At 28.9% G+C, this 57,671-nt stretch carries 48 protein-coding genes and 1 tRNA gene (1 of these 49 running past the window's edge); 35 read left to right on the top strand and 14 right to left on the bottom strand.

All coding sequences use genetic code 11. The features are described from left to right. The 5 genes in view from QZ306_RS08740 to QZ306_RS08720 are tightly spaced (at most 53 nt apart) and all read right to left on the bottom strand, a layout consistent with a single transcriptional unit that may run on beyond the window. Nucleotides 1-577 carry the 5' end (the start) of a peptide ABC transporter substrate-binding protein gene (locus QZ306_RS08740; RefSeq protein ID WP_295163160.1) on the bottom strand. It extends 1,016 nt beyond the left edge of the window, so 577 of the gene's 1,593 nt are visible here — the first part of the coding sequence; the start codon lies at nucleotides 575-577; the stop codon falls past the left edge of the window. A 53-nt stretch (nucleotides 578-630) separates the two neighbouring features. Further along, nucleotides 631-1,971 carry an adenosylmethionine--8-amino-7-oxononanoate transaminase gene (bioA, locus tag QZ306_RS08735; protein WP_295163157.1) on the bottom strand — a complete coding sequence of 447 codons (1,341 nt, stop codon included), beginning with the start codon at nucleotides 1,969-1,971 and terminating at the stop codon, nucleotides 631-633. Nucleotides 1,972-1,992: 21 nt separating this feature from the next. Then, complete coding sequence (bioD, locus tag QZ306_RS08730) at nucleotides 1,993-2,670, bottom strand: dethiobiotin synthase (RefSeq protein ID WP_295163154.1); 678 nt, start codon at nucleotides 2,668-2,670, stop codon at nucleotides 1,993-1,995. Nucleotides 2,671-2,701: 31 nt separating this feature from the next. Further along, nucleotides 2,702-3,703 carry a biotin synthase BioB gene (bioB, locus tag QZ306_RS08725; protein WP_295163151.1) on the bottom strand — a complete coding sequence of 334 codons (1,002 nt, stop codon included), beginning with the start codon at nucleotides 3,701-3,703 and terminating at the stop codon, nucleotides 2,702-2,704. Nucleotides 3,704-3,717: 14 nt separating this feature from the next. Further along, nucleotides 3,718-4,701 (bottom strand): biotin--[acetyl-CoA-carboxylase] ligase, encoded by a 984-nt coding sequence (locus tag QZ306_RS08720; protein ID WP_295163148.1) that lies wholly within the window; start codon nucleotides 4,699-4,701, stop codon nucleotides 3,718-3,720. Nucleotides 4,702-5,072: 371 nt separating this feature from the next. Here QZ306_RS08720 and QZ306_RS08715 point away from each other — a divergent pair, with 371 nt between their 5' ends. Then, entirely contained in the window at nucleotides 5,073-5,483 is a 411-nt protein-coding gene (locus tag QZ306_RS08715; RefSeq protein WP_295163145.1) for an Hsp20/alpha crystallin family protein, read from the top strand. A 77-nt stretch (nucleotides 5,484-5,560) separates the two neighbouring features. Beyond that, entirely contained in the window at nucleotides 5,561-5,977 is a 417-nt protein-coding gene (locus tag QZ306_RS08710; RefSeq protein ID WP_295163143.1) for an Hsp20/alpha crystallin family protein, read from the top strand. A 183-nt stretch (nucleotides 5,978-6,160) separates the two neighbouring features. On the opposite strand, the gene QZ306_RS08705 is transcribed toward QZ306_RS08710, so the two are convergent. Then, on the bottom strand, nucleotides 6,161-7,126 hold the full coding sequence (locus QZ306_RS08705) for a beta-ketoacyl-ACP synthase 3 (RefSeq protein ID WP_295163141.1): 966 nt from the start codon (nucleotides 7,124-7,126) through the stop codon (nucleotides 6,161-6,163). A gap of 179 nt (nucleotides 7,127-7,305) precedes the next feature. After that, nucleotides 7,306-8,715, bottom strand: a complete 1,410-nt coding sequence (locus QZ306_RS08700; protein WP_295163139.1) for a DUF4026 domain-containing protein — start codon at nucleotides 8,713-8,715, stop codon at nucleotides 7,306-7,308. A 335-nt stretch (nucleotides 8,716-9,050) separates the two neighbouring features. Here QZ306_RS08700 and QZ306_RS08695 point away from each other — a divergent pair, with 335 nt between their 5' ends. Beyond that, on the top strand, nucleotides 9,051-9,641 hold the full coding sequence (locus QZ306_RS08695) for a GDSL-type esterase/lipase family protein (RefSeq protein WP_295163138.1): 591 nt from the start codon (nucleotides 9,051-9,053) through the stop codon (nucleotides 9,639-9,641). 576 nt (nucleotides 9,642-10,217) lie between these two features. Beyond that, nucleotides 10,218-11,018: a hemolysin C gene (gene tlyC, locus QZ306_RS08690; protein WP_295163135.1), complete on the top strand. Its 801-nt coding sequence runs from the start codon at nucleotides 10,218-10,220 to the stop codon at nucleotides 11,016-11,018. Between the two features lie 68 nt (nucleotides 11,019-11,086). Here tlyC and QZ306_RS08685 read toward each other — a convergent pair whose 3' ends face one another. After that, nucleotides 11,087-12,697, bottom strand: a complete 1,611-nt coding sequence (locus tag QZ306_RS08685; RefSeq protein WP_295163133.1) for a peptide ABC transporter substrate-binding protein — start codon at nucleotides 12,695-12,697, stop codon at nucleotides 11,087-11,089. Between the two features lie 266 nt (nucleotides 12,698-12,963). On the opposite strand from QZ306_RS08685, the gene QZ306_RS08680 reads away from it, so the two are divergent. The 4 genes from QZ306_RS08680 (at nucleotide 12,964) to pncB (ending at nucleotide 16,324) form a co-directional block, all read left to right on the top strand. Further along, the gene (locus tag QZ306_RS08680) at nucleotides 12,964-13,914 is read left to right on the top strand and encodes an N-acetylmuramoyl-L-alanine amidase (RefSeq protein WP_295163130.1); all 951 of its coding nucleotides are present in this window, start codon (nucleotides 12,964-12,966) and stop codon (nucleotides 13,912-13,914) included. 78 nt (nucleotides 13,915-13,992) lie between these two features. Then, nucleotides 13,993-14,889 (top strand): M23 family metallopeptidase, encoded by an 897-nt coding sequence (locus tag QZ306_RS08675; RefSeq protein ID WP_295163128.1) that lies wholly within the window; start codon nucleotides 13,993-13,995, stop codon nucleotides 14,887-14,889. After that, nucleotides 14,886-15,122, top strand: coding sequence for an AtpZ/AtpI family protein (locus QZ306_RS08670; protein ID WP_295163127.1), 237 nt, complete (start codon nucleotides 14,886-14,888; stop codon nucleotides 15,120-15,122). The genes QZ306_RS08675 and QZ306_RS08670 overlap by 4 nt, the downstream gene beginning before the upstream one ends. Before the next feature lie 2 nt (nucleotides 15,123-15,124). Continuing rightward, a complete protein-coding gene (pncB, locus tag QZ306_RS08665; protein ID WP_295163124.1) occupies nucleotides 15,125-16,324 on the top strand; it encodes a nicotinate phosphoribosyltransferase in 1,200 nt (399 codons plus the stop codon). A 44-nt stretch (nucleotides 16,325-16,368) separates the two neighbouring features. On the opposite strand, the gene QZ306_RS08660 is transcribed toward pncB, so the two are convergent. Next, nucleotides 16,369-17,892, bottom strand: coding sequence for a tetratricopeptide repeat protein (locus QZ306_RS08660; RefSeq protein ID WP_295163121.1), 1,524 nt, complete (start codon nucleotides 17,890-17,892; stop codon nucleotides 16,369-16,371). A gap of 289 nt (nucleotides 17,893-18,181) precedes the next feature. Between QZ306_RS08660 and flgE the strand changes: the two genes are divergently transcribed. From flgE to QZ306_RS08630, 6 genes are all read left to right on the top strand, one after another. Further along, nucleotides 18,182-19,507 (top strand): flagellar hook protein FlgE, encoded by a 1,326-nt coding sequence (flgE, locus tag QZ306_RS08655; RefSeq protein WP_295163118.1) that lies wholly within the window; start codon nucleotides 18,182-18,184, stop codon nucleotides 19,505-19,507. Nucleotides 19,508-19,591: 84 nt separating this feature from the next. Next, nucleotides 19,592-19,816 (top strand): flagellar FlbD family protein, encoded by a 225-nt coding sequence (locus tag QZ306_RS08650; protein ID WP_295163115.1) that lies wholly within the window; start codon nucleotides 19,592-19,594, stop codon nucleotides 19,814-19,816. A gap of 49 nt (nucleotides 19,817-19,865) precedes the next feature. Next, entirely contained in the window at nucleotides 19,866-20,657 is a 792-nt protein-coding gene (locus QZ306_RS08645) for a motility protein A (RefSeq protein WP_295163112.1), read from the top strand. A 19-nt stretch (nucleotides 20,658-20,676) separates the two neighbouring features. Further along, complete coding sequence (locus QZ306_RS08640; protein ID WP_295163109.1) at nucleotides 20,677-21,477, top strand: flagellar motor protein MotB; 801 nt, start codon at nucleotides 20,677-20,679, stop codon at nucleotides 21,475-21,477. 11 nt (nucleotides 21,478-21,488) lie between these two features. Then, a complete protein-coding gene (locus QZ306_RS08635) occupies nucleotides 21,489-22,361 on the top strand; it encodes a class I SAM-dependent methyltransferase (protein WP_295163106.1) in 873 nt (290 codons plus the stop codon). 208 nt (nucleotides 22,362-22,569) lie between these two features. Continuing rightward, entirely contained in the window at nucleotides 22,570-24,477 is a 1,908-nt protein-coding gene (locus QZ306_RS08630; RefSeq protein ID WP_295163104.1) for a hypothetical protein, read from the top strand. 268 nt (nucleotides 24,478-24,745) lie between these two features. Here QZ306_RS08630 and rpsT read toward each other — a convergent pair whose 3' ends face one another. From rpsT to fabV, 3 genes are all read right to left on the bottom strand, one after another. Then, a complete protein-coding gene (gene rpsT / locus QZ306_RS08625) occupies nucleotides 24,746-25,009 on the bottom strand; it encodes a 30S ribosomal protein S20 (RefSeq protein ID WP_295163102.1) in 264 nt (87 codons plus the stop codon). A 27-nt stretch (nucleotides 25,010-25,036) separates the two neighbouring features. Continuing rightward, nucleotides 25,037-25,111 (bottom strand) — tRNA-Asp (locus tag QZ306_RS08620). A gap of 123 nt (nucleotides 25,112-25,234) precedes the next feature. Continuing rightward, the gene (gene fabV, locus QZ306_RS08615; RefSeq protein ID WP_295163099.1) at nucleotides 25,235-26,446 is read right to left on the bottom strand and encodes an enoyl-ACP reductase FabV; all 1,212 of its coding nucleotides are present in this window, start codon (nucleotides 26,444-26,446) and stop codon (nucleotides 25,235-25,237) included. Nucleotides 26,447-26,808: 362 nt separating this feature from the next. Between fabV and QZ306_RS08610 the strand changes: the two genes are divergently transcribed. The 3 genes from QZ306_RS08610 (at nucleotide 26,809) to QZ306_RS08600 (ending at nucleotide 29,688) form a co-directional block, all read left to right on the top strand. Beyond that, nucleotides 26,809-27,660 carry a hypothetical protein gene (locus QZ306_RS08610; protein WP_295163097.1) on the top strand — a complete coding sequence of 284 codons (852 nt, stop codon included), beginning with the start codon at nucleotides 26,809-26,811 and terminating at the stop codon, nucleotides 27,658-27,660. 135 nt (nucleotides 27,661-27,795) lie between these two features. Continuing rightward, nucleotides 27,796-28,707: a nicotinamidase gene (locus QZ306_RS08605; protein ID WP_295163095.1), complete on the top strand. Its 912-nt coding sequence runs from the start codon at nucleotides 27,796-27,798 to the stop codon at nucleotides 28,705-28,707. An 84-nt stretch (nucleotides 28,708-28,791) separates the two neighbouring features. Continuing rightward, nucleotides 28,792-29,688 carry a LysR family transcriptional regulator gene (locus QZ306_RS08600; RefSeq protein WP_295163092.1) on the top strand — a complete coding sequence of 299 codons (897 nt, stop codon included), beginning with the start codon at nucleotides 28,792-28,794 and terminating at the stop codon, nucleotides 29,686-29,688. A gap of 102 nt (nucleotides 29,689-29,790) precedes the next feature. Here QZ306_RS08600 and QZ306_RS08595 read toward each other — a convergent pair whose 3' ends face one another. Then, nucleotides 29,791-31,146, bottom strand: coding sequence for a PhoH family protein (locus tag QZ306_RS08595; RefSeq protein ID WP_295163088.1), 1,356 nt, complete (start codon nucleotides 31,144-31,146; stop codon nucleotides 29,791-29,793). Between the two features lie 253 nt (nucleotides 31,147-31,399). Between QZ306_RS08595 and QZ306_RS08590 the strand changes: the two genes are divergently transcribed. The 15 genes from QZ306_RS08590 to QZ306_RS08520 all read left to right on the top strand — a co-directional run bounded on the left by QZ306_RS08590 (nucleotide 31,400) and on the right by QZ306_RS08520 (nucleotide 52,315). Next, nucleotides 31,400-31,972: a DapH/DapD/GlmU-related protein gene (locus QZ306_RS08590; RefSeq protein WP_295163086.1), complete on the top strand. Its 573-nt coding sequence runs from the start codon at nucleotides 31,400-31,402 to the stop codon at nucleotides 31,970-31,972. Between the two features lie 32 nt (nucleotides 31,973-32,004). Continuing rightward, entirely contained in the window at nucleotides 32,005-33,090 is a 1,086-nt protein-coding gene (locus tag QZ306_RS08585) for an alpha/beta hydrolase (protein WP_295163082.1), read from the top strand. A 235-nt stretch (nucleotides 33,091-33,325) separates the two neighbouring features. Then, a complete protein-coding gene (locus QZ306_RS08580) occupies nucleotides 33,326-34,705 on the top strand; it encodes a hypothetical protein (RefSeq protein ID WP_295163079.1) in 1,380 nt (459 codons plus the stop codon). 1 nt (nucleotide 34,706) lies between these two features. After that, a complete protein-coding gene (locus QZ306_RS08575; protein WP_295163077.1) occupies nucleotides 34,707-35,642 on the top strand; it encodes a Dam family site-specific DNA-(adenine-N6)-methyltransferase in 936 nt (311 codons plus the stop codon). A 3-nt stretch (nucleotides 35,643-35,645) separates the two neighbouring features. Continuing rightward, nucleotides 35,646-36,698, top strand: coding sequence for a DNA adenine methylase (locus tag QZ306_RS08570; RefSeq protein WP_295163075.1), 1,053 nt, complete (start codon nucleotides 35,646-35,648; stop codon nucleotides 36,696-36,698). A 20-nt stretch (nucleotides 36,699-36,718) separates the two neighbouring features. Then, nucleotides 36,719-39,160 (top strand): DUF5682 family protein, encoded by a 2,442-nt coding sequence (locus QZ306_RS08565; protein WP_295163073.1) that lies wholly within the window; start codon nucleotides 36,719-36,721, stop codon nucleotides 39,158-39,160. A gap of 118 nt (nucleotides 39,161-39,278) precedes the next feature. After that, nucleotides 39,279-40,643, top strand: coding sequence for a TolC family protein (locus tag QZ306_RS08560; RefSeq protein WP_295163070.1), 1,365 nt, complete (start codon nucleotides 39,279-39,281; stop codon nucleotides 40,641-40,643). Between the two features lie 19 nt (nucleotides 40,644-40,662). Beyond that, the gene (locus QZ306_RS08555) at nucleotides 40,663-41,820 is read left to right on the top strand and encodes an efflux RND transporter periplasmic adaptor subunit (RefSeq protein WP_295163069.1); all 1,158 of its coding nucleotides are present in this window, start codon (nucleotides 40,663-40,665) and stop codon (nucleotides 41,818-41,820) included. A gap of 31 nt (nucleotides 41,821-41,851) precedes the next feature. Then, on the top strand, nucleotides 41,852-44,992 hold the full coding sequence (locus QZ306_RS08550; RefSeq protein ID WP_295163067.1) for an efflux RND transporter permease subunit: 3,141 nt from the start codon (nucleotides 41,852-41,854) through the stop codon (nucleotides 44,990-44,992). 281 nt (nucleotides 44,993-45,273) lie between these two features. After that, on the top strand, nucleotides 45,274-46,827 hold the full coding sequence (locus QZ306_RS08545) for an NAD(P)-dependent oxidoreductase (protein WP_295163064.1): 1,554 nt from the start codon (nucleotides 45,274-45,276) through the stop codon (nucleotides 46,825-46,827). Between the two features lie 6 nt (nucleotides 46,828-46,833). After that, on the top strand, nucleotides 46,834-48,174 hold the full coding sequence (locus QZ306_RS08540; protein ID WP_295163061.1) for a DNA methyltransferase: 1,341 nt from the start codon (nucleotides 46,834-46,836) through the stop codon (nucleotides 48,172-48,174). Beyond that, nucleotides 48,171-48,854 (top strand): BsaWI family type II restriction enzyme, encoded by a 684-nt coding sequence (locus QZ306_RS08535; protein ID WP_295163059.1) that lies wholly within the window; start codon nucleotides 48,171-48,173, stop codon nucleotides 48,852-48,854. Before QZ306_RS08540 ends, QZ306_RS08535 begins: the two co-directional genes overlap by 4 nt. An 8-nt stretch (nucleotides 48,855-48,862) precedes the next feature. After that, complete coding sequence (locus QZ306_RS08530; protein ID WP_295163057.1) at nucleotides 48,863-49,759, top strand: EFR1 family ferrodoxin; 897 nt, start codon at nucleotides 48,863-48,865, stop codon at nucleotides 49,757-49,759. An 81-nt stretch (nucleotides 49,760-49,840) separates the two neighbouring features. Continuing rightward, nucleotides 49,841-50,722, top strand: a complete 882-nt coding sequence (locus QZ306_RS08525; protein WP_295163056.1) for a hypothetical protein — start codon at nucleotides 49,841-49,843, stop codon at nucleotides 50,720-50,722. Nucleotides 50,723-50,761: 39 nt separating this feature from the next. Further along, nucleotides 50,762-52,315: an ATP-binding protein gene (locus QZ306_RS08520; RefSeq protein ID WP_295163054.1), complete on the top strand. Its 1,554-nt coding sequence runs from the start codon at nucleotides 50,762-50,764 to the stop codon at nucleotides 52,313-52,315. Nucleotides 52,316-52,335: 20 nt separating this feature from the next. Here QZ306_RS08520 and QZ306_RS08515 read toward each other — a convergent pair whose 3' ends face one another. Next, nucleotides 52,336-52,737, bottom strand: coding sequence for an ATP-binding protein (locus QZ306_RS08515; RefSeq protein WP_295163052.1), 402 nt, complete (start codon nucleotides 52,735-52,737; stop codon nucleotides 52,336-52,338). A 176-nt stretch (nucleotides 52,738-52,913) separates the two neighbouring features. On the opposite strand from QZ306_RS08515, the gene QZ306_RS08510 reads away from it, so the two are divergent. The 3 genes from QZ306_RS08510 to QZ306_RS08500 all read left to right on the top strand — a co-directional run. Continuing rightward, nucleotides 52,914-54,032, top strand: coding sequence for a DegT/DnrJ/EryC1/StrS aminotransferase family protein (locus tag QZ306_RS08510; protein ID WP_295163048.1), 1,119 nt, complete (start codon nucleotides 52,914-52,916; stop codon nucleotides 54,030-54,032). A 51-nt stretch (nucleotides 54,033-54,083) separates the two neighbouring features. Further along, nucleotides 54,084-57,065 (top strand): type I restriction endonuclease subunit R, encoded by a 2,982-nt coding sequence (locus tag QZ306_RS08505; RefSeq protein WP_295163045.1) that lies wholly within the window; start codon nucleotides 54,084-54,086, stop codon nucleotides 57,063-57,065. Beyond that, nucleotides 57,055-57,671: restriction endonuclease subunit S (locus QZ306_RS08500; RefSeq protein WP_295163042.1), on the top strand; the 617-nt coding region annotated here is incomplete at its 3' end. The genes QZ306_RS08505 and QZ306_RS08500, both read left to right, overlap by 11 nt.

Genomic DNA, 57,671 nt, shown 5'->3' with positions numbered 1-57,671 from the left:
TCTTTAATGTCCAATCATCGCCGTATTTATTTATTATATCTTTGCGTACAGGATAAAAAGGAGGATATGCTGCAAGCTCTAAAAAGTATGCTGTCGGACTGTTTAACTGCACTTCAAAAGTATAATTGTCTAATGCCTTAATACCGAGCTCCTCTATAGGTTTTTTTCCTTCTATAACTTCTTTTGCATTCTTTATCACTTCAAAGTAATAGCTGTATTTATTTGCGGTTTTAGGGTCAACGGCTCTTCTCCAAGTATAAACAAAATCTTCAGCCGTAACATTTTTCAAATCGCTCCATTTTGCATTTGTTCTCAGATAAAAAGTATATATGTCTCCTTCTTCGTTAATATCCCAGCTTTCAGCAGCGGCTCCTATTATTTTATTGTTTTTATCTTTTTTTGTAAGTCCTTCAAAGGCATGAAGAATATATATCATTGTAAGATTATCAGTATTTAAAGTAGGGTCTATAGTTAAAGGCTCTGGAGCTGTATTAATTATTATATTATTATTTATTTCTTTTTTTGAACATGAAAAAATTGATATTATTATAAAAATTAAGAATAATTTCTTAGGCATAGTTTTTCCTTTTTTAAATATTTATTTAGAATTAAGACTGTAATATTATATTTTTATGAAAGAATATCGTTTATTGATGAAGCGCATAAATCTACGGCTTTATCTATTTCCTCTTCATTAATTATCAAAGGAGGATTAAAATAAATAACATTTCCTAAAGGTCTTAATAATAATCCTCTTTTAAGTGCATTCTTATATATTTGATATCCCATTCTAAGTTTTGAATCAAATCCTTCCTTTGTATTTTTATCAATTACTAATTCTATTGCATTTATAAGTCCTATATTTCTAATCTCCCCTGTATTTTTATGATTAAGTAATTTTTCTTTTAACTTATCATTTAGATATTCTGCTCTTGCTTTCGCTTTATTTATAATATCATCTTCTCTTAAAATTTTCTGAACTGCTATAGCAGCACAGCAGCCCAAAGGATTCCCGCTGTAGGTATGGCTATGCATAAAAGCCTTAGCCTCGTTATAGTCGCCGTAAAAGGCATTATATATTTTATCCGTTGTTATAGTTATAGACATAGGCATGTATCCTCCTGTAAGTCCCTTTGAAACGCACATTATATCGGGGCTTATACCTGCATGATCGCATGCAAACATTTTGCCTGTACGCCCGAAGTTTACTGCTATTTCATCGGCTATAAATAAAACATTATGATTGTCACACATATCTCTTAATTTTTTTAAATAAAGCGGAGGATATATTTTCATACCTGCTGAAGCCTGCAGTAAAGGCTCGGCTATTACTGCACATGTCTCTTCTCCATACTTTTCAAATTTTTTCTCGGCATCTGAAAAGCATTCGCATCTGCAATTTTCTCTGTTTTGATTGTATCGGCATCTGTAGCAGTCTGGAGCTTCTATATGTATAGTTTCCATAAGCATAGGCTTATATATTTTAGCGTATAAATCCAAGCTTCCTACCGATAATGCCCCTATAGTTTCCCCATGATATCCTCCTGTAAGACACATAAACTTTTTCTTTTTAGTATTTCCTATCTGATGCTGATATTGAAAAGCCATCTTTAATGCAGCTTCTACAGATGATGAGCCATTATCCGAAAAATTAAATTTTGTTAATCCTTTAGGAAGTATTTTTATAAGTTCTTCGCATAATTCTATGGCTCCTTCATGCGAGAAGTTTGCAAATATTACATGCTCAAGTTTATCAAGCTGTTTTTTTATATAAGCATTTATTTTTTCATTGCAGTGACCAAGCAGATTGCACCACCAAGAACTTATAATATCCATATATTCTTTTCCGTTTTTATCATAAAGATATATTCCTTTTCCTCTTTCTATTATTATAGGAGGAAACTCTTCATAATCTTTCATCTGAGAACATGGATGCCAAATATATTTTAAATCTTTTTGCTCTAATGTCATAACTTAGCCTTAAAATTATTTTTATTTAAAAAGAGACGGTAATTTTTCTATTTTTAATTTATTTTCTTTTTTTGAAGTATTTGATATAACAAGACCTACAATATTGACTCCCGTTATTTCCTCTATCATTTTTTTATTATCTTCATGCATTACATCTCCTATTTTAAATCTGTTTAATATAACTCCTCTAATTTTTAATTTCTTTTTCCTCATATATTCTATAGTAAGTATTGTAGAATTAATTGCTCCGAGTCCCGCATCCGCTACTATTAATGAAGAAATATTAAGTTCTTTTATAATATCCTCTAAAAATATTTTTTTATTATTATCATATCTTATGGGGCATATTATTCCGCCGCTTCCTTCAACTATCATATATTTATGATTTTTTGATATATCTTTATAAGCATTTTTTATTATTTTCATGTTAGGAGGATTTCCTTCTATCTGAGCCGACAAATGCGGAGAATATGCATGCTTATAAGTATAAGATACCATTTCATTATAATCATCTTTCAGATTGGCTTTTCTTTTAACATACCAAGCGTCGCTGTCTTTTATATCAATACTTCCGCTTAAAGTCGCCTTATAGTATCCTATATCGAATCCTTCATCTTTCATATTTTTTGCAATCAATGCCGATACATATGTTTTTCCTGCATTCGTACCAGTTGCAGTTATAAAAATCGCTTTAGCCATATAATTTTTTTCCTAATTTGTTATAATGCTGTCAATCTTCCGTTAATTGTATTTTATACCCTATATCTTCAATCATTTTTTTATCGGTTTCTATTGAAATGCCCGCAGTGGTAAGCATATCTCCAGTTATAGCGGCATTTGCCCCCGATAAAAAGCATGATTTTCCTTTATCTTTTAAAAGTCCTCTTCCTCCTGCAAGTCTTATAAATGCTTTAGGATTAATAAATCTGTATATTGCAGTTATTCTGCGCATATCATCTTCAGTAATAGGCTTAATATTTTCAAAAGGGGTGTTTGATATAGGATTAAGCATATTTACAGGTATGGACATTATTCCAAGCTCTCTTAATTCCATAGCCATATCTATTCTGTCTTCCCAGCTTTCTCCCATTCCCATTATTCCGCCGCTGCATACTGTCATTCCAGCTTTTTGAGCTGCTTTTATAGCATTTATTTTATCATCATAAGTATGAGTACTGCATACCTGAGGAAAGAAATTTCTTGAGGCTTCTAAATTATTATGAACCCTTTTAAGCCCCGCTTTTTTCATTTTTTTAAATCCATCTTCATCAAGAAGTCCTAAAGATGCGCATATATATCCATCAGTCTCTCTATTAAGAGTTTCCAATGCATTATAAACTTTATCTATTTCTTCTTTGTAAAGCGCTTTTCCAGATGTTACTATGGAATATCTTAAAACTCCCTTTTTGAAATCATTTTTTCCCTGCTCCAATATTTTTTCTTGGTCTAAAATGCCGTACTCTTCACAGTTAGTTTCATAATGAGAAGACTGAGCACAGAATTTGCAGTTTTCAGAACATTTTCCGCTTTTTGCATTTATTATGGAGCACATATCAAATATATTTGAACAGAAATGCTTTCTTATAGAATCTGCTGCCTCGCATAACTCCTCTAAAGGGGATTGAGTTAATTTTAAAGCCTCTTCTTTTGTTATATTATATCCTTTTATAATTTTTTGTTTTAATTCTTCCAAAGATATTTCTTTTTTTAAAATAGTTTTAATACCATTCATTTTTTATAAACTCCTTATTTATTATAATTTACAGTTCCTGATATAAGTCTGTCTGTTTTACCGTTTTGAAATTCTATTATAAGAGCAAAAGTTTTATCTATATCCAATACTTTTACTGTATGTTCTTTGCCGTATATATTAACCGATACTTTTTTTCCTATTAATAAAGAATGTTTTTTATATTCTTCATAAAAATTTACATCATTAAAATAATATTCATATAAATTTTCAAGTATTCTTGCTATTAATATATTTCTTGCAGCGTTTTTGCCTTTGTTATTATTTATAGAATCCGCTGTATTGCTGAGCTCTTCAGGAAATCCTTTTTTAGGAAAATTAACATTTATTCCTATGCCTATTACAGCATAATCTAATTTGCCGTCTTCAAAGCTGAATGCTCCTTCAGTTAATATGCCGCATACTTTTTTTTTACCGATAAATATATCATTAATCCATTTTATCTGAGCATTTTTATTGGTTGTCTCTTCTATAGATTTTGATACTGCCATAGCCGCCGCTGTGGTAATAAATGAGCTTTCAAATATTTCTCTCTCTTTTTTCAAGCTTAGTATTATACTCATATATATGCCTGTACCGTAAGGAGAGAAAAAAGATTTACCGCCTCTTCCGTATCCTTTTGTCTGCTCTTCTGCAATAATTACCGTATTGCTTTCTGCTCCGTTAATTGCCATTTCTCTTGCTGTAATATTTGTTGATTCCAGCGTTTTATATATAAAAAAATTAAATTTACTTTTGTATTTTGGCATATTATCTTTTATGATTTTTGATGATAAAATATCTGTATCTTCTGATAATGAATAACCTTTATTTTGTATTGAATTAATTTTATAGCCTTCATTTTTTAATGATTTTACAGCTTTCCATACGGCAGACCTGCTTACATTTAGATTATATGCTAATTTTTCTCCTGATATGAACGATCCTTTATTTAATTCCAGTATTGATATTATATTTTCTTTTACGCCGTTTTTATTCATATATTTATGATAGCATAACTTTGCAGTATTGTCAACTTTAAAATAACAAAAGGTTTACAATTAATTTTTAATATTATAGTATCAGGGGTACAAATAATATACATATATTTTATTATTGTATAAAGAATTAGTATAATTGATGTACATAAATATAATTTTTTCTGTATATAAATTATACATTTTTATATTTATAAAGCAGATTAAAATAAATAATATAATAAAAAGTGTATAATTAATAAACATTCTTTTAAATTTAATTGGTATAATTCTTGCATATATAGCAGTAAAGCGGCTGTAAAGCTCAGATAAAAAGCAATTAACCGCTCATAAAAATAATAAATATAAAAGTTAATATAAAAGGAGTTTTAATTATGACTAAAAGATTATTTTTACCTGATTTAAATTATATATTTGATTATTTTCAAAGTTTTGACAATTTATATAGTAATGATGCTGCTGAAAAATTATCTCATTACAATATAGAAGAAGATAATAAAAGCTATTATATAAATATAGATATGCCAGGCGTCAGAAAAGAAGACTTGGATATAGGCATAAAAGAAAATATACTTTCAATTTCTGCTGAACGCAAAAAAGCTGTAAAAACAGAAAGCGGAGATTTAAAAGAGGAAGCAGTATCAAGTTATAAACAAAGCTTTAATATTGATTCAAAAGGAATCTATATTGAAAATATAGAGGCCGATTTGAATAACGGCGTTCTTAAAGTAACTCTTCCTAAAAAAGAAGAAGTTAAATATGAGAGAAAAATTAATATAGCTTAATAATTGAGCAAAGGTTTTATGAAGAATTGTTATAAACATTATACAAAATAATAATAAAAAATTAAGGAGATTTTAATATGTCAAGAAGAATATTTGCACCAGCTTTACATTCAATTTTATCTAATGCAGGCAGATGCGGCTGTTTAGGAGATTTCAGTTATCATGCAAACTATGCAGACTATAAAATAGATGAAGATGATAAAAACTATCATATAGAAATGGATATGCCGGGCGTCAGAAAAGAAGACTTGGATATAGGCATAAAAGAAAATATACTTTCAATTTCTGCTGAACGCAAAAAGGCTGTAAAAACAGAAAGCGGAGATTTAAAAGAGGAAACAGTATCAAGTTATGAACAGAGCTTTAATATTAATTCAAAAGGAATCGATATCGAAAATATAGAAGCCGATTTGAATAACGGCGTTCTTAAAGTAACTCTTCCTAAAAAAGAAGAACTTAAGTATGAGAGAAAAATAGAAATTAAAGGAGCATAATTAAAACATAATTAATACTTTATAAACTCATAAGATACAAAAATAAAAGGGCATTATATAAAAAATATGATGTCCTTTTAGTATATTATATAAAAATTTCAGGATTTCCATTAATTAAAAGTGATAAACTTTATTTATCAGTTTATCACTATAACAATAATTTTATTCAAAAATATATAGATATTACCAAATTATAAGAGTGGATCCCCAAGTAAATCCTCCTCCAAATCCCGTAAAAAGCACTAAATATCCATCATTTATTTTGTTATTATCCAAAGCATCAGCTAAAGCTAAACCCATACTTGCAGAAGAACAATTTCCGAATTTATTTAACACAACGCTTACTTTATCCATAGAAAGACCTATTCTTTTAGCAACAGCCTGCATAATTCTCAAATTAGCCTGATGAGGCACAAAGTATTTAACATCGGATAGTTTCTTGCCTGAACTTTCTAAAACCTTATCAATGCTGTTAGAGAACTCTATTACAGCTCTTTTAAAGGTTTCGGATCCTTCCATATATATTTTAAACTCTGGAGCATTTATATTCTCGTTTATAGGGCAGGCGCTTCCTCCGTTAAGTACAATACTCATATCGGGCTCGCTTTGCATATGCATTCCTATTATTCCCTTTCCGTCTTCTCTAGCAGTTATAAGCGAAGCGGTAGAGGCATCTCCGAATAAAATAGCCGTTCCTCTGTCATTCCAATTTATGTCTTTGGTTAATTTTTCTGAAGAAACTATAAGCACATTTCTGCATTGTCCGCTTTCTATTAAAGCTGTTGCCGTGTTTAGCGAATATATATATCCCGAACAAGCAGCTGATAAATCTACGGCAAAGCAGTGCTTAAGTCCTAGTGTTTTCTGAAGCTGACCTGCCATAGAAGGAAATATATAATCCTTTGTTACTGTAGGAACTAAAATAGCATCAACTTCTTTCAAGTCAATACCTTTTTTTTCTAAGTTTCTGACGGCATTTAAACCCATTTCAAATATAGTTTCATCCGCTCTTGCCATATGTCTTGTTTCTATTCCCGTACGCGTGATTATCCATTCATCATTTGTATCTAATATGCTTTCAAAATATTTATTGTCTAATATTCTTTCAGGCACATAATATGCTATATTTTTGATATATGCTCTTTTCATACTATTCTCCGTTGTCAAATACTTTAGTAATTTAGAGTTATTATTTAAATAATAATATTAGAAAATATAAAAAAATCTATAGCTAATAATAACTATTTTTTATATTTAAGCATATATAATAAAAGCTTCGGCTGTAAATAACATTAAAGCCTTTAATTATTTGCTTCTATTATTAAAAATTATTCTTCATTATTTTGAAACAGCAGATAAATATTTCTTGAATTGTATTCATTATTTCCGCAGTATATAATCCAATCTGTAAGTCTTTCCACACTATGCATTCCTCTGTCTCCTTCATGCATACTCAAATCCTTATAAGGCTCATTAATTAATGTGGCGTCAAAATATCCGTCATTAGTGAAATCATGAACATCAAACCATAAATGCTCCATATTTTTATTATTCTCTTCAGTTTCTCCGTATCCTAATTTTATTAAAAAAGAAGTGTTTTCATCTCCCTTATTTTTATTTAAAAGTTCAATAAAATATTCTAATTTTTCAAATGCCGCCTCTCTCATAATAGAAGTTTCAAAATCGCTCATCATAAACATAGGGTTATCAGTAAGTTCTTTTTTATAATAATCGAGACTATAATAATTTCCTTTTTTATCTACAGCTGTCAGAACACCTGAAGGAGTATTATGTATTCCGTCATTTCTATCCTTAGCGCTTCCAGAAACATCATCAATAATATTTAACTTTTTCAAAGCTTCCTGCCAAGGCATCCAGCATACATATACATTATAAGCGGGATTAAATTTAAATCCTGCTTCGGGAACTCCTCTTTCTATAAACATTTTAGCGCAGGTATTAAGCAGTACTCCGTAAGCTGCATGAGAATCTTCAACTCCTACTATTTCCAATTCTATAGAGCCTACTCTGTAAAGTCCATGAGTATGAAACCAATATTCTACTTTATCAGGGTTTTTATCATCATCATAAACGGCATGTATGGTATAAAGATAGTCCAAAGAAGGAGGCAATGCAAAAGTAGAGGTATAGGAAAGCCAATCTCCCGAATGCGCCGTATAGCATGACATATCTAAAAATATGGAAGCTTTGGGAACTAAACTGTCTAATAATTTTAACTGTCTTTGATAATCCGTAAGAGGAAAATTATCAAAGGTTGTGGATATATGAACTGCATATCTGCATTGGCAGGCTTCATTATAGTCTTTTTCCCTTACAGTATTAATAGAAAATATTTCAGGTACATTTTCCGTAACGCTTGAAGCATCAACTAATGCTACATAAAAACTAAGTTCGTCGCTGTTTTCTTCTTCATTTTCATTATTATTTTCGCATTCGCATGAATTTCCGCATCCGCATGAATGCTCTTCTTCCATCATCATAGGCAGATACTGCAGTTTTATATATGCTTCCCATTTTGATTTATCTCTTATGAAATTTGATTTATCTATTTCATCAAATTCTAAAAGAACATATTCGTCCGATTCTGATAATATGTATTTAAACTCATCAATACTCATATTATAATCATATTCTTTAGTAAATACAGCCGCCATCCATGATTCTAATCTCTGTTCGCCGCTGGAAAATATATTATATAATTTTTCATTATAATCCATATCTTTACCTCTGATAAATATTGTATAAAATACTTTATTCAGTATAGTATAATTTATATTTTTTTCAACTTTTTTAATTATTTATTATTATGATTTAATTTGCATTATTATATTTTTTGAAATAATAATAAAATCTGACTGTTATATATATTGTACTTTTTTCTGTCATATTGGGAGTTGCTGTCTGTATGTATATATATTCGCTTTGATTTATTTTTAAGCAAAAATATTATAGCAAGGATACTGTTTTTTATATCAAATTAAAAAATAAAAGCATAGCAATAACATATTATTTATTATATTATAATTATTAAGCTTTTAAGGAAATTAACCGTATGAAAAAAATAGTTTGTTTGGGCGACAGCATTACTTACGGCTATATGGTATCAAGGGATAAAATTTGGACTAAAATTTTAAATGATAAATTTGCAGAAAAAAATATTAATTTTGTAAACAAAGGTATTAACGGAGATATGATTTCAGGAATGCTTGCACGTTTTGATACAGACTGCGTAAAAGAAAAAGCTGATAAAGTTATTTTAATGGGCGGAGTTAATGATATATTTACTTCAAAATCTTTAGATAAAATAAAAGATAATTTAATCAGCATAATAAATAAATCTTATGAAAATAATATTGATATAATAGTTTTTACTCCTATTCCTTTTATCAAGGAGGCATTATCATTTTTTGAATCGAATAATTTAGATGAACTTGAAAATATATTAAAAGAATATTCAGATTTTACGGTTTCTTATACTAAAATAAATAATATAAAAAGCATAGATGTTTATAATATTTTTATTAATAAGGTTTTAAAGAAAAATAATTATTATGATGTATATTTTGACGGAGTGCATTTAAGCTTGGCGGGACATAATATATTTGCTTTGGAGATTTATAAAGAATTAAATAATATTTTATAATTAATTTTATTTATTATTATCTGAAAATATTTTTTTGACAAATTAAATTTTTTAGTATAATATTATGAAATATTAGGCAGAGGCAATTTTTATGATAAATAAAATTAATAATTATTTAGTTTATATTTTAATTATATTTATTATAATATTTTCCATTGGCTTAAGAATATATCCGCTTCCAAGAGAAGGTCAAAGTTATTACATAGATTTTTCATCTCATTATTATTTTTTAATATTGCTATACTTCTGCTTGCCTAATAGCATCAAGCAAATAAATTTGCTTGACGGCCTGCAGACGCTTTTATCAGCATCAATAAAAGCAATAAAAAATTATAATTTCTTATTATTGCTAATAAAAATTGTTCGCTTAAAGTTTCTGTCATTCTTGCGAATGCCAGAAGCTCGCAATTTTTATAATTTAATCTTAACAATATTTAAAAATTATAATTTCTTATTATTGCTAATAAAAATTGTTCGCTTAAAGTTTCTGTCATTCTTGCGAATGCCAGAAGCTCGCAATTTTTATAATTTAATCTTAACAATATTTAAAAATTATAAACTTTTAAGGATAGATAAATGTCAATAAAAAAATTAATATCTAAAATAATAAATAAAGAAGATAAGGAATATGAAAAGATTGATTATATAAATTTATCATCATTAACAGAAGCTGAACGAGAGATCATAACCAACACTATAGATTTAAAGGCGAAAAATGTAAGAGAAATAATGGTTCCGAGAGTTGATGTTGTAATGATTCCGATTGATTCGTCTTATGATAAGGTTATAAAAGCTTTTAATAAGGATAGAAATTCAAGAATACCAGTATATAAAGACGGTATAGATGATATAGTAGGCGTATTATATGTGAAAGATTTGATTGATGCGGAAGAAAAAAATTTCTCACTTAAAAAAATTCTTCATAAACCTTTATTTGTACCTATGTCAATATCATTAATGGAATTATTAAAAAATTTCAGAAAAAAGCATATTCATATTGCTATAGTGGTTGATGAATACGGAGGGTTTTCAGGAATTGTTTCTATGGAAGATGTGCTTGAACAGATTATAGGAGATATAAGAGATGAATATGATGAAGAAGATGAAGAGGTAAAGATAAATGATGACGGAACTTATTTAGTTGATGCAAGAACAAGAATAGATGACTTTAATAAATATGAAATACTTTCTCCTATACCTAATGATGAAGCGGACACAGTAGGAGGATTTTTATTTTCATACTTGGGAAGGCTTCCGAAAAGAAATGAGGATATAGAATATAACGGATATTCTTTTACTGTTGTAGGAAAGAGCGGAAATATTGTCACTAAAATTAGAATAGAGAAATTAAAAAATGGTAATAATGATAATTTTTAAATGTATAAACCAATCAGAAGCATAGAAGCAATAAAACCCTGTCTTTCTTTAGGCGGGGTTTTATTTAATTATTCTAAATAGGCGTAATGAAATTGATATTCCTGCAGCGGAGTTAATATATAATCTTTTAGTTTTTTGCTTACCAAAATAGGATTTGAAGGATTATATATAGGTATAAGAAGATTATCTTCAGCTATAAGGATTTTTTCAGCATTATGCATAGCATTCATTCTTATATTTTGATTGACTGTATTTCTGGCTGTTTCAATATATCTGTCAAATAAAGTGTTGCTGTATCCTGCTGTGTTTTGAGTTTTGTAGCTTAAATAATTTTCTAAAAATGTCATAGGATCGCTGTAATCTCCTATCCATAAAGTTCTTATAAGCTGATAATTTTTTTCGCTTCTCATTTGCTGATATGCAGCCCATTCCATAGATAATATCTGCAGATCTATTCCTAAGTTTTCTTTCCACATCTGCTGAACAGCTTCGGCAACCTGCATATAAACTAAATCCGAAGTGGTTTTATATTCCAATACTGGAAAGCCTTCGCCGTTGGGATATCCTGCTTCCGCCATTAAGCGTTTAGCCGTTTCCGTATTATTGGAATAAGCTTCTTTTGAAAGATCTATATATTCTCCTCCATTCTTTCTGAAATCACCCTCTGCATCATAAGCCCCTACAGGCACCCAAGCACTTGTAGGAGTTTTAGCTGTAGGTACAACATTTTCTACTATATAGTTTCTGTCTATTGCCAAAGATAAAGCTTTTCTTATTCTTATGTCTTTCAATATTTCATCAGAGGCATTAATACCGAATGCAACCGTAGAAAAATAAGGCGCAATATTAACTATGCCTTCAGCTTTTAATTTTTCTAAATCCTGCTCTATAATATAAACTGAAAAATCTAATGATCCCTCTTTAATTCCTGCAAGAGCCAGAGTAGTATCTTTCATCATAACAAAAGTAATTTTTTCAGGCACTATATTATCTTTATCCCAATAATTTGTATTTTTTACAACTACTATTTTTTCATCGGGACTCCTCTCAGTCATAACAAAAGCCCCGTTTCCTATATAGCTTTCAGGATTTAAAGACCATTTATCTTTGTATATCTCTATAATATCTTTTCTTACAGGAGCAAATATAGGATAAGTTAAAATATCAGGAAAATAACCTGTAGGCGATTCCAAAGATATTTCTAAAGTATAATCATCAATGGCTTTAACTCCCAGTTCTTCTGCAGGAAGTTCAGATGAAAGTATTTTTACCGCATTTTTGATATATTCTATAAAAGAAGTATATTTAGCTCCGCTTAAAGGATTAGCAGCCCTTTGCAAAGCATATACAAAATCATGAGCGGTTACATTCTTACCGTCAGACCATTTTGCATTAGTTCTTAAATTAAATGTATAGATAAGACCATTTGCAGAGACATTCCAGTTTTCTGAGGCTCCTGGCTTTAAATTTCCTTCTTTATCTTTTATTATCAATGTTTCAAATACATGTCTCGGATATATAAAATCATTTTCGGCTATTGTAGGATCTATAGTATTCGGTTCTTCTCCTGCATTAATAAATAATTCTTTTGAATTTCTGGTTTTAGATGAGGAGCATGATATTATAAGCATCAATATCATAATAAATATTATTGACGGCAGTAATATTTTTCTAATCATAGCTTGTATCCTTAAAATATAATATATTCAGTTATCATAATACTACAATAATAGATATAATGCAATTAATTTTTGACGCTGCCTATAATAAATTTTATTTAAATATTCTTGAACTTAAGTTTTAAAATTAAATTGTATATATTTATTTTTAAGCAGAAAATAATATAACGGCATTTTTAAAATATATATTGTATTTATTATGCTTTAATAGTATTTAGTTCAGAACCTATTAATTTAATAAAATTATTTACGATAATATAATAACTATGAACAGCAGAAGTCGTTTTATTATATTTTCTATAGTTATTATCGTTTTAATAATAGTTTCATTTTCATCTCTTATAGTTGCGGCTAATACTAAAATATCGGGAGCCATAGTAAGAGAGAAATCCGCTGAAACTGATAAAGTACAAACATCAAGCGAGAAATTCAATCAGATAATAGAAAATAAAAAGGTAAGGATATTAATAGATCCAGGGCATAATGCCGCTACAAAAGGTTCTGTGGGGTATCTGGGATATGAATATTATATGAATTTAAGAGTTGCAAGAGAATTGGCTAAGATGCTTTCAGAAGATGAAAGATTTGAATATTTTCTGAGCAGAGACGGGGCTTATTACAGCAGACCTGTAAAAGAATATATGACTAATAATTATGGAGAGCTTTTGGGTATATATAACACTAAAGTAAAAGGAGAAGAGCGTACAGGAAATTTAACAAGATATCAGACTTTAGAGCTCTATGCCATAAGACATTATGCCATAGATAATAATTTTGATTTGCTTTTAAGCATACATTTTGATTATATGCCTTATATAAGCAGAAGAGCCAAAACTTCAGGATTTCATATAATAGTAAGTCCCTATAACAGAGAGTTTCCAGCCTCTATGCAGATAGCCTATAAATTATCTGAAAGAATGCAGGAGAAGTATAAAATTTCTCCTATTATAGGACATGATACCGTTCTTCCGAATTCCATTTGGAGATTTTATGATAAGCAGGAATTGATAGATGATGCAATATCTTTAAGAGGATTAATAGTTATAGGCGATGCTTTTGAAAATGCATACAATAAGCAGGAAATAAAAAAAGATATACCTTCTGTGTTAATAGAGTCCGCTTTTATACATGAATGGCAGTTTGGAAGCAATAAAGCCGTAAAAGAATTGGCAAATCAAATGTACAAAGCTTTGATTGATGTATATGCCTCAAAATAAACTATTTAACCATTATTATATTATTGATTAAAAATTGATATTTTGTTACAATAGTTAAAAACTAGGTATTAGTATATTATGTATGTAAATAAAAAAAAGAAAAATAATAAAAATAAATATTTAAACAAAAAAAATTATCCTATTTATTTATTTTTTAAAAAAATCGGTAAGCTGCTTAGATATAGAATTTATTTTATGTTTATTCCTCATTCCAAAAAGAAAACCAGAACTTTATCTTTGCCTGTATATTCTCTTATTATTATAATACTCATAATTTCAATATCATTGCTTGCCACATTTTCTTTTTTAACCAAGAATACAGTACTTGCAGGTAAAACTGAAGTATTAAGCGGAAGCTATAAAGATAAATTATCCGAAATAAACTCACTTGAAAATATATTCAGTTCAGTTATAACTAATGATTATTATAGAAATGATATGTTTAATATTGCCTCATTGCTTGATATGGAAACAAATAATTTAACTTTTTCTTCAAATTATGCGGATCATATACTTCTTATGAATGCAAGAGCCGATGAACTTGAAAAGATAAAAATATATTTAGATGAACTAAAGGCAAATATAACTTCAAAAAATAATGCATTGGAGCCTATACCTTCCATACTTCCTATAGATTCCAGATATGCCGTAGTATCAAGACCATATCAGGAGGATTCTATTATATCCAAAGGAATAGGTTTTGAAACTATAGCAGGTACTTTGATTAGGGTTACTGCTTCAGGTACTATTAATAATATATCTTATAATAAAGATGATGGATTTACTATTATAGTTTATCATAGATTTGGCATAGTTACAACATACAAGGGACTTGCAACCTCTATGGTATCCGAAGGTATGAATATTAAAAAAGGAGAAATACTCGGAAATGCCAAGACGGGTATTTTTGACTATGAATTAAAAATAGCTACAAAATATGTGAATCCTTTAATATTCACAACATCGGAAATATGAATATAAACGAAAATAAAAAATTAAAAAACAGCATAAAATATACATCTCTTGGAGTTGAATTTGGAAGTATGGTATTGGGTTTAGCTTTTGCAGGTCATTATACCGATAAGCATTTTAATACTAAGCCTTTATTTGCCATAATAGGAATATTTGCAGGTTTTGTCTTTGGAATTTATAGGCTTTATAAGATATCCAAAACTTTTGATAAAATTAATAAAACAGATAAGGATTAAAAATGAAACCTATAATAAAAAGCTTATTAGATACCGATTTATATAAATTTACTATGCAGCAATGCGCATTAAGGCAGTTTTCTAATGTTTGGGTCCGTTATGTTTTCAAAAGCAGAAATATTCTTGAATGGACTGATAATATGCATAATGAACTATTAATGCAGATAAAATATTTCTGTGATTTAACTTTCAAAAAGGATGAGCTTCAGTATTTAGCCTCGCTCAGATTTATAAAAAGAGATTATATAGAGTTTTTGAAATTATACAGACCTTTAGAGGAACATATAAAAGCATTATTTGATGATAATAAATTAACGGTGGAAATAGAAGGTCCTTGGTATCAGACTATACTTTGGGAGATACCTATTCTTGCTATGATAAGCGAGATATATTATGAATATACCGTATGCAGAGAAGATAACGGTGAAAAAGCTTATAAGCAGGCTGAGATTAATTTGATAAAAAAAATAGATGAAAAATTAATACCAATATATAAAGAGGAGAACGGATTTAAGCTTTCAGAGTTTGGTACTAGAAGGCGTTTTTCTTCTATATGGCAGGATAAAGTTGTAGGCATATTAAAAAATAAACTTCCTTCTTCTTGTTTTGTCGGAACAAGCAATGTTTATTTTGCTAAAAAATATAATTTGCTTGCAGTCGGTACTAATGCACATGAATATTATCAAATAGGGCAGGCTTTAGATAAGGTAAGGCTTGCCGAAAGTCAGAAATTTATGCTTCAGTCTTGGGTAAATGAATACAGGGGAGATTTAGGCATAGCATTATCCGATACATTAGGAACCGATAAATTCTTAAAAGATTTTGATTTATATTTTGCAAAACTTTATGACGGAATAAGACATGATTCAGGAGATCCTATTACTTGGGGATATAAAGTCATTAATCATTATAAAAAGCTAAGAGTAAATCCTAAAACGAAAACATTGCTTTTCAGCGACAGCCTTAATTTTGATAAAGCATATAATATATACAAAGAGTTCAAAAATGAAACTAATGTAACTTTCGGTATAGGTACTTATATTACAAATGATTTTGACCCTGTAGCTAGGCCTTTAAATATAGTTATGAAGCTTCAGACTGTTAACGGAAAACCTGTAGCAAAACTGTCAGACGATGACGGAAAAACTATATGCGAAGATGAAGCATTTTTAAATTATCTCAAAATAGTTGCAAAAGAATAATGCAGGCAGCTTCAAATTTGTATGATTTAGGTGTAAAGCATATACTATTTAGTTAATTCTTTTATTTTGTCTTTTGCATTATCATTATACGGATCCAGCTTTAATAATCTTTTATATGCATTTACGGCATTATCTTTATCATTAAGTTTTATATATAGATTTGCTATTTTATCTAAATGATATATATCATTATCTTTACTGCATATTTCTATTGCTTTTTTATAAGCCGAGTCTCTTTCTTCCGATTTTCCCAATTTAGAATATAAATCTCCGATTTTTTCAAAACCGTATGGATCATTATCTTCACTGCATATTTCCATAGCTTTTTTATAGGCTAAATCTCTTTCTTCCGATTTTCCCAGTTTAGAATATAAATCACCTAAAGTAATGTATGCATCGGTATTGCCTCTGTCTATCTCTAAAGCTTTTTTGCACATTTCTATTGCTTTGCCATACTCTTTAATTTCATCATATATATGAACAATTGACAGATAATAATTGAAATCGTTAGGGTTTAACTCTATAGCCTTATTGTACAACTCTGCGGCTTTATTATATTGCTTAATCTCTTTATATAATTCTGATAAATAATAATAATATTCATTATTGTTCGGATAATTTTCTATCATATCATTATATGCTTTAATTAATTCTCTGTATTCTTCCTTATCCGTATTGCTTCCGTAAAATTTAGTAATAAAGCTCCATACTGAAGGATTAATTTTTATATATTTTTTATACATATTGACAGTTTCATTATTATTGCCGGTTTTTATATATACTTTTGCAAGAGAGTCAATTGCTGTTGAAGAAAAATCTTTTAATTCGCTTTTATAATTTATTTCTAATAATTTTTTATAAGTTTCAATTGTTTTTTCATATTGTCCGTTCTTATCGTATGATAATGCCAAATAATGCATAACTTCATCATTATTTTCATTTTGATATGTTTCAAGAGATTTTTTAAAAGCTTCGGCCGCATTTTCAAAATTATTTATCTTTAAGTATTCTTTTCCTAAAGTAAATGAATAGTATTTTTTATTATTATTTGCCTCTTTAGTATTATTCAATTCTAAGGCTTTTTTATATGCATTCAAAGCATTATCATAATTTTCAATATTATCATAAATATTTCCGAGAAGATACCAATACTCGGAATCATTATCATTTAATTCTATTGCATCTTTTATATTTTTTAAGGCATCATTTATTATATTTGATGAATAATATATATAAGCAAGATAATATAAAGCCCTGTCATTTTTACAATCTAATTCTATAACTTTTTTTAAATTTATCATTGCATTTTTTAAATCGAAATTCAGAAAATATGCCTTTGAAAGTAAAAATAATTTTTTGATGTCTTTATTGTCTTTTTTTAAATCTTCTTCCAATATATTTATAATATCTTCATATTCTTTATTATATACAAACTCATCATTAAAATCCGTATTGATTTCATCATTATGGTTTTCATCATTATTGTAGCTGTCTGTATAAAATTTATCATTGTTAAGTATATATTCGATTTTCTCTGTAGTATAATATTCTCTATTATTTGAATTCATTTTTATACCCCTTAAATAGAATTTTTAAAATATAAAAAGATTTTTCATTAAAAATATATTCATTAGTATATATAAATTTTATATTTGAGTTTTCAGCATATTTTTAAGTATATCATATTTTTATGTTTATTTCAATTATTATTTATAATTTTTTATATTAATTTATATATTTAATATAAAACTTATAATACATTTTATACTATATGCTGATAAAAAAGTATTAAGCAAATTTCAATTATACCGAAAATATTTTATAAGAAATATTAAAATTTTTGGAGGAATACGCCTTATGATGCGTTCATTATTTGCCGGCGTGTCTGGTTTACAAAATCATCAAACCCGAATGGATGTTGTAGGAAATAATATAGCAAATGTTAATACTTATGGATTTAAAAGAGGAAGAGTTACTTTTAAAGATATGATAAGCCAATCTTTAGGCGGAGCAGCTAAGCCGCAGGAAGATAGAGGCGGTATCAATCCTCAGCAGGTAGGATTAGGTATGATGGTTGCAACTATAGACACTATACATACGCAGGGTGCTTTACAAGTTACAGGTGTAAACACCGATTTAGCTATTCAGGGAGAAGGATTCTTTATAGAAAAAAGAGGAAACAATTCTTATTATACTAGAAACGGAGCTTTTTCTTTAGACAGAGACGGCTATTTAGTTAATCCTTCCATAGGTTATAAGGTGCAGGGCTGGAATGCGGTACTAAATCCTGAAACAGGGGAAATGGAATTAAATACTGCTGCAGGCATAGAGGATTTAATTATACCTGTAGGGGCAAAGGATCCGTCACGCGCTACAGCTAATACAAAATATTTCTGTAATTTGCAAAAAAGCGGTGAAACTCATCAGTCTGATTTAACAATATACGATTCTACAGGAATACCCCGTCAGTTAAGAGCGACTTTTACAAGAACGGATGTTAATAGATGGGATATGGTGATAGATATACCAGATGCAACCGAAGGCAGCGTAAGCGTATCTGCAGGCGACCCTGCTGAAGGCGGCGGAAACAATACTTTTCAATTGGTATTCAATGATGCAGGTTCTCTTATTTCCGTAAGCGACGGAACCAATACTCAGACTGAAGGAGTATTAATGCCTAATGTGTCTTTTACCTATCAGGGAACTGAGGGAGAAGTAAATCAGACTATTAATCTTACTTTGGGAGAGGCTGGTTTATTTAATGGTATTACGCAGTTTGAATCACCATCCACAACAAAAGCTATAGAACAGGACGGCTACACTATGGGTATGCTTGAAGGTTTTAGTTTTGATGACAGCGGTCAGATAACAGGAGTATTTACTAACGGAAACAGAAAAACTTTGGGACAAGTTGCTTTAGCCAAATTCAATAATGCAGGAGGTTTGGAGAAAGCAGGAGATACTTTATTTGTTGCAAGCAATAACTCCGGAGCCGCCAATATCGGTACTGCGGCAGCTGAAGGAAGAGGCTCTATTAAAGCAGGTACTTTGGAAATGTCAAATGTTGATTTAAGCGAACAGTTTACCGATATGATAGTGACGCAGAGAGGCTTCCAATCTAATGCCAGAACTATTACCACAGCAGATCAAATGCTTCAGGAAGTTATAGGTCTTAAAAGATAATAAATAGTTATTATTTAATATAATAGTATTATTAAAAATAGACTTTTTATAATTTTATAGTATAATATAATTGGAGTTATTATAATGATATATATAACAAGATTTGACGGAAGTATATTATATGTAAATCCGCATCAAATAGAGTTTATGGAGGAAACTCCTGATTTAGTAATAACAATGCTGTCTGGAAGGAAGGTTGTAACTAAAGATAGTTTTGAGACAGTCTTAAATAGAATAATAGAGTATAGAACTAGAATAGTTAATGAAAGCAGCTTAAAAAAACCGTCTTTTTACGGAAGCGAAGAATAGAAAATAGCATAATTATTTTTTATTAAAAAATTTTAGTTAGAGGATTATTATGGATATATTTGTACCGTTAGGTGCGGCATTAGTTTTAGGTATTAATTTATTTGGTATTATTTCAGGGGGCGGTAATGTCGGTCAAATGGTAGACATTGCCTCTGTAGTTATTGTAATATTGGGAGGAGCCACATCTATTGTAGTAGCTAATGATTTGGGTACCGTATTAGGCGTTCCCAAAGCTATTCAAATGCTTTTGAAGAAGCCCGATTATGACGAAGCACAGATAATTATAATGCTTTTAAGTTTTTCGGAGAAAGCAAGAAGAGAAGGTCTTCTTGTATTGGAAGATGATATACAGGAAATTTCAGATCCTCTTCTTAAGAAAGGCATGCAGCTTGTGGTGGATGGAACGGATCCCGAATTAGTGAAAAATATATTGAATACGGATATAGATAATGTTGAAGCCAGACATGATACTGTAAGGAAAGTATTTGAAGATGCCGCATCTTTATTTCCTGCTTGGGGTATGATTGGTACATTAATCGGACTTGTAATCATGCTTAGAAGTTTGGGCGGCGGCGGCGGCGTTGAAGCAATTGGTTCAGGTATGGCTGTAGCGCTTCTTACCACATATTATGGTTCAATCATAGCCAACGGTTTTGCTTTGCCTATAGCTGGAAGATTAGCCGCAAGACATGCATCCGAAGCCACAGTTCAGAATATTATGATTGAAGGGGTACTCTCTATACAGGCGGGAGATAACCCTAGAATAGTTAAAGATAAACTGGTGTCTTTCATTCCTCCAAATCAGCGTCAGAAAGTTAATGAGCAAGTAGGCGACAGATAAATAATTTCAGAGGTAAAAAATGGCTACTATTAAATTTGGTAAAAAAGCTAAGAAAGTTGGAGATAAAGCTCAGGTTCCAGGTCCTTCCGCTCCTTTATGGCTTCAGACTTACGGAGATTTTGTAACTTTGGTATTAACTTTTTTCGTACTGCTTCTTTCCACGATGTCGGAATCTATTAATGATTCGGCTATACAGCTTATTGCCACAGCGTTTCAAGGCTCTTTCGGAGTTATGCCGGGCGGTACAACTTTATCGCAAAGCAAGCTTGTCGCAGGCGGAGCCAATGTTGATACTTTGCCGTCAACAGACAGAGGATATTCTATGGGTCGTGCTCTTGATAAAGCCATTTCGATTTTAGAGTCTGAAATTAAAAGCAGAAAAGTAAGAGTTGAAGAAGATGAAAGGGGATTTATCATAAGTTTAGGAGCGGATCAGTATTTTGAATCCGCTTCAACGAATATAGTTGAAACTCAGAATAATGTGGAAACTTTTATAAAGCTTTCTTCCCTGCTTAGCGGACTTCCGAATGATATAAGAATAGAAGGTCATACGGATTCGGGTTCTATAATACCCGGAAGCATCACGGAGCAGAAGTTTGGAAATAACTGGGGGCTTTCTTCCGCTAGGGCTATGGTAATATTGGAAAAAATATTTGAAAATGATCAGGCTGGAAATCTGGACAGGAATAAATACTCTATTGCGGGCTATGCGGATACAAGACCTATGGCGTCTAATGATCTGCCTGACGGACGCGCTTTAAATAGAAGAGTTGATATTGTTATAGTAAGAAATGATGTTACATATTATAATCAAAGATAATTACAAATAAAATGCTTTTAGCTGATAAATGGAAAGATTATAAAATTATAGATTGCGGAGAAGGTGAAAAACTTGAGAATATAGGCGGATTTATAGTATCGCGTCCCGATTCCCAAGTCATTTGGTCTAAAAGTTTGAATAAATGGAATAATTTGGATGCAGTATATTATCGTTCGGATAAGGGCGGCGGATATTGGCAGTATATAAATAAGCCTAAAGATAATTTTATCATAAAATATCAAAATCTATCTTTCAAAATAGAATTTACAAATTTCAAACATATAGGAATTTTTCCGGAACAGGCTGTTAATTGGCAGTTTATTATGGATAAAATTAAAGAAAAAAAATTTTCTTCTCATAAAAATAAAGAAATAAAGGCTTTAAATTTATTTGCATATACAGGAGGAGCAACTATAGCTTGTGCTTATGCCGATTGCGGTGAAATAGTTCATGTTGATGCATCAAAAAAAATAGTAAGTCATGCCAAAAAAAATATAGAAATTAATAATCTTCAAAATAAAAAAGTCAGATTTATTATAGAAGATGCTTTTAAATTTGTATCAAGAGAAGTAAGACGGAATAGAAAATACGATGTTATAATAATGGATCCTCCTGTATACGGAAGAGGTCCTAACGGAGAGCTTTGGCAGATAGAAACAAGTTTAAGCATGCTTGTAAAAGAATGCATTAAACTTCTATCGGATACTCCTATTTTATTTTTAATAAATTGCTATACGGCAAGCTTTTCTCATGTATCATTAAAAAATATTCTATTAACTTCGGTAAAGCATAATGGTATTTTTGAAAGCGGCGAAATAGGACTTCCAATAGAATCTTCCGATATTATTCTTCCCTGCGGAATATATGCAGGATTTTATTGTTGACATAATTTTATTTTATAATATAATATTTTCATTATTCAAACTATAGTATATTTTTTATTATGATACACAACACAACACAACACAACACAACACAACACAACACAACACAACACAACACAACTAAATATACTATACCTTATTATAATTTTTTATCAAAAAAGGAACTATTTTTTTATAAACTATTCACTTTTGCATGGGGTGGCAGTTTATGAAAAATAAAAAAATATTTATTACCTTTGTATTTTTTATAATAACATTAATTTTAGCAGTACTTTTAATTTTAGGTAAAAAATATAGGAATGGTTATTTATCTGATTTATCATTAGATATTTATAGTACTTTAAAATTAAATGATATAGATATAGAAGATACTAAACAGCAATTTACTGCAGATAATGAATTGGATGAAGATGCTGTAAAAGATTTTATTTTTGCGAATAGTTCTATTACAAATTATAGTTATATTTTTAAAATAAGATACTATAGTAAGATATTTAAAAATAGCGATATATACACAGTACATTTAAATACTAATAAATTAAAAGAAAATAATGATTATATTAATCATATTTATTTTGATAAATACGGCAGCCCTTTTGGTTATTTAATTTCAAGTAATATTATAAATTTTGATAAAATTGATAATATAGAGTATAGCTTAAAATTACAAAAAGTTATATATATTTTTTATATAGTAATTATATCTATAATATTAATCATTAAAAATAAAAATTTTTTATGCCAAAAAATAGTTTCTCCTGATAAAAAAGATTATTACATTTTTTTATTAATTACATTTTTATGTTTTTTTAGTTATATATATTCTGACATATTAGTAATATTTCCATATAGTGTTAACTTCTTTAATGTAAATCCTATTCATTTTTTTTATGAAGTTTATGAAAAAGTAGGCTCTTATTATAAGCCGGATGATTTACCATATTTAGCTTATGTTTTATATTCTATAATTTTTTTACCTCTATGGCTATACTCTAAATTAAAAAATATAACATATTATACTTGGTATCATGAATTATTTTCTATAGGTACATTTGAGTTAATGTATATAAAGTTTGTATTGCTGCTGTTTTTAATTTCTTCTTCAATTGTTATATATAAAATTTCTAAAAAAGCAGGCTTGTCGGATAATAATTCCAAACTTGCAGGTTTTCTTTTATTAACTTCTTCTTTTTCGGTTATTCCAGCACTTATTATCAGTCAAGTAGAAATTATTATGTTATTTTTTACTTTATTAGGTATATTAGACTATTTTAATAATAAAAAAAGATTTTTGCTATGGTTTTCTATTGCAATTCCATTAAAGCTTTTTCCGTTTTTTATATTAATTCCATTAGTATGCTTAAGAGAAAAAAAATTAAAAAATATATTTTTATATATAGTTTTACCTATATTGCCATATTTAGTATCTTCTATTTTATTTAAATCACCTAATCCGTCAGATAGAGCCTTAGTAGCATTTAGATCTTTAATCGGATACAAAATATTTAATGTTTCTGTATTTATACTAACTTATTCTATAATATGTTTGTTTTCATTTCTTAAGACTGCAGAAAATGACTTAGAATTATATAAAACTTCTTTGTATATATGTTTTATAACCTTTTCATCAGTTGCAATAGTAAATACTTCTTTTCATAGATATTGGATTATAATATTAGCTCCATTTATCAGTATAATGCTGCTTATTGAAAATAAATATCTTAATTTACAAATAATTTTAGAGAGTGCAGCAGCTTTATTTTATGCTATTGGTGTGGTGCTTTACGGTAATAGTTCTAATATGATATCTATGTATGAGTCTTTAAGGACAAAGTCAATACCTCTTATTAGGTTATTTTTTACTGGTAATAAATATAATAATATGATGGAAGTTCTTCCTGAAATTTTCAGCAGTTCTGATATTGCAAATACAATATATTCCTTTTTTATAGTTGGTATAATTATGCTGTTAATAATGTACTATAAAATGATTAATTCAAATAAAATAACTGCTAATACTATTAATGAAATAGCTATACAAAGGTTTTTAATATATATAAGATTAATTCCAAGTATTTTTATTATATTAGTGATATGGTTTTTAACACTAAAGTAAAATTATTATATTAACTATTTGACTTGTTATAATATAAATGTGTTTTTGGAGTATTATATGAAAAATAGAAATATATTTTATGTTATTTATATAATATTGATTGCACTTTCCATAACAGTAATTTAAGTATTATCTATATTAGGCAGTGAAACTGTAATATGTTATATAGAGACACTAATCTATACAGGAACATCAAAACAGTATTAAAATAAATACAATTTATTCCAATATAGTATAAAAATTAATTGTTATTTATTAAAAATAATAATTAATTTATAGCATTAATTTTTTTCATCATATAGGATTTTTTAGATGCTGCTCTGTTGGCATGAATAACAGATTTTCTTGCTGCTTTATCTAAGGCACTTGCATATTTTTTAAACTCTTCCGAAGCAAGGTTTTTATCATTGCTGCTTATTGCTTTAATAACTTTCTTTTTCTGAGTATTTAAAAAGCTTTTAATTTTTCTATTATAAAGGTTTCTAACTTCATTTTGTCTTAATCTTTTAGATGCTGAAGCTATATTAGGCATTTATCTACTCCATGTTAAAATAAAAATCGGAGTTGACGGGGCTCGAACCCGCGGCCTCCTGCGTGACAGGCAGGCGCTCTAACCAAACTGAGCTACAACTCCAAATTAGTTAAGGAATGCTTTATATTATAAAGTAATTTTATTTTTTGTCAAGCAAATAAAATAAAAAATTATATTTATTTTTTATAATAATATTTTTTTGTAATACTGCTTAATGCAAAAAAGCTAAGCATTAATTAAATTATTAAGAATTAATCTTTGTATCTGCACATCCTGACCGTAATCAATGCCGTCTTCCTCAAAACCATGCATATTCATATAGTCTTTTCTGAATAATTCTAAATCGGCTAATTCTTTTAAATTATCTTTATTTAATTTATTCCAAGCATCTGAAACTTCTTTCTGAACATCATCTCTTAATTCCCAATCATCTAATCTTATTCTATTTTCGCTGTCAACTGGTATTTCTTTGCCGCTGTAAAGTTTTTCGCTTATAAGTCTGTACATTTGCTCTATACAGTTTTCATGAAGACCTTTATTTTTCATCACTTTAAATAATATTCCTATATAAAGAGGTACTGTAGGTATTACAGCCGAAGATCTTGTTACAACCGCTTTATTTACTGATACATAAGCATGGCCTTTTATTTTTTCCTGCATCTCTTTATTTAGTTCATGAGCTGTTTTTTCAAGATGATCCTTAGCCTTTCCTATTGTTCCTTTCCTGTATATTGCTTTAGTCATTTCAGGACCTATATAGGAATAAGCTATATTTAAAGCATTTTCGGAAAGCATGTCAGCATTAAGCAAAGCTTCCGTCCATAATTTCCAATCTTCTCCGCCCATAACTTTTACTGTAGATTTAATATCATCTTCGTTTGCAGTATCTATTGATACTTCCAGTAATTCTTCTGTTATGAAATCAACGCCTATGCCTTTATATTTTTTACCTATCGGCTTTAATGATGAACGGTAAACTGTTCCAGTTGATTCATCGGTTCTTGAGGGTGCCGCCAAACTGTATATAATTAAATCTATTTTTTCTCCGTTAAAAAATGATTTTGCCTCTTTAATTACTTCTTCCTTTGAAGAGTTTAAAAAAGCATCAAGTATTAAATTTTTATCTTCTATGCCGTCTTTTTTAGCGAAAGAGGAAAAAGCTTCATTATTATACCAGCCTGGTGTAGCCGTTCTTCTTTCCGTTGCCGCTTTTTCAAATGATACGCTCATAGTCTTTGCTCCCAATCCGTATCCTGCAGCTATTCTGCTTGCAAGTCCGTATCCGCCTGAGGCTCCTAAAATAAGAGCATTTTTTACATCTGATTTTATTTTAGGCTTTGATTTTATATAATTAATTTGATTTTCTACCTCTTTTGCGCATCCTAGCGGGTGGGCTGTGATGCATATATTATTTAATATTTTCGGCTCTATTATCATATTTTTATTCTCCTGTTTATTTTAAATTTAAAAAGTTAAATTACGGATTAATTTTAATACTTTATAATAAAATAATTTTTTTTTCAATGAAATTAATTAAAATTATTTTAGTATTAAAAAGTTATATTAAATTATTTTAATAAAACTCTGATATAAAATAACGGATAATTTTTATTAATAATAAAAGATTTAAGCTATTTAAAAGCATGTTTATGGCAGGCAATAATAAATAATTTTTTTATACAAAAATGTAAATTAATTTAAAAAAATGTGTAAAAAAAATTGACAAGATAAAACAAATGTATTATAATGTAAATATATTTAATGTTAGATTTACAATATATTTACAAAAGGATATATTTATGAGAAAAATTATTTTTAATGTTTCCGTCTTTATAATGATATCGGCAAACTTATCATTTGCTCAGTATTATGATTCCTATAATTATCAGAATGCATATAATACTGAAAACAACACTTATCAAAACAATTATAACTTCTATAACTATTATGAAGAGTTTATGAAAGTTTTAGCTAAAGAGGCTCTTAATCCGAATAGTATTTATTATAATCCTTCATTTGCAAATCAGTATAATAATAGTAATAATCAAATGAGTTCAAATCCTTATCAATATGTTATGAATGCTATGAATACGGCTTCTAAGAATTATAACAGCAGTAATAATTATAATGCCGAAAATTATGAATATTATAACGAATACAATCATAATTATAATTATCAAAGCTATAATAACAGCGGTTATGATAATACTCAGATTTACAAAAATCCTTATGAGGAATTGATGAAAATGCTTGAAACTGAATCGAAAAATCCTAACAGTCCTTATTATAGTCCGAATAGAAATCAGGACACTCAAAATAATTATTATAATAATCAAAATAATAATTATGCCTATAATTCGGAGAATATTTATGAAATTACTGCAGAGCGATTAATAGAATCGGCAGCTGATAATTATTATAAAAATAATTTGAATAATCAAAACAATAACGGTAATAATAATTATAATTTTTATACTCCTTTTAAAGTGCCTAATATCGTTTTAGAAACTGCAAACAGAACATATCCTAATGTTCAAATATGCGATATAGAAATGAAAAATATAGGCGTATATGAAGTTAAATTAAGCAATATGATTAAGTTATTTATAGACAGAAACGGAAAGCTGTTATATGAAGAGTATTGCAAATAATATTTAATTTTTTAATCATTAGGAGGCTTAATATTTTAAGCCTCATTTTTTTATCTAATTTTTTTAAAAATAATTTACTTTAAAATAAATGCATATATACTATATATTACAAAATTAAATATTAAGGAATTACTAATGTCTGTGAAAATACCTTATGAGAAAATAGTAAATGAAGATTATGTAGGAAAAGAGATTAATCCTGTTAATCAGCAGGAAATTTACAGTTTGGCTCTTGAATACAGTGATGATATTATTAAAAATTTAAAAGATGAAAGCATTAATCTGCTTATAGTAGATCCCCAGAGAGATTTTGTAGATATTGAAAAGGGAGCATTGCCTATAAAAGGCGCTGCAGATGATTTAAAAAGGATAATAAGATTTATATATGATAATATGAGCAGATTATCCAGTATTTATGTTACATTAGATACTCATAGATATGATTCTATATTTTATCCCATTATGTGGAAAGATTATAACAGAAAACCGCTTACTCCTTTTACCGAAGTAACTTTAGAAAAAATAGAAAATGATGAGATAATACCCATTTATGATGAGGATATACAGATAGATTATGTAAGAAAGTTAAAATGGCAGAATAGTCAGAATTTAATTATATGGCCCTACCATTGCATATATGGTACAGACGGCTGGCTTATAGATAAACAGCTTTCAAATATGCTTTTATTTTTTGAAGCTTCAAGAAAAATATATATCAATAAAATATTAAAAGGACAGGATTCTTTCAGCGAGATGTACGGAGTTATAAGACCTGAAGTTATTACTGAGTATACTAAAGAATATGATAATTCTTGGGCTTATGATATCACTAATGCCGATAAAATATATATATGCGGCGAGGCAAAAGATTACTGCGTTTATGAAAGTGTAAAGCAGTTTTGCGAGATTTATTGTAATGATAGATATGTTACCGAAACTATAAATGTAATGATGAACTGCAGCAGTGCTATAGGCGATGAGGAAAAATGCAATAAAAAATATGAAGATCTTTCTAAAGAGCATGGCATAAAGCTTATTAATATATAAAATATAATATACAAGTTTGAATATTTATTTTTGATTAAAATAAAAAACATAGTATAATATTAATAATTATTTTTTTGGTAATATATGGAAATAAGAACTTTAAAATATTTTTTAACTGCAGTAAGAGAGGGAAATATTTCAAAAGCTGCAGAATATCTTAATCTTACTCAGCCGAATTTATCAAGACAAATAAATATATTAGAAAGAGATATAGGGCATAAATTATTTGAAAGAAAGCATAGAAATATAGAACTTACTCCTGAAGGCATATTATTAAAAAAGAGAGCGGAAGAAATAATAGAGATGATAGAGAAAACTAGGTCTGAGTTTGATTTTAATGATAAAATTATAGCAGGAGATATATTTATAGGAGCAGGAGAAACATGGTCTATGAATCTGCTTGCTTCCGTTATGAAAGATATGCAGAAAGACTACCCTTATATAAAATATAATATTAAAAGCGGAAACTATCAGGATATTACTGAAAAACTTGACAGCGGATTGCTTGATTTTGCAGTATTAATTTCCCCTGCTGATTTATCTAAATATGATTATTTAAAAATGCCTGCAAAAGATATTTGGGGAGTTATTATGAGAAACGATTCTAAACTTGCCGAAAAGAAAAATGTTACAAAAAACGATTTATTAAATTTACCGCTTATAGTTTCAAGGCAGGCTGTAGAAGACGATATTCAAAATAATTATTTTATGAGGTGGTTCGGAAATAGTTTTAATAAGCTTAATATAGCCGCTACATATAATTTAAGTTATAATGCAATGATTATGGTTATTCAGGGTATAGGATATGCTTTAACTTTAGATAAGTTAATAAATAATTTTAATAATAGTAATGTATGTTTTTTACCTTTGAAGCCTAAATTGGAATCTGAGATTTATATTGCTTGGAAAAAAAATCATGAGTTTTCAAAAGCATCTAAAATATTTTTAAATAAAATAAATGAAAATTTTAATATAGAGTAAAGCAAATATAAAAAACTGATGCTTTTAATAATAATGATAAGCTGTGTTAATAGAAAAGCATAAAGCAGATAATACTTTATGCTTTTTATAAATTATATTATTCTATAATACATTAGCTGCAAGCTCTGCAAGTTTTGAGCGTTCTCCTTTTTCAAGGGTTACTGTAGCGCTTAATACTTCCGCTTTTGTTCTGTCTATTAAATATGTAAGTCCGTTATTTCTTTTATCCAAATAAGGAGTATCTATCTGATTGATATCTCCAGTAAAAACTATTTTTGTTCCTTCTCCTGCTCTTGTGATTATAGTTTTTATTTCATGAGGAGTCAGATTCTGCGCTTCATCTACTATAAAGTATATTTTATTTAGGCTTCTTCCTCTTATATACGCAAGAGGCGAGATTACTATCTTTTCATTTTCAAGCATTTTTTTTATGTTTTTACTCTCATCACTGTCTTCAGAGTGAATATGCTCTATCACTGAAAGATTATCAAATAAAGGCTGCATATACGGATCTAATTTGCTGTTAATATCTCCCGGAAGAAATCCCAAATCTTTATTTGACAGCGCCACAACAGGACGCGCAAGAAGTATCTGTCTGTACTCTCTTCTTTTAGCCAAAGCTCCTGCAAGAGCTAAAAGCGTTTTGCCTGTTCCTGCCTTCCCCATTATGGTAACTAAAGGTATATCATTGTCAAGCAGAACATCTAAAGCCATAGCCTGCTCTTCATTTCTCGGTTTTATTCCATAAGCGTTTATATCGGTATTTACATGCAATATTGTTTTTGTTTCATCTTTGTATTTTCCTATTACAGCCTCATCTTTTTCATGAACTCTGTAGCAGAAATATGTGTTGGGATATATTGAGTTATCGCCTTTTACCTCTATTCCTTTATTTTCATTAAGTTCTTTTATATAAACTTCGGCATTATCTCCTAAAATAGTTTCTATGCCTGTAAAGAGCGATGATAATTTATCTATCTTGTCTGTTTTATAATCCTGAGTATCTATACCTAAACTTCTTGCCTTCATTCTCATATTAATATCTTTTGTTATGAGAACTACTCTTTGATTCCCGCATTTTATATTATAAGCGCAGGATAATATTTTATGATCTGGAATGCTGTTTTCAAATATTTTTTTAAAATTATCTTTCTCTTCGTTATTAACATCTATGAACACTTTGCTTTTATTATCAAGCAGAGCTCCTTTTTTAAATATGTCTTTAGTGCCTTGAATTTTTTCATTTTTCTCAGCTATTATATCAAGCTCTCTTATAAACTCCCTTGCATTAAAGTTAATTGTATTGCTTCCCTTTTTAAACTTATCAACCTCTTCCAGCACAGTAATAGGTATAACAATATTTGTTTCTTCAAAAGAAAATATAGACTTAAAATCATGAAGTATAACATTTGTATCAAATACGAACACTTTTTTATTTGGTATAAAATTTTCTATCATCGCAAATCCTTTTGTTGATTTTATAACATCATAATATATTAAAATGTTATGCATATAGTATTACATGTTATGCATATAGTATTACAAAAGAAACAAAAAATCAAATTATATTTTTATGCTGCTTATTTTTTATTAAAATATAAATAATTAATTATATGCTTTTTAAGTATTAAACTATATAACACATAATTATTTGATATAAATTAATTTTTCTGTAAAATACAAATAAATTGAAGCTTAAGGAATTATAAAAATGAATATTGAAGAGTTTATTAAATACTGTAAAGATGGAAATCCTATATCAAACGAAGACGCCGAATTATCTGCGCTTCTGCATAAATGCTCGCAGAATGCAATAAAAATAACTTATGAAATTAACAGCATATATCATAGCTCCGATGGTGTAAGAAAATTATTTGAAAAATTAACAGGTGAAAAAATAGATGAAAGTTTTATATGCTTTCCTCCTTTCTATACAGACTTCGGAAGGAATATCAAAATAGGAAAAAATGTATTTTTTAACTGCGGATGTTCATTTCAAGACAGAGGGGGAATTACTATAGGCGATAATGTTTTTATAGGAATGAATGTTGCTGTTTCCACGCTTAATCATGGCATAGACTTAAAACATAGAAGCACCACATATCCTTATAAAGTAGCAATAGGCAATAATGTATGGATAGGTTCGGGTGCAAATATACTTCCTAATGTATCTATAGGAGATAATACCATAATAGGTGCAGGTTCTTTAATAAATAAAGATGTGCCTTCAAATGTAATAGCGGCGGGAGTGCCTTTTAAAATTATAAAAGAAATATCAGATTAATAAATAAAATAAATAAAAAAGGAGAAACTATAATGAGAAAAACAATATTATCATTATTATTACTGTCATTTTTAATTTCATGTAATAATAATCAAAACAATCAAAATAACAGAGGAGGAAATAATATGGATACCAGAGTATTCAAAGTGTACACAAATATTGATATGAAAGAGGTGAGATTTAAAAATAGGTACGGCATTGAAATAGCGGGGCATTTATATTTACCTAAAAACTACAGTGCGCAGAAAAATCCTGCTTTAGCTGTATCTGGACCATTCGGAGCTGTTAAAGAGCAGGCATCTGGCTTATATGCTCAGGAGATGGCGGCTAACGGTTTTGTTGCCTTGGCATTTGATCCGTCTTTTACAGGCGAAAGCGGAGGAGATGTCAGAAATACGGCTTCTCCCGATATATTTACTGAAGATTACAGCGCTGCTGTGGATTATTTAGGTCTTCTTGATTATGTGGATAGAAACCGCATAGGAGCTATAGGTATTTGCGGGCTTTCTGGTATGGCTATTACTGCGGCAGGAACTGACACTAGAATTAAGGCTGTTGCAACTCTTTCAATGTATGATATGTCAAGGGATATGAGCAAAGGTCATTTAGATTATTATACTGCCGAGCAAAGAAGAAAGATAAAAGAACATTTAAGCGAACAGCGCTGGAAAGATGCTGAAAGCAAAACTTATGCTTTAGGAAGCCATGAACCTGCTTTTGATGAAAACAATAATTTAATGGCTTCTGCTATGACTGTACCTGAAGAGCTTCCTGAAAATGCTGATACTGTATTTGCTGCATTTTATAACTATTATGCTAAAAGAGCCTATCATCCCAGAGCTGTAAACTTTGTCACTTCTTGGATTGCTGCGATGCCTATGTCATTTTGGAATTTTCCTCTAATGGCTAATATTAAAGATATTTCTCCTACTCCTATACTTTTAATTGCAGGAGACAGAGCGCATTCAAGATATTATTCTGAAGATGTTTATAAAGAGGCTTCAAATCCTAAAGAACTTTTAATAATAGAAGATGCTGATCATGTTGATTTATATGACAATATGGAAAAAATACCTTTTGAAAGATTAACTCAGTTTTTTAAAGACAATTTAAGATAATATAAAACTTATTTTCATTTTATAAACTCCGAAGAAGCTGTAATTCTTTGGAGTTTTTTTATATCTGTTATTTTTAAACCTGCTTAGATTAAAGCCGATGCATTTTTTATTTAATATATAAATATTATTGCATTATGCCGTTTTTATAGTAGAATATTTTTTATTATTAAAGATTATTTGTAATTAAGGAAATAATAATTTGACTTTCAAATAAAACATTTTGGAGATACAATAAGTGAATTTATGGATTTTATCGGAAGAATACCCTAGAGTACAAACTTTAAATACAATTATAAAAATGTTTTTAAAAGATAATAATTTTTCATCATTTATAGATAATATTAGGGTTATACCTATGTTAGAATATAATTCATTTAATTTTACATATAAAGTTATAGGTATTAATTGTAATAAAATAGAAAATATATTTATAAAAATAGTTAAAGGTTCTTCAAGTTTTGTAGATTACTTAATATTTTATCAAAATGATGAACCCACATATACTGATAATCCAATATATGCCATAGAAGAAACAAAAACAGATGATAAAGAAAGCCGTAATACCTCAATTTATCAAAGAGCAATAAAGTTTATATTTATTGATTCATACTACGAAAATGTCAAAAAAGTAATGCTTCATCAAAGAAAAAATATTAATAGGCAATTTACAGATACATATATTTTTGGGGTTAGGCTATTAAAGACTTTTGATGTTTATTTTACAGATGAAGAAACAAATAAAATTGAACCTTTTTTTAATATTGATGATCTTATAACGTTTAAAAATAATATGAGAAAACCTCCAAAAGGTAATACTCCAATAATAATTACAAAAGCAAATAATAATTTAATAGAAATATCTGGTATACTTAAAAAAACTGATAGTTTATCGCATGATCCAAATATAGGAGCATTGACAGCTATATCTTATGCTTTGAGAAAATTATGCTGGAGTTATGATATAATTATTACTAAACATCAATTAGAGCAAAGACATATTAAAAAAAATAAATTTGTACAAATTGCTAATTGTCTTAAGATCGGACTTTATAAACTTGATATACCAAATGTAGAGTTAGATAATTTATATTGGTATTATGATAAAGAAGGAGAGAAATTAGCTACAATATTTATACATGTTATAGTTGAAAGTTTTACTTATGGATATTCTATTTTTGAAAATCATGCAGGATGTGAAAAAGGATATTTTATAACTTCTGAAAATGAGTATATACCTTTAGAAAAATATGTGGATAGAGAAGATTATAAATCAGGTAATAAAAGTGCAAAATTGAATATACCTGATTTGATTTTAATAGATGTTAAAAAATTGGAAATAATCAATATAGAAGGTAAAAAAATAATTAATTTAAAAGAAGGATTAAAATCATTAGAAGAATATTATAAAATAGAAGATATATATATAAAAAAATATTATCCTAAATATAAAATTATAAGAACTTTGGTTATATATGGAGGAAATGAAAAAGATCTTAAACAAGAAATAAAAATAGGTTTCTTATTGTCAAAAGATGGAGATATTTTGCTTGGAATAGAAGCTCCGCATTTATTTAAATTAGCAGTTAAAAATTTATTAGATTTTTGGAGAAATTGATATGCTGAAATCTAATATTTTTTTTGTGAAATCTCCATTAAATTATATAGGCGGTAAATATAAAATATTAAATCAAATAGTACCTATATTTCCAAATGATATTAATAATTTTATAGATTTGTTTACAGGTGGTGGAAATATTGCTGTTAATGTAAAAGCTCAAAAAATATTTATGAATGATAATTTAATTTATTTAATAGATTTGTATAAATTATTTTATGAATTAAAATATAATAAAGTATTAGAATATATTTATAATAGGATAGAAGAATATCAGTTATCTGATGATAATGTAGATGGTTATAATAGATTGAGAGATGAATATAATACAAATAGAAAACCTCTTGATTTATTTGTTTTAATATCATATTCATTTAATCATCAAATAAGATTTAACAATAATCATCAATTCAATAATCCTTTTGGAAAATATAGAAGTTCATTTAATAATTCTATAAAAAATAATTTAGAAAATTTTATTAATAGAATGCAAAGTTTAAATATAGATTTTAGCAATGAAAATTTTGAATGTTTTAATTTTGATTTTTTTAATGAAGACGACTTTGTATATTGCGATCCTCCGTATCTTATTAGTAAAGGAACTTATAACGATGGTAAGAGAGGATTTACTGGCTGGAATAAAAATAATGAAATTATATTATTAAAAACTTTAGATAATCTTAATAAAAGAAATATAAAATTTGCTTTGTCTAATTTTTTGATTCATAATGGAAAGAGAAATGACATATTAAAAGAGTGGATTTCATATAATAAATATAATATAAAAAAAATATATTCTAATTATGATAATTCTTATTATAATAAAAAATTATTGTCAAAAACTCAAACTATAGAAATATTAGTAACAAACTATAAAATAAATTATTTAAACATAGATGGAAATATTAATAATTTATTTTTTGATATGGAAATATAGTTTATGAGATTTATTGGAAATAAGGAAAATTTAGTTAAGAATATGTATTCAATACTTAATTCAAAAAATATATATGGACAAACGTTCTGCGATTTTTTTGCTGGAACTACTAATGTAGGAAAATTTTTTAAGAATTTGAATTACAAAATATATTCATCTGATATATTATATTTTTCTTACTGCCTTCAATATGCTTATATAAAAAATAATACTGTCCCTAAATTTAAAAAATTATTAGATTATTTGAATATAAGAAGTATGCATTTATTTTATGATTCAAATTTAGAATTGATTTTAGAATATCTGAATAATATTGATTTATTTGAGGGTTTTATATATAACAATTATACTATAGGAGGAACTGAAAATAAAGAATATAAGAGGATGTATTTTTCAGATGAAAATGCCAAGAAAATTGATGCCATAAGAATTGAGATAGAGAAATGGAAAAACAATGATTTGATTAATGAAAATGAATATTTTATTTTAATAGCTTCTCTTATAGAAAGTGTTTCTTTTTTTTCAAATGTATCTGGAGTTTATTCCGCTTTTCAAAAAAAATGGGATAGAAGAGCATTGAAGCCTTTTATATTAAAACCTATAAATTTAGTATTTAATAATAAAGAAAATGAAATATTTATTGGAAATAGCATTAATATAGTAAAAGATATAAATACGGATATATTATATTTAGATCCGCCGTATAATGAAAGACAATATGCACCAAATTATCATATATTAGAAACTATAGCAAGATATGATAATCCTGAAATAAAAGGGGTTTCTGGTATGAGAGATTATGGCGCTCAAAAATCGTCATTCTGTAACAAAAAAACAGCTTTGATTGATTTAGATTTTATTGTTAATAATGTAAATTACAAATATTGCGTATTAAGCTACAATAACGAGGGCATTATGAAAAGAGAGGATATTATATCTACAATGTCAAATATAGGATATGTTGAATTAATAGAATTTGATTATTTAAAATTTAAAAGCAATTCAAGACAAAATAAAAAATTTATTAAAGAACAGTTATATATATTGAAAAAATAAAATATAAAGAGAATATTACAATGAAAAAAATAAATAAAGAAAATAATAATTTTGAAAAACATTTTAAAGAAAGCATAAAAGAAAATATAATGTTTTTTCCTATAAGGCATCATTCTCCAGCATGCTCTTATCATTTGAAAAAGATTTTTGCAGATTTTAACCCCGACGCCATTCTTATAGAAGGACCAAGCGACTGCGGTAATTTAATAAGGTATATGGTTGAAGATGATACTAAAGCACCGTTTTGTATTTATTCAAGTTATGTTGATGAATGCGGCAATAAATACAGAGCCTATTATCCGTTTTTAGATTATTCTCCCGAGTTAGTTTCTATCAAGGAAGCATATAAAAATAATATTTACTGCGGATTTATAGATATGCCGTATTCTTCTATGATAGAAAATTGTGATGAAGATAATAAAAATAATAATAAAAAGAAGCCTATATCGGTATACGATAATGATGACAATAGATTTAATATAAACGATTATACGCTTGAGCTTACTAATAAAGCGGGGCTTAGAAGTTTTGCCGAACTTTGGGATAGAGATTTTGAAATAAACGGTATAAAAAAAAGCAGTATTGATTTTATAAAAAGCGTTTATGCTTTAGGTTATTATATGCGTTTGATAGAAGATGAAGATTTTGAAACCAGAAGCAGAGAATATGTAATGGCTAAAAATATTAAAGATGCCTTGAAAAAATATAATAAGGTTTTGGTAGTTACTGGAAGTTTTCATACTAAAGGTATTTTAGATAAATTAAAAGAAAATGAAAAACTAGACGAAGAATATAAATCATTAAATAAATATATTGTATCAAATGCGGCAAGCTATTTGATACCGTATTCATTTGAAGATGCCGATGCTAGAAGAGGCTATAAGGCAGGTATAGAATTTCCTGCATTTTATAATTTGGTATATAAAGAGCTTGAAAATTATGACAATATAAAAGACTATTCATCTTCAGATATATCTGAAAGAAGTTTTTTAAAAGTAGTTGAGCATTTTATAATAAAGGCTTCAAATATAGATAGATATAATCATAATGTAACTATTCCAGACTGCATCAATGCTTATTATATGGCTTTTAATCTCGCCAAATTAAGAGGCAAAGAATCTGCTGGAGTTTATGAACTTATAGATGCAACTAAAAGCGCTTTTGTTAAAGGAGAAATATCTCTGGAAAATACAAGCAATCTTGATTTGATGATGAAATTGCTTTCAGGAATAACCAGCGGTCAGGTATCATCAAAAAGTATTGTACCTCCTGTTGTAATAGACTTCAGAAATAAATGCAGAGAATACAAAATAAAAACATATAAAACAGAAGAGGTGGAAACAGTACTTGATATAGTAAAGAATAAGAATCATTTTGAGAGAAGTAAATTTTTTCATAAAATGCATTTCTTGGATATAGGCTTCTGTACATTGATAACAGGTCCCGATTATGTAAATAAAGTTAATAAAAATCTGGCAAGAGAGACTTGGAAATATGAATATAAAACTATAGTAGAATCTTATTTAATAGATAAATCTGTTTACGGAGTTAGTATAGACGAAATTGTTTCAAATTTGATATTGGATAATTTTAGCGGCAATATAAATTCATATGAAGTATCTAAACTTATGATAAAAGCCGATGTTATGGGGCTTTACGGATTTTTCATTGATAATTACAGACAAATAGAAAAAGTTATTTTGAATGATAATAATTTTGTAAGTCTTTGCTCCTGCCTGAATAATTTATCATATTTGGCTAATATGGAAGTTATTAATGATAATATATCAAAAGAGAGAGAATCCTTATTTGATGATTATGATATTATCCCTGTAATAGAATCATTAGCTAAACAGGTATTTGTATTGTCCGTTGCTAATATGGAATCTATGAAGAATCTTCAGGAAGAAGAAGCTTTAAAACAGTCTCATTATATAAAAAATTTATATTCTTTTACTTTAGAAAATCCTAATTACTGCGATATAGATATTTTTAATGATAAAATAGATTTAATGCTTGAAAGCACATTCGGAAGTTCTCATATATATGCCGTTTGTCTCTCTGTAAAATATAAATCAGGAAGATTAAATTCGGACAGTTTTTCATCTATAGTGTCTAATTTTTTAGAGTCTTCGGAAAGCGAAACAGCGGCATATTTTTTAAATGGAATATTATTGATAGCAAGAGATATTTTATTTATTAACAGAAGTATTGTTGAGAGTATAAATAATACTGTAAAAAAATTAGATGAAGAAAAATTTATAGAAGCGCTTCCTAATTTGAGATACGCATTTACAAATTTAAGTCCTATAGAAATAGAAAGCTTATCTGAAATTATTTCAAATATGTATAAAACAGATAAAAATAAAGTTTTGAATAATATAGATTTACCTGTACAGTCTATTCATAAAGCTATGAATATAGATGAAAAAGTATTTGATTTGCTTATTAAGAGTTTATAAAAATAAAAGGATAAATATATTATAGGAACTTTTTTTATAATTAATTCGTCTAATATTAAAATATATTGATATTTTTTCTTAAAAATTATATAATAGCCTGTTTATTTAGGAGCGGATTGTGAGATTTTGTACGATTTTATTTCTTAGTTTGACATCTGTTTTATCATTATATTCTCAGGATTCAATTGAAGATGCATTACTGACTAATAATAAAATTTCAATAACATTAGAAGACGCTTTAATTATGGCTTTTGATAATGATAAGACATTAAAGCAAGCTGAATATGATGTTCGTATAGCGCAGGTTCAAAAAAGCGCCTCATTCTCAGATTTATTTATGCCTTCTTTAAGTATAAGCGGAGGGTTGAATATAGCAGAATCTAAGGAATACATCGTTAACAATATGGCAACAGGTATTTATTCAAGCCCCGATACTTGGTCTGCAAATGCTGTTTTGTCTAAAGCTATTTTTACAGGTTTTAGAAATTGGAATACGGATAAAGCCAGAGATGTAAATTTGAGAATAAAAAGAGATATCTATTATGATGAAAGAAAGAATGTGGATCTCAACACTAAATTAAATTTTTATAATACTTTTGTAGCTCAGGAAAATTACAGAGTATATTTGCAGCAGCAGCTTAATTACAGCAATAGAATGAGAGAAACTTATATAAAATACAGAAACGGTCAGGTTTCAGAATATGAATACTTAAATGTTAAAGTGCAGTATGAAACTACTAAGCCTCAGGTTGTAACATTAAGCAATCAGTATCAAAGCTTAAAATTAACATTTATAAGACAGATAGGACTTACAAATACGGCTGATGAAATTGATTTGATTGGAAGCATATTAGATGCCACAAATATTACATTGCCGGATATGGAATATGACGATTTGCTTATATCTATAATGAACAATAATATAGAATTAAAAAATATGGGCAGTAATTTGGAGATGCTTGAATATAATAGAAAAATTGCAAGAAGTTATTTATGGCCTTCATTTTCAGCCAATGCCAATGTAGGAATCAGCACCATAGATAAAATAAAAATGGAAAACGGAAGCTATCGTAAAAACAGAGAAGGTCAGTTTAATTGGGGAATAGGATTTCAATTAAATTACTCTCTTGATTCGCTTCTGCCTTTTTCATCTACAGCAAAAGCAGCGGAAGAAGTACAATTAAGTATTGATCAGATGGAAATAAGCTATGCTCAATTAAGAGATGCCATAGAAGTAAGCAGCAGAGATTTAATATCAACAGCAAAATCTCAGGCTTTGAATCTTCAATCTCAGGCTGAAAATGCCCAAACGGCTGCTTATGCATTGCAAATGGCTCAAAGGCAGTATAGAGGCGGTACAATATCAACGCTTGAACTTAATGATGCCGAAATTACATATTTAAATGCTCAGCTTGCATATCTGCAGGCTATATATGAGTATTTTTCAAGCACATTGCAGGTATTAAAGCTTTTAGGTGTTTGAATAGTATGAGGAGATTATGATGATAAAAAAAAGAAATGTAAAAAAATTATTTATTATTTTATGCATATTCATATTTTCCTGTAATAAATCTCAGGAAGATTTGAAAAAGAAAGAAAATCCTATAAGCGTTTTAGTAGCGGCTCCTATAAGACAGCATTTAGAGGAATATTTGGATCTTTCCGCTGAAATTAAAGCTGTAAAAGAAGTTGAAATTTCTTCCGATGTACCAGGTAAAATAGCAAATATATTGAAATATGAGGGAAGTTTTGTTAAGAAAGGCGATACAATAGCTTTAATAGACAGATTTATTATAGGTGCTAATTATGCATATGCTCCCGCAAGAACTCCTATATCTGGTTATGTTACAACCACTTATATGGCTGTTGGCTCTTCAATAGCGGCTTCAACTCCTATAGCGAATGTTGCGGATATAAATCAATTAGAGGTGGAAATACAGGTTCCAGAACGTTCTATTTCAGGAATAGAATTAGGGCAGAAAGTTTTAATAAGGGTTTCTTCATCTCCTAATAAAGAAATTCAGGCAGTTATTACAAAAAGAGATTATGCTGTTAATCCTTCAACCCGTACTTTAATGGTTAAAGCTTTAATTGATAATAAAGACAGGCTTCTGCTTCCGGGTATGTTCTCCGATGTATCAATACTTCTAAACTCTGCGGATAATGTTTTTGTCATACCTAACAGTGCTATATTCAGCGATGATTCAGGAAAGAATTATATATATGTTGTAAAAGAAATTAATTCCAATAGCGCCCCTATGGAAGTAAAGACTGTAAGTTCAAATGATACTCAGTACAGGGCATATACAAGAGAAATAAATGTACTTTTCACTTCAAAAGATAAGGTGGCTGTAAGCGGAGGTATTGAAGACGGAGAAGAAGTTGTAATGTTCGGACGCGAGTTTTTAAGAAACGGATCTTTAGTTAATAGAATAGAAAATGACCCTACTATTTTAGAATATATTGCGCCTCCTGCAGCTTCCGCTTCTTCCGAAACTAATATTATAAATACAAATGCAAAACCAGATGCCGCTTTGAAACCTAATACTTCAGCAGCAAAAAATAATTCTGCCGCTTCCGATCAGAAAAAAACATCAGAAAACAGCAAAACAGAAAATAATTCAAATAGTTCCGATACCATATATTCTGTTGGGGGATAATTTTTATATATTGTTTTAAGGAGTAATTTTAATGAGAAGTTTTATTGAATTAGTAGTAAAAAGACCTGTAGCTGTTTTTATGTTCATAGTTTCTTTAGTTATACTTGGCATTATAAGTTTATCAAGGCTTCCTGTAGATTTTTTGCCAGATATGGAGCTTCCTTATATCAGTATCAGAACTACTTATGATAATGCGGGACCTGAAGAGGTTGAAAAATCCGTTTCCAGAATTATAGAGTCCGCTGTTTCATCGGTTAATAATATTAAAGAGGTAAGTTCAACTTCAAAAGAAGAAGATTCCAGAGTTTTTATAGAATTTAATTGGGGCAGTGATTTAGCTTCCGCCACAGCTGATATAAGAGAGGCTATAGACAGAATCAGAAAAGCTTTGCCAGATGATACGGAGAGTCCCGCCGTTTATAAATTTTCTACAGATAATATTCCAGTTATGGAAATATCATTTTACGGCACCGAAAATCTGTCGGCATTATATAATTTAGTTGATAATCAGATATTGACCAGCATAGAGCAGGTTGGCGGCGTTGCTATGGCTGAAATCAGAGGGGGGCTTAAAACTCAGATTAAAGTTGATGTTGATATGAACAGACTTCAGGCTTACGGACTTGATATCAATACTATTGTGAATACGCTTGCGGTAGAAAATCAGAATATTTCAGGCGGCGAAACTTATGAAGGTGTTTATAAATATACTTTAAGAACTACAGGCGAGTTTAAAACAGTAGAAGATATAGGCAATGTTGTTGTGGCTTTAAAAACCAATAGTACGCCTATAAGACTTAGAGAATTGGCTTCAATATATGAAGGTTATAATGATGACGGAGATGTAATTAAAGTTAATGGCACACCCGCAGTTACCGTTTCTATAAATAAGGAGTCGGGAGCCAATACGGTTGCCGTTTCTGAAGGTATAAAAAAAAGACTTAGCACTCTTAATCTTCCTGAAGGTATAAAATATGAAGTATTATTTAACAGTGCGGACAATGTTAATAAGGCTATAAAAGGCGTTCTTGATACTGCTTGGCAGGGAGGTTTATTTGCAGTTATAATATTAATGCTTTACTTATGGAATGTAAGAACTGTATTAATTATAGCTATATCAATTCCTATGTCTATTATTGTGACATTTACTTTAATGTATTTCTTTGGAACAACATTAAATATTATATCTTTATCTGGACTTGTGCTCGGTATAGGTATGATGGTTGATAATTCTATTGTTGTGCTTGAAAATATATTCTTCTATAGAAATAACGGATACGGCAAATACTCTTCAGCTATAGACGGAACTTCAACCGTTGCGCTTGCAATATCAGCTTCCACTCTTACAACAATAGCTGTATTTCTGCCTTTTTTGTTTGTGGAAGGAATGACAGGTCAGATGTTCAGAGATTTGTGTATTACTGTTACAGTTTCTATGATAGCCTCTTTATTTGTAGCTTTGACTGTTGTGCCTATGCTTGGAGCCAGACTTGTAACCACTAAAAAATCTCAGTTCTTAACTAAATGCGAGAACTTTTTTGAGAAGCATTTTCATTCTAAAGTAAATTATATATATAAAAAGGTATTAACTTATTCCGTTTATCATAAAAACAGAGTATTAATACCTGTTATATCGGCAGTATTTGCTGTAATAATAGTAGGGTTAATCTTTATAGGTAAAGAAGGATTTCCTAAATCCGATGAGGGACAGTTAATAGCAAGAATAACTATGCCTATAGGCACCAGAAAAGAACAGACAGGTTCTTTTATTGACAGAATGACAAAAGATGTTGAGGAAGTTATAGGAAAGGATTTAAGCAGAGTTCAAAGCAGAACCAGATCAGGTTCGGATGCAAATAAAGGACAGATAAGGGCAAAACTTATAGATAAATCCGACGGAAGAACTATGGAAACGGCTGAATATGTTGAGCTTGTAAGAAAAAAATTATCAGGCTACCCTGCAACTATTAATGTAGATTCTATAAGCGGTATGGGAGGAGGCGGAAATAGTGATTCAAGCGGTATTGATATAGATATAGTGGGCGAAGATTTAGTCAGAGCAAGAGAGCTTGCCAATAATGTAATAGCTGTTTTACAAGATGTTCCGGGATTAAGAGATGTCCGTTTGAAAAAAAGCGATGCAAGTCCTGAACTTAATGTTTCTGTAAACAGAGACTTAGCTTCTAAAATGGGTCTTAATATTAATATCGTAGCCAACTCTATTAAAACCAGTTTCGGAGGCACTACCGCTACCAGAATGACTCCTGATAATTCCGATGTTACGGATATTGATGTTATAGTCAGATTAAATGAAAGAGACAGAATTAATATAGACGATGTTAAAAGAATGCTTATACCTACTCCCGTAGGAATGGTGCCCGTATCAGCTATAGCAAATGTTGATAAGAGTTTCGCTCCTTCTGAGATAGAAAGAAAAAATGACAGCAGGGTAACTTCTATTACAGCCTCAGGTTACGGAAGACCTATGAATCAGATAATGAACGATGTGCAGTCCGCTATTAATGAAAAAATATTCATTCCTTCTGGTTTTACCATTGTTTATTCGGGAGATTATGAAGATATGAATGAGGCTTTCGGACAGCTTATACAGGCTTTATTTTTAGCTTTAGTTTTGGTTTATGCCATTATGGCAAGTCAGTTTGAGTCTTATATAGCGCCTTTTGTTATAGCATTAGCCATACCTTTTGGTTTTGCTGGCTCAATTGCTCTTTTACTGATTACAGGACAGACTTTAAGCGTATACAGCGGAATAGGAGTTATAGTTCTTATCGGTATTGTAGTTAATAACGGAATTGTGCTTATCGACTATATGAATCAGCTTATGCATGAGAAAAAAATAAACGGAGATGAAGCTGCTCTGATTGCAGGTCCCAGACGATTAAGACCTGTTCTTATGACTTCGCTTACAACAATATTAGGGCTTCTTCCTATGGCATTATCAAGAGGCGAAGGAAATGAGATGTATCAGCCATTATCATTAGCGGTACTTGGAGGCTTGACAGTTTCTACTATGTTTACTCTTATTATAGTGCCTACAGTTTATGCCGCTATTAGAAATAGAATACCTCTTAAAGATTATGATGCTAAAGATATTGCCAGTGTTGAGACAGCAGGAGATATCGGTAATGCTTTGAGCTCTCCCGGAAAATAAATAATTGCATATTGAAAAATAAAAAAGCTTAAGTTCTGATAACTTGAGCTTTTTTAATATTAAAACTTATATAAACAATTCTGTATTTTTTATTTGATGATATTATAATTTTTGATAGCTTTATTATTATTTACAAAAATTTTTTTCGATATATAATTTATATAATTGCAGAGAATAAAAAAAATTGATAGTTTTTTGTCTTCTTTGTTTTGCTGGTACAAAAAAGAATATTATTAAATAAAATAATAAGCATTAATATAATAATTTATAAGGGAATAAAAATGAAATATATAATAGCATTAACAGGCGCTACAGGAAATATGGGTCTTGAAACATTAAGACAATTAATGGAAATAGAAGATGTGAAATTGGTAAAAGTTCTTATTAGAAAAGAAAGCAGAAAAAAAGCAGAAAAGCTTAAAAGACAGTATGGAAACAGAGTTGAAATTATTATAGGTTATTTATATGAAAAAGATGACTGCATGAAATTATTGAAAGATTGTAATTATGTTCTTAATCTTGCAGCGGTAATTCCTCCTAATTCTGATAAATATCCTAAACTTGCGCATTTAACTAATTTTATAGGCATTAAGCATATTACGGATATAATAGAGCAAATGGAAAAGCGTCCTAAACTTGTTCATATATCTACTGTAGCACTTTACGGCAACCGTAATGAAAAGCATATTTGGGGCAGGGTGGGAGATCCTCTATTAATAAGTCCTTATGATGCATATTCTTTTTCAAAATTGAAAGGCGAAAGATATGTTCTTGACTCATCATTAGAACATAGAGCTGTAATAAGGCAGACGGCTATGCTTCATAATAGAATGCTTACAGACAATATGAGCGACGGACTTATGTTTCATACCTGCTATAATGCGCCTCTTGAATGGGCTACCGCAAGAGACAGCGGACTTTTAATGAAAAGAATTATTGAAGAGGATATTAAAGGAAATTTAGATGATTATTTCTGGAAGGGCTGTTTTAATTTGGGAAGCAAGGCGGAAAATAGAATCACAGGTTATGACACTTTTAATGACGGTTTTAAGCTTATAGGAGGATCTGCAAAAAAATATATGAAGCCTAATTGGAATGCTTTAAGGAATTTTCATGGGCTTTGGTATTATGACGGTGAAAAACTTGAGAAATTATTTTCTTATCAGAAGGAATCCGTTGCCGATTATTGGAATGAAATAGCAAAAACGCATTGGTATTATTCTTTGGGGAAACTTGTTCCTCCTTCTGTAATATCGTTTTTTGCCATACAGAGACTTTTACTGCATCCGAATTCGCCTTCATATTGGAGAAAAAATAATGAAAAAGGGAAAATTATAGCTGCATTCGGAAGCGAGGAAGCTTTTGATAATCTGCCTAAAAAATGGAAAGATTTTAATTTGCTTTTTGAAAATAAAGATTCCGACGGAAATTATATAGATTATAAGGCTTTGCTTGATATAAATAATGCCAAGCTTCTTAATCATGGTTATGATGAAACTAAAAAAGACAGTGAAATAGATTTGGAAGATTTGAAGAGTGCTGCAGAGTTCAGAGGGGGAAAACTTTTAAGCACTGATATGACTAAAGGAGATTTGCATACAAAATTAAAATGGGCTTGTTTTGAGGGACATGAATTCGAAGCTTCTCCGTTTACTGTTATAAAAGCAGGGCATTGGTGTGAAAAATGCATGCCTGATTATACTTGGAATTTTGATATTCTTGCTAAGAACAATCCTTTTTTTGCTCAGGTATGGTATGATTCGCATGAAAAAGATGAGAATGTAGTTTATTATTTTGATGAGGATTTTAAAGCTCATTATAAAAGGCTTGATTAATTTTATATGTATAATGATACTGCATCTTCATACAAATATATTAATTCTTATAATATAAAGGATTTTAGTTCTATTTCTTTGGATTATTCTTGGTCTTTTTCTGATAAAACTATAAAAGATACAGCATATATTACGCATAATTATTATACCTATCCTGCTAAATTTATACCTCAATTGGTTTCAAGATTAATAAATAAATATACAAAAGAAAAAGAATTAGTTGCTGACCCTTTTATGGGAAGCGGCACCACTATTGTAGAAAGCCTTATAAATAAAAGACTGGCTTGCGGTACGGATATAAATGAAATAGCATATTTAATATCTAAAGTGAAAACTACGCCTCTTAATATTGAATTATTAAAAAAAGAATATATTTTATTGTATGATAAACTTAAAAGCTATAGAGAATCGGCTGATAATAATGTTTTAATGAAAGCTATGAAAATTGTACCTGATAATGAAAGAATAGATTATTGGTTTAAGCCGAAACAAAAGGAAGAATTATCTTTAATATTCTACTCTGTATATGAAATAGATAATCCTGATGTAAGAGATTTTTATCTTGTAGCATTTGCTCAGATATTAAAAACAGCTTCTATATGGCTTCAAAAAAGTATAAAGCCTACAAGAGATATGAAAAAAAAAGAACAGGACACCTATATTTTATTTTTAAATCAGGCAAAAAGAATGATAAAGAGGCATGAAATATATAATTCTATGCTTGATAAAAATTTTATAAATAATATAAATAAATATAGAAAAATAAAATGTTCAGATTCCAGATTTATGCCTTTAAGAGACGGTGAAACAGATTTTATTGTAACTAGTCCTCCTTATGTTACTAGTTATGAATATGCTGATTTGCATCAGCTTCCTTCATTATGGTTCGGCTATTTAAATACTTTAACAAAGTTCAGAGAAAAATTTATAGGAAGCAGCTATAAAAATAGATGCAATATAGACAGTATAGATTTGAAAAGCGATATAATTATTCAAACTATAAATAATTTTTCAAATAATAAAAAAAAGATAAGAGAAATAAAAAATTATTATGCTGATATGCTTGAAAGTTTTATTGAAATGAAAAGAATATTAAAATTAGGCGGAAAGGCGGCTATTGTGATAGGCAATACTCAATTTAAAAATATTGATATATTTAATGCTGAAATTTTTTGCGAGCAAATGGTTAATATAGGCTTTAGAATTTTTGATATTATACATAGGGAAATACCTTCAAAAATGCTTCCTTCTACTAGAGATGCTGCTACAGGAAGATTTTCTAAAGCTTTATCTGCAGATAAATTAGCTTATCCTACAGAGTATATTTTAATTATGGAGAAAATATGACATATAAAGATTTAATAACTCTTTATGAAGATAAGAAAAAAATATACGGAAATGATGCTTATAAACATATTTCAGAACTTTTAAGAGAATCCAAAGAAAATCATAAAAAATTTGCTCTGCAAAACGGTGTAAATGATATAGAACAATCTTGGAGAGCATTTAAAGGAAAAAATCTTGAGAAAATGATTGAATATATTATTACTGATGAAGTAAAGAAGTTAGGATTATCAATAATAAATGGTAATAAATTGGAAAGAAAGAGAAATTTTGAAGATAAAACTTTAGATTTAGTAAAAAGAAATTTATGTATAGATTATGGCGAATACGGACTTCATTTGCCAGATGTTGATATAATTATTTATGATGATAAAACTAATAAAATAATTGCAGTGCTTTCAATAAAAGTTACTTTAAGAGAAAGAATAGCACAAACTGGTTATTGGAAACTAAAACTTATGCAGTCTTCTGTTACAAAACATATAAAAGTTTTGTTTATAACGCTTGATGAAGATGGTGTTTTATCTATAAAGAAACCATCTAAAAAAGGGAGGGCTATTGCTGAAGCTGATACAGACGGATGTTATATACTTACAGAAAGTAATATAGAAGAAAGCAAAAGAGTTAAATTATTTTCTGATTTTATTGATGATTTAAATAAAATTATAAATAACATAAAATAGGAATATATATGAATAAAAAAGCAGTAATATATTGTTTTTCAGGCACAGGCAATACTAAAAAAACAGCCTCAGAATATAAAAAAATATTTGAAGAAAAGGGTGTTGAAACTCTGATTTATGATGTGGGCGATAATTTTGATAATATGCCGGATATTAAAGATTATGATTATGCAGGCATAGCTTATCCTATACATGGCTTTAATGCTCCTTATCCTATTTTTAATTTAATAAAGCTTTTTCCCAAGTTTGATAATGAAAAGAAAAAATTTTTTATTATAAAAACATCAGGAGAACCTCTTGCTATTAATAATATATCTTCATTGCCTTTAACGGCAAAACTTAAATCCAAAGGATATATGCTTACTAATGAGTATCATTATATAATGCCTTATAATATAATATTCAGACATACAGATGAGTTTGCTTCTAAGATGTGGAAAACGGCTAAGGCTTTATGCAAAATAGATGCTTTGGAAGTTTTAGAAGGCAGAGAAAATTTGCTGAATAAATTTCCTTTCGGAAGATTAATTGCATTTTTGTTTAGAATAGAACATCCTGCTATGAAAATTAACGGACGCTTATTTAAAGTTAAAAAAATCTGCACTCACTGCAATTTATGCATTAATAAATGTCCAGTTCATAATATTTATAATGATGATAAAGGAGATATAAAGTTTAAAAATAAATGCGTAATGTGCACCAGCTGTTCATTCAGATGTCCTGTTGATGCTATAAGAATAGGGATTTTAGATTTTTGGAGGGTTAATGGACTTTATAAATTTGAAAATCCTCCCACAGGAATAAAAACTAAAAATGATAATTACTGCAAAAAGGCTTATGACAGATATTTTGCAAATGCAGAGAAGAAAATCTATAATTACTGGCAGAATAACAGAGAATTATAATGCATGATATCAACTATTTATTCTAACTATTTTTTTTGAGTTTCCGAAAATAAGTACTATAAAAATAGTTTGGAGCATAAAATGATAAATAAGTCTTTAGTAATATTAATAGTTCTATTATTAACTTTTTCAATGTCATGCACAAAACAGTCTAAAAGCAGCATGGAAGATGATTATATAAGCGAAATAGAAGAAGAATATAAAAAGTCATCAGGCAGCGATGTAGTGGCTGAGATTAATAATGATATATCTTCATCATCGGATAATGCAAATAATACTGATAATAATGCAAATAATACTGATAATAATCAGTTTAATTATAATCAGGTAAATAATGCTTCGGAATATACTTCAGTTAAACCCAGAAGACCTTTAAAAGCTACTATATATAATTTCTATAGTCCTTGGACTTCTCAAGATGATCCTTTAATTATAAAAGAAATAAGGGTTATGATAGCAAATAAGGAATATACTCAGGCTTTGAACTATATAAATAAATTAGATATTAATAATCTGCCTCCCGATGTTGATTTGGGACATTTATATCAGTTTAAAGGAATAGTGCATTATTTTCTTTCTAAAGATAATAAATCAAATATAGCTTTGGCAGATGAATGCTTTAAAAAAGTTGAAGGTTTAACTTCTATAGAGAAATTCAAGCCTTTATCATTGCTTTGGAACGGCATGCTTTATCAGACTTACTCTGCAGATGAAGCCCAATTGAATGAGGCTATTAGTTTGTTTGACAGAATAATTACAGAGTATCCTAGAACCAGATTTGCTAATGATGCTGTATTTTATAAAGCCGTTACAATGAAAAAATTGGGAATGCCTGAAAATGAATATAATGATCTGTTCTTATCTGTAAAAAGAGGAGGATTTGTTGATACTTTGGTATTCTCTCAGGTTATAAATGATTATGTGCCCGCTGATGATTTAGTTGATAAAGAGATGTTAAAATAATTAAAAGCAGTAATAAATAATTTTAAAGGGTTTTGATTTATGTCTTATAATGATAAAAGAATAAAGAAGGTAAAAGATACTAAATATTTCCATAAATCTCCGCCCTTAAAATTAGATACAGGATTTGTAAGTTTAGAAAGATTCATTGCTGTAAATGAGTATGATGATGGTTCATTTTCTCATGAATACAGCTGCGATATAATTAACAGAAAAGGAAGAGATGCAGTTATTATAGTACCTTATACTTATATAGACAATCAAATATATGTACTTATGATAAGCAATTTCAGACCCGTTGTTTATTACAGAGAAAAAATAATGACGGGCAAAAATACTAAAGAGATTGATGAACATATTATGAATTTCTTAGAGTTTCCTGCGGGAATGCTTGAAGAAGATGAGATAAACGATAAAAATCCTAATCAGGGTATAAAAAAATGCGCTAAAAGAGAACTTGAGGAAGAGACGGGATATAATGCTGATTTAAAAAATATAAATGTTTTGGGGCATAAATATTACAGTTCTTCAGGTATTATTACGGAGAGAATAAATATTGCCACCTGCGATATAACAGGATTGGAGGCTAAAAGAGAAATAAAGACAGACGGATCCGTTATGGAGGAGACAATAGAATCTTTTTTGATTCCTTTTGATAAAGCTATGAGATGGTGCAAAGAAGGCATTATTAAAAATGCGGGAACTGAAATAGGTCTTTACAGACTTTATTTTTCAATACTTTATGAACATCAGAAGAATTATAATCTTGTGCTTCAGAAAAGGCTTCACTCTCTTTTTAATGAAATTAACTCTCTTAAAAAAAGCGCAGAGCATTATAATAAATTAATCAGAGAGTTTAAAGCAACAGTTTCTCATGAATTAAGACATCCTTTTACTGAGATTATAGGATATATTAATCTGCTTAAAAAAAATAATATGACTGAGGAAAAAAGAGAGGAATCTTTTAATATAATATCAAGAAGTATTAAGAAACTTTATGATACTAATAATAATCTTATACAAATAGCGCTTAAAGATTATGAGGCTTCAAAATATGTATCTGAGTTTAATGTTGAAGAGGAGCTTAATATTATAATAGACGGATATAAATTCATTTACCCTAAAAACATAGATTTGGATATAAACATAGAAAAAAACTGCAATATATTGATAGGATATCATGAAAGATTCAGGCTTATAATGGAGGGCATAATATCAAATGCTTTTAAATTTACAAAATTAGGAACTATATCAATAAATGTAAGAACTCTTGATACAATAGAAAAAAAAGAATTGGATTTCTCTCCTGATTTATTTAATTATCATACTATGAAAAATATAATACCTAATGAGATAGAAATAACCGTAAAAGATACAGGAAAAGGCATTAAATCAAGCAAATTAAAAAAAATATTTATACCTTTTTATCAAGCCGATTCAAGATTCGAAAGAGAATACGGCGGAATAGGTATCGGATTATCGGTTGTAAAAGATTTGCTTGATACTATGCAGGGAACTATTTCAATAGACAGTTCGGAAGGAGCTGGCACTATAGTAAAATTAAGAATGCCTTTCGGAATACCCTGTAAAAATTAAAGTTATATTTTTTATTATAATCAATTTATATTCTTAAGCATTACTATTTTTCTTCCGTTATCTTCAAAGTAGAAATCATCTGTATATAATGATATTAAAAATATTCCTCTTCCGTTATTTTTATATATATTATCCTGAGATTCGGTTAATCCTATAATAGCCAAGCAGTAATCAAAACCTTCACCCTCATCTTCTATTATTACCTTTATTGATTTATCACCAATATATGAATATATATGCACATTTTTATCAGGATTGTTTTTATTTCCATGAACTATTGAATTGGTTAAAGCTTCTTCAAAAGCTATTTGAAATGCGTCTAATTTTTTTATTTCATTTGAATGTAAAAAATCAGAAAAATCGCTTGAAACTTTTGATATTAATAATTTATCACTAGGTATTTTTATGTTAAAATTTTTCATTATCATTTGTACAATATTCTTAAATACGGCTCTGACAATATTACTATAACTTATTATAGTAATAAAGTATATAAAAATAAGCACTGTTGTCAAGTTTTTTAATTATGTAAAAATATTGACATTAATTACTATTTTTAATACAATTGCAACAATACATATAAAATAAAGGATTAATTATGAAATATATGAATCTTTACAGAGGATATGAAAAGAGAAAAGAAGCTATTAATAAAAAAATATCTTCTGTTATAGAAAGAAGTCAGTTTATATTCGGCGAAGAATTAGATGCATTGGAAAAAGAATTGTCAGACTATACCGGAGTAAAATATGCTGTTGGTGTTTCTTCTGGACATGTGGGATTGGTGCTTTCTCTTTTAGCATTAGGATTTGATGCAGGAGAGGATCATTCTGAAAAAGAAATTATAGTTCCTGCTATGACATTTTTTTCAACTGCCGAAGCTCCTGCATTTTTGGGTATGAAAGTAAAAGTATGCGATATAGATAAATATTTTAATATGGACATAAAAAAACTTGAAAGTCTTATAAATAAAAATACAGCAGCAATTATACCTGTTAATTTATTCGGACAATGCGCAGATTATAATGCCATACTTGATATTGCCGAAAAAAATAATATTTTTGTTATAGAAGATGCCTGTCAGTCTTTCGGTGCAAGTTATAATAATATTAAGTCATGCTCTGGGAAATTGGGCGATATTGCAGTTACATCATTTTTTCCTGCTAAGCCTTTGGGCTGTTTCGGAGACGGCGGAATGGTATTTACTAATAATGAGAAGCTTTATAATAATCTTAAGCAGCTTCGTCATCATGGAGATGAAGGCGGTATGATACATGTAAAACTAGGAACAACAGGAAGATTGGATAATATGCAGGCTGGAATACTTTTAGAAAAGTTTAAAGGATTTGATGATGATATGGAGCATAGAAGAAAAGCGGCGGAATATTACAGCGAGCAATTAAAAGATATTGTGAAAACTCCTGAGATAGCAGAATATAATACAAGCGTTTATGCTCAGTATGTTATACAAGTGGAAAATAATAGAGATGAAATCAGAAATAAATTAAATGAATTGGGAGTTCCTACAGCTCTTTATTATCCTCACCCTATACATTTAGCTCCTGCATTGTCTAAGCTTGGCTATAAAGAAGGAGATATGCCTGTATCTGAGTATGCTTCAAAACATAATATAGCCCTGCCTATAGACAATGATATTCTTAGAGAGGAACAGGATATTGTTATAGAAGCTTTAAGAAATGTTTTAAAAAAACAGTAATTATTATTTAATTATAATCGGTATTTATCAAAAATAAAAAGGCATTATAATATGAAAAATGAAAATGAGATAGAGCAATGTTTTATTAATAAGCTTACAGAGTTAAAATATACATACAGAAAAGATATAAGAGACAGAATGTCGCTTGAACAAAATTTCAGAAATCATTTTGAAAATCTTAATAAAGTAAAATTAAGCGATAATGAGTTTTCAAGATTAAAAGAAAATATTATAACTTCCGATGTATTTTCAGCATCTTTGACATTAAGAAATATTAATAATTTTAAAAGAGATGATGATACAGTTTTTGATTATACCCTTGTAAATACTTCCGATTGGTGCAAAAATGAATATGAAGTAATTAATCAGTTTCGTATAAATACCGAAAACAGCTATCGCCGTTATGACTGCTTAATACTTATTAACGGCATACCTGTTGTGCATATAGAATTAAAATCGCTTCAGATTTCTCCTAAAAGAGCTATGGAGCAGATAGTAGGATATAAAAAAGATGCCGGCAACGGATTTACAAATTCTTTATTATGCTTTATACAGATTTTTATTGTAAGCAATGAAAGCAGCACCTATTATTTTGCAAACAATAATAACGGGCATTTTAATTTTGATGCTAAAGAAGAGTTTTCAGATATTCATCAGCTTGCAGACCATGACAATAAAAAAATAACATATTTATATAATTTTGCAGATACATTTTTATCAAAATGCGTACTTGGGGAGTTTATAAGCAAGTATATAGTTTTAGTTGAAACTGAAAAAAAATTAATACTTATGCGCTACTATCAAATACATGCCGTTAAAGCTATAATAGACTGCATAGAACAAAACAGAGGAAACGGATATATTTGGCATACCACAGGAAGCGGAAAAACATTAACATCTTTTAAAGCATCAACATTATTAAAGGATAATAGAAGCATAGCAAAATGTCTTTTTGTTGTTGATAGAAAAGATCTTGATAAGCAGACAAGAGAAGAGTTTAACAGATTTCAGGAAAACTGCGTTGAAGAAAATACAAATACCGAAAGTTTAGTAAAAAGACTTATTTCAGACGATATAAAAAATAAAGTAATAGTAACAACAATACAAAAATTATCATTGGCGCTTGATGAAAATAAGGCAAATAAGAAAAACTATAAAAAGCTTTTATCATCTCTTAAAGATAAAAGAATTGCAATAATATTTGATGAATGCCACCGCTCGCAGTTCGGAGAAAATCATAAAACTATTAAGAGTTTCTTTCCTAAGGCTCAGCTTTTCGGTTTTACGGGAACGCCTATTTTTCAGCAGAATTCTAATTATAAAAAAATTAACGGAACTGTGGGACATTATGCAACTACAGAAGATATTTTTGAAAAAGAACTTCATTCATATACTATTACAAATGCTATTGATGATAATAATGTTCTGCGTTTTAATATTCAGTATCTTGAGCCTAATAATGCAGGCTTGGCAGATGACTATTTAAATAAAACTGCCATTGTAAAAAAGATTTTGAAAAGCCATAATAAAGTAACCGTTAATAGAAAATATAATGCACTCTTTGCCGCAGCTTCTATAAATGATGCTATTGAATATTATAAAATATTTAAGCAGAAGCAATCTGAAGAAGAAGACGAAGATTTTGAGCCTTTAAATATATCATGCGTTTTTTCTCCCCCCTCTGAAGGCAATAGAGATGTTCAGCAGCTTCAGGAGGATCTTATAAATGAAAAAGAAGATAATAAAATAGAACCCGAAAAAAAGAAAGAAGCCCTTAAAAATATTATAAAAGATTATAATAAACAGTATAATACCAATCATGATATAAGCAATTTTGATTTATATTACAGAGATATGCAGGAGAGAATTAAAAATCAGCGCTATGCAAATAAAGATTTTCAGCATAAAAATAAAATAGATATTACTATTGTGGTGGATATGCTTTTAACGGGATTTGATTCAAAATATCTTAATACAATATATGTTGATAAAAACTTAAAGTATCATGGATTAATACAGGCATTTTCAAGAACTAATAGAATTCTTAACTCTTCAAAGCCTTACGGAAATATACTTGATTTCAGAAGTCAGAAAAATGCGGTTGATGAGGCTATAGCTCTTTTTTCAGGTAAGGCAGGCATTGAGGAGGCAAGAAAAATATGGATTGCCAAATCTTCATCGGAAGAAGCTGAAGAGTATTGTCTCGCTGTTGATAATCTCAAAAAAACTATGGAGAAGTACGGACTTAAGTGCGAACCTCAAGAAGTGTATAATTTGAAGGGAGAAAATGCCCAGATAGAGTTTATTAATGCATTTAAAAAGGTAAAAGCCAGCATAAACAGGCTTGAGCAGTATGCCGAAATATCGGAGGAAGACATTAAAAAAATAGAAGAGGCTATGTCTGAAGATAATTTAAGAAGATTTTCAGGCGTATATATTGATATAGCAGAAAATATAAAGAGGTTTAATCTTAAAGATGTAAATAATAAGAAAAATAATAAAGAAGATATTGAGCAAACCGATTTTGAGTATATACTTTTTGCTTCCGATATTATAGATTATGATTATATAATGTCTTTAATATCAAGAATCACTAATAAAAATCCAAAAAAAAGAAAATCTTATGTTACTAAAGAATATATAATAAAAATTCTTTCATCTTCATCTAACATGATTGAAGAAAGGGAAGACATGATTGATTATATAAAACAGCTTCCTACGGATAGAGCCTTAACAGAAGAAGAGGTAAAGCAGAATTATGAAAAGTTTAAAAAAGAAAAAAACGACAGAGAAATAATCAGAATTGCGCAGAAACATGGAGCAGACGAAGAAAAGCTTAAATCATTTGTGTATCAGACTGCTGACTGGCTCGTTTTAGATAATGATTTGCTTGAAAATTTAGTAGATATGCCTGATTTGAGCTGGATTGAAAGATCGGATAAAAAAAGAGCTTTGATGAAAGATACTATCCCTATTTTAAAAAAACTTTCAAAAGATAATAATATCAGGAACTTAAGCTCTTATGAAGATTGATAATATTAAAAATAGCAGTAAAAAATCTTTATGCATTAATATACCCGCTTTAAGATTTCCAGAGTTTAAAAATTCTCCGAGCTGGAATATTACTAATTTAGGTGAAATATCATCAATGATTAAAGAAAAAGCAGGAAAAAATAAATATATTTCTATGAGTGTTATATCTGGTTTGGGCTTAATACCTCAAACAGAAAAATTCGGAAAAGAAATAGCGGGAGATTCGTATAAAAATTATATTGTAATTAGAAAATATGATTTTGCTTACAATAAAAGTGCTACAAAACAATTTCCTGAAGGTTTTATATCTATGCTTAATGATTACGATATTGCAGCTGTTCCAAATAGTATTTTTATTTGTTTTAGAATTACTGATAAAAACTATTATCCTAATATTTTAAATTATCTTTTTTATAATAATTATCATGGTTATTGGTTAAGAAAATATATTGAAATAGGGGGTCGTGCTCATGGTTCTTTAAATTTTGATATAAAACATTTATGGGATATGCCTATTATTTTGCCTCCAACATTAGAAGAACAACAAAAAATCGCCTCCTTCCTCACCACCGCCGATGAACTAATCGACGCAGAGCGCCGCAAACT

The organism is uncultured Brachyspira sp. (assembly GCF_910588665.1).
GTDB lineage: Bacteria > Spirochaetota > Brachyspiria > Brachyspirales > Brachyspiraceae > Brachyspira.
Note: the sequence above shows the minus strand (reverse complement) of the source record. Positions and strands in the feature narration are given on the sequence as shown.

Coding starts and splice junctions, on each gene's coding strand:
- bioD (WP_295163154.1), bottom strand. CDS start 2,670: ATGGCTAAAGCGATTTTTATAACTGCAACTGGTACGAATGCAGGAAAA.
- rpsT (WP_295163102.1), bottom strand. CDS start 25,009: ATGCCTAATATAGCTTCAGCATCTAAAAGATTAAGACAAAATGAAGTT.
- QZ306_RS08610 (WP_295163097.1), top strand. CDS start 26,809: ATGAGAAAAATTATTTTTAATGTTTCCGTCTTTATAATGATATCGGCA.
- bioA (WP_295163157.1), bottom strand. CDS start 1,971: ATGACATTAGAGCAAAAAGATTTAAAATATATTTGGCATCCATGTTCT.
- QZ306_RS08515 (WP_295163052.1), bottom strand. CDS start 52,737: ATGAAAAATTTTAACATAAAAATACCTAGTGATAAATTATTAATATCA.
- fabV (WP_295163099.1), bottom strand. CDS start 26,446: ATGATAATAGAGCCGAAAATATTAAATAATATATGCATCACAGCCCAC.
- QZ306_RS08630 (WP_295163104.1), top strand. CDS start 22,570: ATGAAAAATAAAAAAATATTTATTACCTTTGTATTTTTTATAATAACA.
- QZ306_RS08600 (WP_295163092.1), top strand. CDS start 28,792: ATGGAAATAAGAACTTTAAAATATTTTTTAACTGCAGTAAGAGAGGGA.
- QZ306_RS08720 (WP_295163148.1), bottom strand. CDS start 4,701: ATGAATAAAAACGGCGTAAAAGAAAATATAATATCAATACTGGAATTA.
- QZ306_RS08545 (WP_295163064.1), top strand. CDS start 45,274: ATGAAATATATAATAGCATTAACAGGCGCTACAGGAAATATGGGTCTT.
- QZ306_RS08645 (WP_295163112.1), top strand. CDS start 19,866: ATGGATATATTTGTACCGTTAGGTGCGGCATTAGTTTTAGGTATTAAT.
- QZ306_RS08650 (WP_295163115.1), top strand. CDS start 19,592: ATGATATATATAACAAGATTTGACGGAAGTATATTATATGTAAATCCG.
- QZ306_RS08505 (WP_295163045.1), top strand. CDS start 54,084: ATGAAAAATGAAAATGAGATAGAGCAATGTTTTATTAATAAGCTTACA.
- flgE (WP_295163118.1), top strand. CDS start 18,182: ATGATGCGTTCATTATTTGCCGGCGTGTCTGGTTTACAAAATCATCAA.
- pncB (WP_295163124.1), top strand. CDS start 15,125: ATGAAACCTATAATAAAAAGCTTATTAGATACCGATTTATATAAATTT.
- QZ306_RS08715 (WP_295163145.1), top strand. CDS start 5,073: ATGACTAAAAGATTATTTTTACCTGATTTAAATTATATATTTGATTAT.
- QZ306_RS08710 (WP_295163143.1), top strand. CDS start 5,561: ATGTCAAGAAGAATATTTGCACCAGCTTTACATTCAATTTTATCTAAT.
- QZ306_RS08640 (WP_295163109.1), top strand. CDS start 20,677: ATGGCTACTATTAAATTTGGTAAAAAAGCTAAGAAAGTTGGAGATAAA.
- QZ306_RS08565 (WP_295163073.1), top strand. CDS start 36,719: ATGAAAAAAATAAATAAAGAAAATAATAATTTTGAAAAACATTTTAAA.
- QZ306_RS08575 (WP_295163077.1), top strand. CDS start 34,707: ATGCTGAAATCTAATATTTTTTTTGTGAAATCTCCATTAAATTATATA.
- QZ306_RS08585 (WP_295163082.1), top strand. CDS start 32,005: ATGAGAAAAACAATATTATCATTATTATTACTGTCATTTTTAATTTCA.
- QZ306_RS08540 (WP_295163061.1), top strand. CDS start 46,834: ATGTATAATGATACTGCATCTTCATACAAATATATTAATTCTTATAAT.
- QZ306_RS08695 (WP_295163138.1), top strand. CDS start 9,051: ATGAAAAAAATAGTTTGTTTGGGCGACAGCATTACTTACGGCTATATG.
- QZ306_RS08510 (WP_295163048.1), top strand. CDS start 52,914: ATGAAATATATGAATCTTTACAGAGGATATGAAAAGAGAAAAGAAGCT.
- QZ306_RS08685 (WP_295163133.1), bottom strand. CDS start 12,697: ATGATTAGAAAAATATTACTGCCGTCAATAATATTTATTATGATATTG.
- tlyC (WP_295163135.1), top strand. CDS start 10,218: ATGTCAATAAAAAAATTAATATCTAAAATAATAAATAAAGAAGATAAG.
- bioB (WP_295163151.1), bottom strand. CDS start 3,703: ATGAATGGTATTAAAACTATTTTAAAAAAAGAAATATCTTTGGAAGAA.
- QZ306_RS08570 (WP_295163075.1), top strand. CDS start 35,646: ATGAGATTTATTGGAAATAAGGAAAATTTAGTTAAGAATATGTATTCA.
- QZ306_RS08525 (WP_295163056.1), top strand. CDS start 49,841: ATGATAAATAAGTCTTTAGTAATATTAATAGTTCTATTATTAACTTTT.
- QZ306_RS08530 (WP_295163057.1), top strand. CDS start 48,863: ATGAATAAAAAAGCAGTAATATATTGTTTTTCAGGCACAGGCAATACT.
- QZ306_RS08520 (WP_295163054.1), top strand. CDS start 50,762: ATGTCTTATAATGATAAAAGAATAAAGAAGGTAAAAGATACTAAATAT.
- QZ306_RS08705 (WP_295163141.1), bottom strand. CDS start 7,126: ATGAAAAGAGCATATATCAAAAATATAGCATATTATGTGCCTGAAAGA.
- QZ306_RS08670 (WP_295163127.1), top strand. CDS start 14,886: ATGAATATAAACGAAAATAAAAAATTAAAAAACAGCATAAAATATACA.
- QZ306_RS08680 (WP_295163130.1), top strand. CDS start 12,964: ATGAACAGCAGAAGTCGTTTTATTATATTTTCTATAGTTATTATCGTT.
- QZ306_RS08590 (WP_295163086.1), top strand. CDS start 31,400: ATGAATATTGAAGAGTTTATTAAATACTGTAAAGATGGAAATCCTATA.
- QZ306_RS08550 (WP_295163067.1), top strand. CDS start 41,852: ATGAGAAGTTTTATTGAATTAGTAGTAAAAAGACCTGTAGCTGTTTTT.
- QZ306_RS08555 (WP_295163069.1), top strand. CDS start 40,663: ATGATAAAAAAAAGAAATGTAAAAAAATTATTTATTATTTTATGCATA.
- QZ306_RS08595 (WP_295163088.1), bottom strand. CDS start 31,146: ATGATAGAAAATTTTATACCAAATAAAAAAGTGTTCGTATTTGATACA.
- QZ306_RS08605 (WP_295163095.1), top strand. CDS start 27,796: ATGTCTGTGAAAATACCTTATGAGAAAATAGTAAATGAAGATTATGTA.
- QZ306_RS08635 (WP_295163106.1), top strand. CDS start 21,489: ATGCTTTTAGCTGATAAATGGAAAGATTATAAAATTATAGATTGCGGA.
- QZ306_RS08700 (WP_295163139.1), bottom strand. CDS start 8,715: ATGGATTATAATGAAAAATTATATAATATATTTTCCAGCGGCGAACAG.
- QZ306_RS08660 (WP_295163121.1), bottom strand. CDS start 17,892: ATGAATTCAAATAATAGAGAATATTATACTACAGAGAAAATCGAATAT.
- QZ306_RS08675 (WP_295163128.1), top strand. CDS start 13,993: ATGTATGTAAATAAAAAAAAGAAAAATAATAAAAATAAATATTTAAAC.
- QZ306_RS08535 (WP_295163059.1), top strand. CDS start 48,171: ATGACATATAAAGATTTAATAACTCTTTATGAAGATAAGAAAAAAATA.